Raw genomic sequence first — 55,639 nt, forward strand, 5'->3', positions numbered from 1 at the left:
GACCTGGCGCTCCGCTGCCTTCTCAGCCAGCGGTTCGGCATCGGTGATCCTGGGGTTGTGCTGCGGCAGGCCGGGGTTTTCAAACCCGTTCACCGGCTCAAGCTGGCCGGTGGTGCCGGTGTTGTGACTCGAGGTCATGTGCATCCTCGTCTAGTACTCGAAACGGATAAGGGCTTGGCTTACTTCGACCGGGCGGTGAGCCACACGGTGATGCCTATGACTGCGGACAGTCCGAAGAACCAGATGAAGAGACCTTCAGCAACCGGACCGAGAGCTCCGAGCTTGAAGCCTCCGGGAGAGGGCTTCTTGGTGTCTTCGATGTATGCGATGATGTCGCGCTTGTCTTCGGGGGTGAGGTTTGCGTCGTTGAAGATCGGCATGTTCTGCGGGCCGGTCTGCATTGCCTCGTAGAGGTGGCGCTCGGAAACCTCGCTGAGGTTCGGAGCGTACTTGCCTCGGGTCAGAGCGCCGCCCGCGCCGACGACGTTGTGGCACATAGCGCAATTGGTGCGGAAGAGACCGCCGCCGGCTGCAGCGTCGCCCTTGGAGGCATCGAGGTATTCAGCATCGGGAATTGCCGGGCCGGGACCGAGCGAGGCGACGTAGGCAGCCATGTTGTCGATCTCGTCCTGATTGAACTGCGGTGCCTTGACGGGGGCCTGGGGGCCGTGCATCTGGAGCGGCATGCGGCCTGTGCCAACCTGAAAGTCGACCGCGGATGCGCCCACGCCGATGAGGCTGGGTCCGTTTTCGGTGCCTTCGCCATTCATGCCGTGGCAGGTTGCGCAGTTCGTGACGAACAGCTTCTGACCGTCGTCGATCTGATCAGCGGAGTATTCGTCTGCGTTGGCATCGCTTCCGCCGGTGAACAGCGCGTATGCCCCTCCGGTGAACAGGAGTCCGACCAGCAGGAGAACAACGAGCGCCATGGGGTGCCGGCGGCGTTCTGCAAGAAACTTCACGAGTCTTGTCCTTTACTAAATTATCGCTGCGGGGTGTGCGGGGCGCCCGCTTACTGGAGCAGGTAGATGATTGCGAACAGAGCAACCCAAACGATGTCGACGAAGTGCCAGTAGTAGGAGACACATACTGCAAACGTCGATTCGCGGTGTCCGAAGCGCTTGGCACCGTAGGCACGTCCGATCACGAACAGGAACGCGATGAGACCGCCGATGACGTGCAGGCCGTGGAATCCGGTCGTCAGGTAGAAGACGGAGCCGTAGGCGTTCGAGTTGATTGCGACGCCTTCGGAGACGAGCGTGGCGTACTCCATGACCTGGCCGCCGACGAAGACCGAGCCGAGGAGGAACGAGAGGAAGTACCACTCGATCATGCCCCACTGTCCGATGGCGAACAGGCTCTTGCCCGCGGGGCGGCTGGGCTTGAAGCGCTCAGCGTGATGAACGCCGACCTGGCAGGTCACGGAGGACAGAACCAGAATCGAGGTGTTCACAAGCGCGAAGGGGACTTCGAGCTTGGGTGTTTCCGCTGCCCACATGTCCGGGGCGACGGAGCGGATCGTGAAGTACATGGCGAAGAGCGCGGCGAAGAACATCAGCTCGCTCGCAAGCCACACGACGAAGCCGATGGTCGTCGTGTTCGGCCTGCTGATCACGGGATGAACCGGCGCTGTTTGAGATGAAGCTGCAGTTGACACACCCCGATTATTACTCAGTCCGCAGGTGAATTTCATCTTTCACTCAGGATTCACTCATTGATTGAGACTTCAATGCCCGCGTTTCGGCTAGTTGGCGCGGTTCTTTTATTTTTTCCCGGTGGTGCCGACGTGCCGGCTCTGCGTGTCGAACTACTGTGATGCGGACTACTGTTCTGCTTGTCCGAGTCATCTTCCTTCTTATTCTGCGCTTTCGCCCTGCGGGTCTTCTCGCAAGGTGATTCTTCGCCCCAGGGCAAAGCCCGCAACTTCATCTGCACAGTTCACTCCGGCATGGGTCGGAGGCGCTGCCCCGAAGTCTGGGCCGAGCGCTATCTGGCCCCGCCGCCCAGATAAACTGGCCGGGCTTGCCGTGTCGCACACTCGTCCATCAGAAAGGCTCAGCTATGACCGTTCCCTTCACCGCTTACGAAAGCAGCGTCATGAAGGACGTACGCGACTGGTCGGACCTCATCGTCGGTCTCATGGACCACCGCCACATGGACGGTGCGACTGCGGCATGGGCGATGGATCAGATCATGTCCGGCGATGTTCCGGATGTCACCATGGCCGCGTTCCTTGTTGCTCACCACGGCAAGGGCGAAACCGTCGAAGAGATTACGGGCCTTGTGTCGGCGATGATGGAACACGCCGTTTCCATTGACGGCCTCACCGGCTATGTCGACATCGTCGGCACTGGCGGCGACCGCGCCAAGACAGTCAACATCTCATCAACCGCCTCGTTCGTCATCGCCGGAGCCGGGGTTCCGGTTGCTAAACACGGAAACCGGGCCACCTCTTCGGCGTCAGGGTCGGCTGACGTCTTTGAACACCTCGGTCTGGCGCTCGACCTGACGCCAGAGCAGACGGCGGCACTGGCCGACAAAGTCGGGATGGCGTTTCTGTTTGCCAACGTCTACCACCCGTCTATGCGCTTCATTGCGCCCGTGCGCAAGAAGATCGCGGTGCCCAGCGCCTTCAACATCCTCGGGCCTCTTGCAAATCCAGCAGGGGCCCGGTCAACTGCCATCGGCGTGTCGGATCCCGCTATGGCGCCTCTTATAGCCGGGGTGCTCGCTGAACGCGGAGATTCGGCACTTGTCTTCCGTTCGCAGGACGGTTTGGACGAACTGTCGAACACTGCGGTCAATGACGTGTGGGAAGTCCGCGACGGACAGATTGAGCATTCGGTCTTCGATGCGACGTCGCTTGGCATAGCTCGGGTGACGAAGGACGATCTGCGAGGTGGGGACCCCGCTTACAACGCTTCCGTTATTCGCCGCACACTCGACGGTGAAACCGGTCCGGTGCGCGATGCCGTACTCCTCAACGCTGCCGCTGCTCTTGTGGCCGCCTCTGCGGATGCCGAGGGGCCGCTTGCCGACCGCTTGGCCAGTCAGTTCCAGCGGGCTCAGGAAGCGCTTGACGCTGGCAAAGCCTCTGCAAAGCTCGACCAGCTGGTGGAAGAGTCAGTCACCGCGTCTGCGTGAGCCGAGCCGCGCAGAGGCAAAGCCGAAGCCCGTGCGCGGCAGCGCCAGCGGTGCCGTCGAGCTGATGAGCACAGTGCCTTCGCCGTAGAGCCACGCCGACAAGAGTGCGTGCTCTTCGAGAAGCGTTGGGTATTCGGGTTCAACATGGGCAGCTGTTGCTTCCATTTCCCGAGCGGTGCTGAGCACAGCCGAGGCCTTCGCGGCGGTTTCGGATGCGGCCAGCCGCCCCCAGCGGATGAGGACGATCTCCCAGCTTCCGTTCGGCTGCGGGCGTGCGGCTGTTATCTGCTGTATCTGGTTGATCAGACGCGCTGCTTCCGCACGTGCTTGGACGCGCAGCATCTGCACGGCGGCTTCCAGCGCGTCGCTGGCTGATTCAAAGCGCTGCTGCTGGGAAAGCAGCTTCAGCCTTTCGTTCAGGCGGTGACTGAAATCGGCTGTGTCTCCGGCTGCGAACTGCTCGAGTCCGCGGATGCTGTGTTGATACTCCCGGGCGCTTGCTATGCCGCAACAGGGGCCACCGCATGCGTCGACCTGGCTGGCGGCACAGGGCCTGAACTTTGCCGACCGCGGGTTCTGCGTGCACGTTTTGAGCGGGTACAGCTGTTCAAGCACATTTTTGGCCTGGAGCGCACTGCGGTGCGAGGAAAACGGCCCCGCCGCCAGGAGACCGTGGGGCGGCTGCGCCCTTACGGCTGATAGGCGAGGAAACGCTTCGTCGGTGAACTTCAGCCAGGTTTGGCGTTCCGGCCGCTTTGATCGCCTGTTGTAGGGCGGAGCGAGTTCCCCAATGAGCCGCACTTCACGCACCGCAGCTTCTGTTTCTGTCGCACAGGGAATAGTGGTGACCTCCTGGGCAGCAGTCACCATTTCAGTCATCCGGCCGCGAGTTTCACCCGCAGTGAAGTACGACCGGACGCGGGTGCGCATATCGCGGGACTTGCCTATGTAGAGGACGCGGCGTGCCCCGTCGAGAAACATGTAGACACCGGGGCCTGTGGGGACATTGTCTGCCAAGTGCAGCTTTGTGCGTCTGCGTCCCAGGCCTTGTGGTTTGAGCGACAGCAGTTCTTCGAGCGTGTTGACGCCGTATCCGCCCAGTCGGTCGAACAGGTGATTGAGGAGATCTCCCGTTGCCCGTGCATCTGCGAGCGCCCTATGCTCCGGATCGGTCCTAGTGCCGAAATGCTGAGCGAGCGTTGCGAGTTTGTGGTTGCGGACTTCCCCCTTCGGCAGGATCCGTCGGGCCAAAGTCAGCGTGTCGACAACGCGAAACTGGGGCCACGGATAGGCGTGTTCTTCACACGCTCGCCGGAGAATGCCGATATCGAAAGGCGCATTGTGTGCAACGAGCACTGTGCCCCGGGCGAATTCCAAGAACGCGGGGAGGACTGTGCGCATTTCCGGTGCCGCGGCCACCATGGAATTGGTGATCCCGGTCAAGCGCTGCACAAAGGGCGAAACGACTTGCCCTGCCGGATTCACGAGTGTCTGGAATTCTCCGTCGACTGCGCCGCCGCGCATACGCACAGCGCCGATCTCCGTGACGTTGCCGCCGGAACGGTCTGACCCGGTGGTTTCGAAATCGAGAACCGTGAACGTGACATCGCTGAGGTCCGTGCCGATATCGGCGATGTTCAGCTGGCCGGAGCGCACGGGCTCAGGGAGATCGAAGCCGGGAAATTCCTTCATTCAGCCATCGTCCCACCAGGCACTGACACGAAGAGTCACACCTGTGCGCCGTCATCAAATCGCTCGGTGCGCGATGCGGGAAGAAACAGCAGGAGCGCCACCCCGCCGCCGGCGGCACTGGCGATGAAGAACGCCGTCAGCAGTCCCGGCGCTGAGCGAAAGAACATAGCGGTCATGACCAGTCCGATAATGCCGAGAAGCAGTGCGGCGGCTGACACAACAAAGCCGGGTCGTGCTCTGCGGATGCCGATCTTGGGCACAGGCGGGGCAGTCCACCCGTCCTGCTCGGCGAGGTAGTCTGCGGCTTCGTCAGCTGAGACTTCGGAATTGACGGCGTCGAGATCGCTGTAGCCGGACATGACCGAGTCCCATTGCTCATCCGTGACCTTCTCATCAGGGCTGAGGCGATCCCATTCCGGTTTGTGTTCGTCACGCGCCATCGGCAGCCCCCTGCAGACCGCGAATGGCAGCGGCCAGCACCCGTTCGATCTTGTCGGAATCGTAGTCAAGGGTCGCAACGTGATTGCTCATGGGCAGCGGCACCGTTCTCATCGGCCCGCGGACGCCCCGGCGCACAGAGTTCCATGAACGCGGGCTGACCACATCGTCTGATCCGGAGAGGAAATAGGTGATCGGCGCATGCACGCGCCACAGCAGAGAACGCACATCGCGGACGCCGCGGAAGAGTTCGCCCACACTGCGCAGCGGAACCTGCGGATACGCCAGTTCGTCCTGCCCGGGCTTGTTGATTGCGTTCTCAATCCCGGGGACCCGCTCTATCAGCCCAGCCAGCGAACCGGCGAACGGTGCGAATGGGCTGTCGACGTAAACGGCCGGGTTGATAAGCCCGATGTGTGCGGTGTCTGATCGGTTGGCAGCAGTGTGCAGGCAGAGCGCTCCGCCCATCGACAGTCCGATGAGGACGATCTGGCTGCACTCGGAGCGAAGTTCGTCAGCGGTCCGGTCAACGGCTGAGCACCATTGTTCCCACGTGCTTGAAGCCATGTCGTCAAGGTCGGTGCCGTGGCCCGGCAGCAGAGGCACTCGGACCGGCGCACCGGTAGCGGTGTGGAGGGCCTGTGCAAGCGGGCGCATCGAGGCGGGGGAGCCCGTGAAGCCGTGGACGGCGAGAATCCCGACATCGCCAGAGCCGGGCAGGCGGAGGGGTTGCGTCATCTCTTGGGCCAGATGAGAGGTCATGTTTCCAGCATGCCACAGCGGCAGGGTCAAGAGGACCTATACTCGAAAGCGCAAACAAGCGCGGTGCGTCCCGAAAGGCTCTGAGTGTTCTACTGGCTGCTCAAGCGGATCTTCGTCGGTCCGTTTCTCAAGGCTCTTTTCCGTCCCTGGGTCCGCGGTCTTGAGAACATTCCGGCTGAAGGCGGGGCCATCATTGCAGGCAACCACCTTTCGTTTGTCGATTCAATCTTCACGCCTCTCGTTGCGCCTCGCCCGGTGGTCTACCTTGCTAAGAAGGACTACTTCATGGGTCGGGGCATTACGGGCTTCTTCACCAAGTGGTTCTTCAAGGCCACGAACCAGCTTCCTATGGACCGAGGCGGAGGGTCGGCTTCCGAAGCATCGCTGCAGGCTGGTCTGAAAGTCCTCAGGAGCGGGGCTCTCTTGGGAATCTACCCGGAGGGTACGCGCAGTCCTGATGGGAAGCTCTACCGGGGTCGCACGGGAGTTGCTCGCCTGGTTCTCGAGGCGGGTGTCCCGGTCATTCCAGTTGCGGTCATCGGCACCGACAAGGTGCTGAAAACCGGCTCCGTCATTCCCAGGCTGCGCCGGGTGGGTGTGGTCTTCGGCGAGCCGATGGACTTCAGTCGGTACCAGGACCTCGAACACGACAGGTTTTTGCTGCGATCAATAACTGACGAAGTCATGTACGAAATCCTGCGCCTGTCCGGTCAGCAGTACGAGGACAAATACGCATCGACGGTCAAGACCCGACTGCTGGCTGAGAAGAAAGCTGAACGAGACAGCTGAGCAGGGTTTCGATTCTTAGGATAACGACGACACGCAGAAAAGTTATCGCCAAGATGTTTGAATCCGGTCCGCGCAGCACATACATTCTTCATGTAGACAGCCCCGGGTGCGTGTCTGTCCTATGCGGTAAACTCAGAGGACTTCGACAACGCGCCCTTACTTCCCCCAGGGGTCTAAGGAGGAGATGGCGTGAGCCACTCAACAGAAGAATCGGCCAAGCCGATTCCCCGCGCAGCTCAAGGGCTGCTTTTTGACGACGACCTTCCGGAGCTCGACGAAGACGCGGGCTACCGCGGCCCGACAGTATGCCGTGTCGTCGACATCACGTACCGACAGCTCGACTACTGGGCGCGAACCGATCTTGTCGTCCCGTCTATTCGCACTGCCACCGGGTCTGGTTCGCAGCGCCTCTACTCCTTCCGCGACATCTTGGTGTTGAAGGTCATTAAGCGCCTGCTTGACACCGGTGTGGCCCTCAACCAGATTCGCACTGCGGTGGGGCACCTGCGCGAACACGGTATTGACGACCTTTCGCGCATCACCTTGATGAGCGACGGCGCTTCTGTTTTTGAATGCACCTCCGCTGACGAAGTCGTCGACCTTGTCCAGGGAGGGCAGGGCGTGTTCGGCATCGCAGTCGGTCAGGTGTGGCGCGAAGTCGAAGGAACGCTGTCTGAGCTTCCCAGCGAAAGGCCAGAGCAGGCTCAACTGCCGATTGACGAACTCGCTCTTCGGAGGGCCCGCAAGTCAAGCTGATTCGCACCCCAGGGGGACCGAAGGCCCTTATATGCAGAAACGGCCAGGAGATCATCTCCTGGCCGTTTCTGCTGGACGGACGGGGCCTGTCTTTGTGAATGCTGTATCAGCGGCGCCGAAGATCGCGACGGCTTGGGTATGAACCGTCCGAGCGCGGCCCGGTCGGTGTGCTGGAGCCCGGCTTTTCAGCTGGACCGGCCTGATCGGTTGACCTGAACTTATCTGCCAAGCCGCTCAGTCTTGCCGGGCCGTGCCTATCTGCAGAGCGTGTCTGTGGTCTTACTGGATTTTCTGCGGGCACCGTGCCGATCCGCATTGTCTGCTGTGCCTCGGGCGCAGTCCTCTGCGTGTCCGAGAACCTGTTGATCTTCGGTCTCGGAGCTTCATCGCGACTGCGCTCGGCTTGTCCTCGCAGCTTCTGCGGGTCCTGGCTGGTTGTTGGAATCTCGTTGGTGCTCGGCGCGACTTCGACCGGTCGCCGACCTCGAATGTTCTCGCTGCGCAGCGCACGGTCGAGGATCTTGTCGAAAGCGCGGGCAAGTTCGCTGGCGGGCGCGCCTGGCCACTGGTGGATAGGGCGAGCTGATCCCTGCGCCTGCTGGAGGACGGTTCGCTCAGGAAGCGGCGGATTGACGACAAGCGGCCCGAACATGTCCTTGAGTTCGTTGATGCGGAAACTGTGTTCGCGCGATGATGGGCGCACGCGGTTGAGCACTATGCCGAGAGGCTGGAGGTCCTTGGCGGTTCTCTTTCGCAGCTCATTAGATGCCCGCAGGGCACGGTCTGCCGCTGCGACTGAGAAGAGGCCCGGCTCGGTGATGACGAGCACTCGGTTGCTTGCGGTCCATGCTGTCCTGGTGAGCCCGTTCAGCGACGGAGGGCAGTCGATGATGACCAGCCTGTAGACGTCCGAGACGCGGTTGAGCGTGTCGCGCAGACGCTTGAGGTAGCGCTCGGAGAGGCTGGGGCGATCGAACTCAGCAGCGCGCGGCGAACCGGGAATGACATCGAGGCGGCTGGATCCCCTTTCAGTCCATCCACTGGACACCATGGCTTCACGCGCGAGCTTTGACTTCGGCGCTGCGAGAACATCGGCGATGTCCAGCGGCGTGGAAATCGGTACATCGAGGCCCGTGGAAGCGTCAGCCTGAGGGTCCATGTCGACCACGAGGGTCGGTATTCCCCGGCTTTGGGCGGCAGAAGCCAAGCCGAGCGTGACCGACGTCTTGCCGACGCCGCCTTTGAGACTGGAAATACTAAGGACAAGCACAATTCAACGGTATCTGATTCTTCTGCTCAGATGCTGGAGGCGCCCGCGGAATGTTTCAGCCCCGCAGTGCTGATTGTTGAACCTGATGCACCGGGCTCAACGACGATTTTCGCCGGTATGGCTCGCTGCATCGATTCGACGTGCGAAATGACACCCAAGCAGCGCCCGCCGGTGCGCAGTTCGTCGAGTACGGTGAGCACCGAATTAAGTGAGTCCGGGTCGAGGCTGCCGAACCCCTCGTCAATGAACAGGGTGTCCAGTCGCAGGCCCCCCGCGGTTTCGGCGACAGTGTCGGCCAGGCCGAGGGCCAAAGCCAGAGCGGCCATAAACGATTCTCCGCCGGATAGGGAACGAGGATCGCGCGCGGTTTCGGAAAAGGCGTCATGGATGACGAGGCTGAGGCCGACTCTGCGTTCTTTTCGCCGCCCACGCGGGTCGACTGCCAGCCTGTAGCGTCCGCTGGTCATGCTGCTGAGCCGTTCTGACGCACTGCGGGTGACGGCTTCGAACAGCCCCAGGAGGGCGAACGAAGACAGCGGGAGCTTGGAGTGATGCGCTGTTCCGCGAACCAGCTCCGAAAGCTGAATCTCTGTTGCCAGCCTTTCAAGGGCGCGGTGTTGATGTTCGGAATCGGCGGCGAAGTCGCCGATGAGGCTCTGCAGTGAATTCAGGCGGTCGGCTACAACCGCTGTGCGCTCGTGCAGAGTGCGCGCCTGCTGGGCGCAGATGTGTGCGGCTGTCGTTGCCTCTGCTGCGCGGCGTTGATATTCCTCTGCCGTCAGCAGGTCGTGGGCTTCGGCAAACCAAGAGCTTTCGCGGTTCTCCCGCAGTTTGGCCACCCTGTAGTCATTCGCCTTCAGAACACGCTCGAGATCGTCGGTGTCTGCCGAGGCGGCTTGCTCAGCAGCCTCTGCGCTGGCGAATTCAGAAGCGCTGAGCTCAGCGGCGACACGTGCGGTTCGTTCAGCGTGTTCACGTTCGGCTCGCCTTTGGCTGTCTTCAGCCGCGCGCAAGTCGCTGATGAGCGCAATGCGGTCACTGAGAGCGGCAGCCGCAGCAGCTGCATCGTCAGCGGTCAGCGGAAGTTCGATGCCGGCTGCTTGAATATCGGGTGCGAAGACTGAATCTTGAGTCTGCGTCACCGCAGCCATCTGAGATTCGGCCGCCGCAAAGCGTTCCCTGGCACTGTCGGTCTGCTTCTGAGCGGTGGCGAGCTGTTCCTGTGCGGCCGCCAGGCGGTCACGCGTGTGTTCGGCAGTGCGCAGCACCTTCTGCTGCGCTTCGCGCGCTTCTCTCAGCGCTGCCTCTGCATGATTCACAGCGGCTCGTGCTTCTTCGGCGCCTGTGAACCTGGTGTTCTTGACAGATTCTTCGGCAGCGGCCAGCTGTGCCTGCACCGCTGCAGCATTGGTTCGAGCGTCTGCTGCCGCGGTTCGAGCGCGCTCTGCTTCCCGCTCAGCGTCTTCTTCGGCTTCCCGCGTGGCCTCCTCAGCCGCCGTCGGCGCCGGGGCTGGGTGTTCTACCGCACCGCACACCGGGCACGCATGGCCGGTTCGCAGACCCTGGGCCAGTTCGGACGCTATCGTTGCAAGGCGCAGGTCGCGCACTTTTCGATAGTGTTCAGCGGCATCGCGTTCGGTATGTTCGCGGTCGCGCACAATCGCCTGCGCGCCCCGCTCCAGTTTCTGCAGTTCGGAGCGCCGATCGTAAGCCTCCAGAGCTCTGTCAGCCAAAGCTGCGGTTTCCTGGTGCTCAGCTTCGAGTTTTTCGATGTCGGGCGCCTCCGCAACAGCATTCTGTGCCGCTATGTCGGCTTCCACAGCCGTTGCGTGAACTGCCTGCGCTTTCTGCAGTTCTGCGTGCGCCGTCTCGAGGGCTTTGCGGCATCGGCGGCTTTCTGCTTCGAGGTCTTCTCGGCGACGCAGACTGGTCTGCAGGCTGTTGGCCGCAGCATAGGCGCTCCTTGCGATGGTGTCGCAGCTGGCAAGATCTTCAACCGGCCCGAGGGCTGCCGTCAGGGTTTCCTGCGTGCGCTCATGCTGCCTGCGCGCGTTGGCAAGAGCCGCATGGGCTTTCCGCTGTTCGCTCAGGCTCGGCATGATGCGGTCGGCTTCTGCCTTCCTTCCGAGCTGGTGCCGAGCGGTTTCGACTGCCTCCCGCTTGCTTTCGTGCTCGACCTCCAGCCGCCGGTGCTCTTCGAGCTTTTCGGCTTTGTCGGCAGCGCGCAGCAGTTCCTCAGCGCGTTCGCGCTGCCGTTCTGCGCGGGCATCAGCTGCGCGACCGGCGATCTCAGCTGTCTCCAAGTGCTCAGTGACAGCTGTTCGCGCAGCTGACAGAAACGCACCGACGTCTACAGGCCGGGGACGAGGGTCGTCTGGAACAGGCAGAGGATCAAGGCACAGTTCGGCCGCTGTCTTCATGAGGTCACGGCGGTGCTTCATGATGTCGTCGAGCTCACGGCCGGCCTCCTGCGAGCGTTTGCTGAACCATTCTTCGACAAAGCTGAACCGCTCCGTGCTGAAAAGCCTGCGCAGCAGCGGTTCGCGCTCAGCTGGATCAGCCCTGAGAAATGCCGTGAATTCTCCCTGGGGCAGAAGGACGATCTTGGTGAACTGTTCGGCGGACAGGCCGATGATCGGTGCGAGGACTTCCCCTACCTGCTGGTTGCGAGAAGCAACCGGCCTCCATTGCTGAGCTCGGCTTTCAAACAGGTGCACCTGGGGCCTCTGCTTGGTTGTGCCTTCGCCGCGAAGTTTGGGACGGTCGTAGCCGGGGCTGCGTTCAATCTTCCAGCGGCGCCCGTCGGCTGTGAATTCGAGGACGACAGTCGTGGGGGTATTGGGGTCGGCGTATGTTGAACGCAGTTCGCCTGCATCATTGCGGGCACCGGTTACGCGCCCGAAAAGCGCAAAGGTGACAGCATCCAGGATTGTTGTTTTTCCTGACCCCGTCGGCCCCGCAATGAGGAACAGACCGTCACTGGCAACCGCGTCGAAGTCGACTGTCTGACGCTGGTTGAAGGCACCGAAGCCTTCCACGGAGAGTTTGTGAAACTTCATTGCGTCTGCTCCTGTGCCCACTGCATTGCGTTTGCGAATAGGGTTCTCTCAGCTTCTGAAGGGGAGCGGCCGACTGTTGTCCGACAGAACTGCGCGAACAGTTCGGCGTCGTCGATCGCATCGGCGCGGCGGCGGGGGTGAGACGAGGCCTGGACGAGGTTGGTCCACCGCACGCTGAGCAGCTGGGGGAATGCTCGGCGCAGTGAGTCCAATGCGCCGTGGGGGACCGTAGTGTCTGTCAGCTGCACCTCTATCCAGCGGTCTTGTTGGTCCGGCGCCTGTGCCAGCAGATCCGCGACTTTTCCGGTGAGCGAGGAGATCGGAAGGAATTCGGGAATTTGGATGGGGTCAATGATGCCGCTGTGCGTGTCGTAGAGCCACATGATCTTGTCTGTGCCGGCCTCTGAAAAGGAGTAGGGGAGAGGCGAACCCGAATAGCGCACGTTCGGTGTGATCGTCTGCGGGCGGTGCAGATGGCCGAGTGCGGCGTAGTCCGCCCACGTGAAGAGGTCGGCCTCTGCCCGGCCGACACCGCCGATCTCAATAGACCTTTCGGAGTCGCTGGGTTCGGCACCGGCTATGAACCCGTGGGCCATGACGATTGCCCTGTGCTTGGGACAGTGTGCGGCGCGGTGGGCGCGTATGCGCTCCATGGCGGCCCTGAGAACGGCGCTGTGGGTGCGCGCCGTGTCCAGTTGACCGCTGACGAGAGCCGGTTCGAGGTAGGGGATGCCGTAGACGGCCGTCCGGTCGTCGTCTGCGCCCAGCAGCACTGGGCGTTCGATGTCGGACAGCGACGTGCGAATGAAGAGTCCGGAGGATTCCATGAGTCTGCGGCCAACCCCCAGCCGCTGGTGGGAATCGTGGTTGCCGCTGGTGAGAACGGCGACGGCGCCGGTGTTGAGAACGCGCGCCATGGTGGATTCGTAGGCTTCCAGAGCATCGAGCGGCGGGACGGCACGGTCGAATACATCGCCGGAGACGAGAAGCACATCAACCGAATGGCGTTCGATGGTCTCAATGAGGAAGTCGGCGTACTCAAGAAACTGCGCAACGGTGTTCAAGCCGTGGAACGTCCGCCCGATATGCCAGTCTGAAGTGTGAAGGATCCTCATGGGGACAAGCGTAGAGGCTGGCACGGACACTGCCCCGAGCCAGCCGCATGGCGGAGATCACTGCCGCATTCGGTACAGTGGTTCAGACACAAAATGGAGGCCGCCCCTTACGGGGCACAACCGGAATAGAGCTTGCCTGATGTTCAAGAAAGTCCTGGTAGCCAACCGCGGTGAAATCGCGGTGCGCGCGTTCCGCGCAGCCTACGAACTCGGCGCGTCCACCGTTGCCGTCTTCCCCTACGAAGACCGCAACTCTGAGCACCGCCTCAAGGCTGACGAAGCATACATGATCGGAGACGAAGGGCACCCGGTTCGGGCGTACCTCAACGTCGACGAAATCATTCGCGTGGCCAAGGAATCCGGAGCAGACGCTGTTTACCCCGGTTATGGGTTCCTGTCGGAAAACCCTGAACTCGCCCGCGCCTGCGACCGTGAGGGAATCACCTTCATCGGTCCGCGCGCCGATGTGCTGCAGATGGCCGGAAACAAGGTCGAGGCCATTGCCGCAGCGCGCAGCGCCGGAGTGCCCACCCTCGATGCCACACCGGCATCCACCGACCTGGACGAACTGCTCGCGGCGGCCGAAAACATGGAGTACCCGCTGTTCGTCAAAGCCGTTGCAGGCGGCGGCGGTCGCGGTATGCGCCGAGTTGACAACCGCACCGAGCTCGTCGAAGCCGCGAAGATCGCCATGCGCGAAGGTGAGGGCGCTTTCGGCAACCCCACCGTCTACATCGAGCAGGCTGTTCAGCGCCCCCGCCACATCGAAGTTCAGGTGCTGGCCGACAACGACTCCAACGCCGTTCACCTCTTCGAGCGCGACTGCTCGATCCAGCGTCGCCACCAGAAAGTCGTCGAAATCGCTCCGGCGCCGAACCTCGATCCTGAAATCGCAGGCGCCATGCACGAAGCGGCTCTGCAGTTCGCACGTTCGATCGGCTACCAGAACGCCGGAACCGTTGAGTTCCTGCTTGAAACCGCCGGCCCGCGCGCGGGCAAGTTCGCCTTCATCGAAATGAACCCGCGCATCCAGGTTGAACACACGATCACAGAAGAGATCACCGACGTCGACCTCGTGCAGGCGCAGATGCGCATTGCCGCCGGGGCAAGCCTGGAAGAGCTGGGCCTCACACAGGACAAGATCAGCTACAAGGGGGCGGCCGTTCAGTGCCGCATCACCACGGAAGACCCCGCGAACTCCTTCCGTCCCGACACCGGAACCATCACCGCCTACCGTTCTGCCGGCGGCGCAGGCGTGCGCTTGGACGGCGGAACCGTCTACGCGGGCGCTGAGGTTTCGGCTCACTTCGACTCTATGCTCGTCAAGTGCACCGCACGCGGTGCCACCTATGACGTTGCGGTCAACCGGCAGCGCCGCGCGCTTGCTGAGTTCCGCATCCGCGGTGTCGCATCGAACATCGGGTTCTTGCGTGCGGTGCTCGACGATCCGGCATTTATCCGCGGGGATCTGTCGACCAACTTCATTGAAGAGCGCCCGCACCTGCTGGAAGCCCGCGTCGGCGCCGACCGCGGCTCTAAGGTTCTCGAATACCTCGCCGACATCACAGTCAACCAGCCCTACGGGCCTTCACCGGTTGATCTCAAACCCTCCGAAAAGCTTCCGCAGCTTGAACTTGCAGCCGAAGCACCGAAGTCTTCGCGCAACAGCCTCCTGGAACTCGGCCCCGAGGGCTGGGCAAAGGCTCTGCGCGACACTGAAGAACTCAAGGTGACTGACACCTCGTTCCGCGATGCTCACCAGTCGCTTCTGGCGACCCGCGTGCGCACTCGCGACCTTGAAGCCGTCGCACCGTACATCGGCCAGATGCTTCCCGAACTCCTCTCGGTCGAAGCATGGGGCGGAGCCACGTACGACGTCGCGCTGCGCTTCCTTGCGGAGGACCCGTGGGAGCGTCTGGAGAAGCTGCGCTCTGCCATGCCGAACGTCAACCTGCAGATGCTCCTGCGCGGCCGCAACACCGTCGGCTACACCCCGTACCCGACTGAGGTCACTGACGCCTTCGTCGACGAAGCCGCCCGCTCGGGCATCGACGTATTCCGCATCTTCGACGCGCTCAACGACGTCGAGCAGATGCGCCCGGCAATCGAATCGGTGCGCGGCACTGGCAAAGCAGTCGCAGAAGTCGCCCTGTGCTACACCTCAGACCTTCTCAACCCGAAGGAAGAGGTCTACACCCTCGACTACTACCTGCGTCTCGCAGAGCAGATCGTCGAGGCCGGTGCACACGTCCTGGCCATTAAAGACATGGCGGGTCTGCTCCGCCCGGCAGCCGCTGCGAAGCTCGTCACCGCTCTGCGAAGCGAGTTTGACCTTCCGCTGCACCTGCACACCCACGACACCGCCGGAGGCCAGCTGGCCACCTTGCTGGCAGCATCCGAAGCAGGCGTGGACGCTGTAGACGCAGCTTCGGCATCGATGGCGGGAACCACGAGCCAGCCGCCGATGTCAGCTCTCGTCGCCGCGTTGGAACACACCGAGCGTGATACCGGCCTCAACCTGGCCAACGTGCAGGACCTCGAACCGTACTGGGAGGCTGTGCGCAACGTCTACAAGCCTTTCGAATCCGGCCTGCCCGGCCCCACAGGCCGCGTCTACCGCCACGAAATCCCCGGCGGTCAGCTCTCGAACCTCCGTCAGCAGGCCGTTGCACTCGGCCTGGGCGAGCGCTTCGAAGAAGTCGAGCTCATGTACGAAGCCGCGGACAGGATTCTCGGCCACCTGGTGAAAGTCACCCCGTCCTCGAAGGTGGTCGGCGACCTCGCACTCCACCTCGTGGCAGTCAACGCAGACCCCAAAGAGTTTGCGGAGAACCCCCAGAACTTCGACATTCCGGATTCCGTCATCGGCTTCCTCAGCGGTGACCTCGGCGACCCGCCGGCCGGTTGGCCCGAGCCGTTCCGCACCAAGGCGCTCGAAGGCCGTAAGCACACTAAGCCCGCTGAGAAACTCGAACCGCACGAAGCCGAACTTCTGCGCGAACCCGGCAAGACCCGCCAGGACACGCTCAACCGTCTGCTGTTCCCCCAGCCGACGAAGGAGTACGGCCGCATGATCGACCAGTACGGCGACCTGTCGGTGCTGGAGACCAACGAATTCCTGTACGGCGTGCGCGAAGGCCGCGAGCACTCCGTCGTCATCGAGAAGGGCAAGGCCCTGCTCGTCGGCATCCAGGCGATCTCCTCGCCCGATGAACGAGGTATGCGCAATGTCATGGCGACGCTCAACGGCCAGCTGCGCCCGCTGTCGGTGCGCGACCGCTCCGTTGACGTCGACATCGCCGTAGCCGAACGAGCAGATGAGTCCAATCCGGGTCACGTTGCAAGCCCGTTCGCCGGTGTCGTCACCCTCCAGGTATCCGAAGGCGACAAGGTCAAGGCAGGCCAGACGGTCGCCACGATCGAAGCGATGAAGATGGAAGCCTCCATCACGGCAACCATTGACGGCACGGTTTCGCGTGTGGCCATCGAGCCGGTCGCGCAGCTGGAAGGCGGCGACCTCGTGGTGGTCATCAATGGCTGAACGAGCCATCCGGCTCTTCGGGGATCCCGTTCTGCGCACTGAGTGCCGGCCCGTCACCGAATTCGGGCCGGCCACTCGGGCGCTGGCGCAGGACCTCATCGACACTTCGCTGCCCGACGGCCGCGCCGCCGTGGCAGCGCCCCAAATCGGTGTTGCCCTGCGCGCTTTCGGCTATGATCTCGACGGGCGCACCGGGGCGATCTTCAATCCCGAAGTCATCGAAACAGGCGGCCAGAAGCGCGACATCGATGAAGGCTGTCTGTCGATCCCCGGACTGCAGTTTCCCACCCCGCGCTGGGAATATGCGGCAGTGAAGGGTTTCGACGCGGCCGGAAATCCGGTCGAGCTGCACGGTGATGGGGTGTTCGCTCAAATGCTCCAGCACGAAACAGACCACCTGAACGGCGTTGTGTACGTTCAGACACTGCCCGGGCCAAGGCGGAAAGAGGCGATGAAGCAGATTCGCAGCTCCGCCTGGTTCGGCAGGTGAAAACGGCGGCGGCCTCTAAGGGGTCGCCGCCTTTCGTCTTCGAAAGGAGAACAATGGAAATCACAAAAGCCGGTGTCATCGGCTCCGGCCTTATGGGTTCGGGTATTGCCGAAGTGCTCGCGCGTTCGGGTCTGGACGTTGTCGTCCGGGACATCAGCGACGAAGCTGTCGCAGCAGGCCGCGGCCGCATCGAGAAGTCCTTCGCCAAGGGTGTTGAACGGGGCAAACTCAGCCAGGAGGATGCCGACGCTGCTCTTGGCCGTCTGACGTTCACGACTGATCTGCAGGCTATGGCTGATCGCCAGCTGGTGATCGAAGCGGCAAGTGAAAACGAAGACATCAAGAAATCGATCTTTGCCGAGCTTGACGACATTGTGACGGACAAGAACGCGATCCTTGCGTCCAACACCTCGTCAATGCCGATCATCCGGTTTGCCCAGGTCACTTCGCGTCCCGAACGGGTTCTCGGCCTGCACTTCTTCAACCCCGCACCGGTGCAGCCGCTTGTCGAAATCATCAGCTCCGTGCTCACTGACCCAGAAGTTGCCAACACGGTTGAAGCCTTCGCGGTCGACGTCCTGGACAAGAAGCCGATCCGCTCGGATGACCGCCCGGGCTTCATTGTCAACGCTCTGCTCATCCCGTACCTCTTCGCCGCCATCCGTATGTACGAAGCGGGCCACGCGACGAAGGAAGACATCGACAACGGCATGATGAACGGTGCCGCTCACCCCATGGGTCCGCTCACGCTGGCTGACCTCATCGGGCTCGATACCTGCCTGTTCGTCGGCCAGTCGATCTACGAAGAAACCGGGGCTGCCGCCGACAAGCCGCCGGTCCTTCTGTCGCGCATGGTCGACGGGGGACTGCTCGGTCGGAAGTCCGGCCGCGGTTTCTATGACTACCGCTGACCCAAGAACAGAAAGAACGAGGCGGAGCTCACCTTGGTGGGCTCCGCCTCGTCTGTTGTTGGGGTGGGGGAGAGATCAGCCGAGTTCAGCCGCCGCCAGACGCACGCAGGCAACCAGGCCTTCTGCCGCTGCCGTGACCTCTTCGAGGCTAGGCATGGTCGGAGCAATCCGAATGTAGGCGTCGTTGGGATCGAGCCCGTGGGGGTGAGTCGACCCGGCTGGGGTCAGGGCTACGCCGGCTTCGGCAGCGTATTTCACGACCTTTGAAGCAGTGCCGTTGGGAACACGCAGGGTGATGAAATAGCCGCCGTTTGGCGTGGTCCAAGAGGCGATGTCGGAGCTGAGTCCGTCTTCGAGCGCGGTGAGAACTGCGTCGAATTTCGGACGGATGATCTCGGCGTGGCGGCGCATGTGCTCCCGCACACCATCAGCGTCGCGGAAGAAGCGCAGGTGACGCAGCTGGTTGATTTTGTCCGGCCCGATCATAGCGGCACCCATATGGGTGCGATACCACTCGATCACAGCGGGGGAGCCGGCAAAGAACGCCACACCGGCGCCAGCGAAGGTCATCTTCGATGTCGAGGCGTAGATCCAGGGACGGTCTGGGTGGCCGGCTTCGGCGCACAGGGACAGGATGTTGACCATGGGCGCCTGGTTGTCATCTGACAGGTGGTGCAGGCCGTAGGCGTTGTCCCACAGAAGGGTGAAGTCCTCAGCTGCGGCAGTCACTTCGGCAAGCTCAAGGGCCCGCGCTTGGCTGATCGAAGTGCCGGTGGGGTTTGAATACATGGGTACGAGCCACATTGCGCGGACGTCTGGGTCAGCCACATAGCGGCGGACATCGTCCATGACTGGGCCTTCGTCATCCGTGCGGATGGCGATGAGCTCATAGCCGAGAGCTTTGGCCAGCTGGAAGTGACGGTCGTAGCCGGGAACGGGGCAGAGGATCTTGGCGTTCGTCCACGGACCGCCTGCGGGGGTGCCGTAGCGCTTGGCGAAGTCGAGGGTCATGTATTCGAGTGTCAGAGACGACGACCCCTGTGCCAAGATCTGCTCGGTGGGAACCTTGTAGAGCTCACCGAAGATCTCACGCAGTTCTTTCAGACCATCTAGACCGCCGTAGTTGCGGGTGTCGATTCCCGAAGGCGAGGTGAAGTCGTCGCCCGTGACGTTCGTCAGCAGTTCAGCTGACAGGTCAAGCTGCTCGGGCGCTGGCTTGCCGCGGGTGATGTCGAGATTGAGCCCGCGAGCGGCGAACGCGCGGTAGTCAGCCTGTGCCTGCTCAAGGGAAACGTCCATCATGGCCTTTCTGGCTCTCAAAGAGAAACCCAGGAAAATACACTCTCGGTTCATTTTAGGATCTTGCCGGTGCAGTGCAGCCACCGGATAGGCTGGTGTCAAAGCGCAAGCACATAACCCACATGAGTCCACCACAGCAACGGAAGGCTGTCTATGCGCCGCTACACCCCGCAGTCCGTCAAACAGCAGATCTTCACCGGGCTCAAGGCCTTCGGACTTGCAGAAGAGCCCGCGCAGGTCTGCACGGAGATCATGTTCGCGACTGACCTGGCCGGAGTGGACTCACACGGCATTTCCATGCTTCCGCTGTACTGGCAGGAGATTTCCGATGGCACGCTGAATGAAAAGGCCGAACAGCGCCTGGTCCATCAGTTCGGTGCCGTTTCGGTATTCGATGCCGACCACGGTTTTGGCCACCCGGTGAGTGTGCGCGCCATGGATGCCGCGATTGAAGCAGCTGAAAAGTTCGGAGTGGGCATCGGCTCTGTGCGCAATGCGAACCATTTCGGTGCCGCAGGTCAGTACGTTCTGCGAGCTGCCCGCCGAGGCATGGTTGGTATAGCCACGTGCTCCACCCGCTCGGCCATGCAGAAGCCGACCGGCGCTAAGCATGCGCTTATGGGAACCAACCCGATTGCCTTTGCCCACCCCGTAAAAGACGAAGAGCCGATTTTCGTCGACATGGCCACAACCGTTGTGCCCGGAAACAAGGTCAAGGTCTACGCCTACGCTGATGAGCCGCTCGCCGGGGAATGGGCCACTGACGGCCATGGTGAGGTCGTGACTGATGGCATGCGGGTCTACAGCGCACTTCTGGACTCGGAGGCTTCAGACATCGGTCTGCTCCCGGTCGGCGGCAACAGCGCCGGTGGGCACAAAGGCTACGCGCTTGCCACGATGGTGCAGCTGCTCTCAGCTGCTCTGTCTGGTTCCGACCAGCCGGGCGATGTCGCAGGACGACAGTCGATTGGCTATTTCTTCTTGGCAATCGATCCGCGAGCCTTTGGCGACGGCGCAGACGCCGAGGAGTATGCCCGTGTGCTGCGCAATACTCTGCGCGGTATGGAGCCGATCGATCCTGACGAGCCCGTGCAGGTTGCCGGTGATCCCGAACACCGTTCGGTCGAAGCGAGGTCTGTCAACGGGATTCCCATTTCTGACGGCATGGTGCAGGCGATCAGAGACGCAGTCGAGGCAGCCGGGGCGGAATTCATTCTGACCGAAGTCTGATGGCAGGCCCGAATATCGGCCGCGACATCAAACATCGGGGCACGCTCTTTGGTGCTTCGGCCGATGAGTACGAACGGATTCGCCCGGGCTACCCGCGGGCGGCGGTTTGCGCAGTCGCAGACCACGCGATGTCCGCTGCCGCCGTTGAGGCCGGGGGAGAGGTACTCGCTCCGGACAAACTGCGGGTGCTCGATGTGGGCTCGGGGACGGGCAAATACGGCAGGGCACTTGCTGAGCTTGGTCTCGACGTCCATGCAGTCGATCCCGATCCGGCACTGCTTGAGATCAACCAGCTGCCGTCGACGGTGGGCCGGGCAGAGGAGCTTCCGTTTGCTGACGCATCGTTTGATTTAGTCGTGTCGGCCCAAGCCTGGCACTGGTTCGATGCCGAGGCGGCCTCAGCTGAGTTCGCGCGGGTCCTCAAACCCGGGGGAGTGGCAGCCGTGGTTCTCAACCAGCTGGATGTGCGCCACGACTGGGTTATGCGCCTATCGAGGATTATGCACGCCGGTGACGTCTACCGCCCGCGTTGGCGTCCTCAACTTGGTACAGACTTCGGTCCCATTCAGGCCCGGATTGACGAATTCAGCGTGCCCATGACGATTGACGACACGGTGGCCCTGACGGCAACGCGCACGTACTGGCTGCGGTCGAATGACACGGTCCGCGCACGTGTTGAGGACAATCTGCGAGGCTACTTGACTGAAGAACATCTGGTGAGTGAGCCGTTCGATCTTCCCTACATGTGTCTGACGTACATGGCGCAGAAGCAGTGACTGTGTTTATTGCCGGGGTCGACCTCGCTTCACAGGCTGCCCAGACCGGGCTTACGCTTCTGAATGCCCGGGCTGGCCGGCTGACCGGGGGGACAGACTCAGGCGAAGAACTGGTCGTAGGCGAGTTTGCCCGCCATGATGACGACAACACAGAGAATCACGACCCGGACGAATCCTGCGCCGCGGCCGAGCACCATGCGCGCACCAATGCGTGCGCCGATGATGTTCGTAACGGCCAGGCCAAGGCCCAACAGCCACAGGACGTCACCGCGCAGACCAAACACGATGAGTGCGCCGATATTGGTTGCGACGTTGAGGATCTTCGCCCAAGCCGCACTTGTCATAAAATCCCCGCGCATGAGGGCTGTGAGCGACATGATGAAGAAAAGCCCCGTGCCGGGACCGAACGCGCCGTCGTAGATGCCGATTGCAAGAATGACAGCGGCACCTGCGGTCCAAGACCGTTTCGACATAATGCGCGGCTCAGTGTCGCGGCCGAACGATGGGCGCAGCAGAACAAAGAAGCCAACGGCGACTAAGACCACGATGATGATCGGCCGCATAATGTGCTGGTCGACGCTGGCTGCGATGAGAGCGCCGATCGCAGCGCCGATGAGTGCCAAAGGCGCCCAGCGCAGAGCGCCCATGGCTGTCGGTATGCGGCGGGCCAGCGTAATAGCGGCACTTGTGGTTCCGAAGACCGCCGCGAACTTGTTGGTCCCGAGCGCCTGGGCATTTGTCAGTCCCGGCGCCATGATCATGATGAGCGGCAGGAGAATGAGTCCGCCGCCGCCGACAACCGCATCGATCCATCCTGCCGCAAGAGAGCCCGCGAGCAGAACGGCGATGACGGTCGTCGACATTGGGGAAGCGGCCTCTCAATCTCTACTTAACATAATGTATATTATCGGCTCTTAGTGGGAAGTCTTCAGGAAGCCCGCGCGACGAAGTTCGCCATCACGGCTCTTCTCTGCGGTGCGCCACGTTGTGCTGTGTGCAAAGCGTTAGCTGTGCGCAGCGCAGCTGAAAAGCAGAAAGCGGCGCACTGTCTGCGCCGCTTTCTGAATGCCTGGTGTCAGAGCACCTGCCACTTGACCTGAGCTACTCCATCGCCGCCGATCTGATTCATTGCGGCAGTTGAAAGGTCGAGGCATCGGTTTCCGTGGTACGGACCGCGGTCGTTGATGCGGACCGTAACCGATTTGCCGTTTTTCGTGTTGGTGACCTTCACGCGGCTGTTGAACGGAAGCGTCTTATGTGCAGCTGTGAGGGCGTTCTTGTTGAAGCGCTCACCATTAGCCGTCTTGCTACCGTGGAAGCCGTCACCGCCGCCGTAGGTCGAGGCCGGGCATGAGCCCGACTGACCGGATGCCTTTGAGTTCTTCGGTTTGCCGCTGTCGGAAGCGGCTGCGCCCTTGTCGCCCGAGGAGCCGCTGCTGCTGCCCTTCTTCGAGGTGCCGCCGGAGCTTCCGGAGCTTCCCGAGCTGCTCTTGCTGCGGCTGTCCTCAGAGTTTCCGACGCTGTTTGAGCTGGGCGTTTCGACGGGCTTTTCTTCCTTGACGGTGAGGGAAGAAGAAATGTCCTTCTGCTTTTTCTTGCCTTCCTTGGCTGCCTTGTCGGCCTCCGAGGTGTCCGGGCTGTCGGCGGCAGGTGCAGCCTTCTGAGCGAACTCGGTTTGTTCGTCTTCAGCGCTGGGAGTTACAGCGAAGCCTGCTGCGACGATGCTTGCAGCTGCCGCAGTCGGCACGGCGATCGCTGCCAGCACCGGACGCCGTCCTGCCGACGCAAGAATTCCGGCGGCCGACTTCGATTCGCCGCTGTAGCGCCCACGGTTGGGCGAGCGGCGAAAGACGTCGAAAATATTTCCGGAGGCCTTGGTGCCTTCAGCGCGGTGTTTGCTCACTGTTCTTCCAATCGCAGATGAAAGTTTCGGAACGATAAAGCCATGTTATACCACTTCGTAACAGAAAGATAACGAGCGCCGGTGTGTTGGAGGTGTGTCTTTGCGCACGCAGGTGCGAAGCGCCGCTTATGCCGTGTCTGTGTCGGACAGGCGTCGCGCTGCTGACTTTGCGCGGATGCGCGCTTCGCTGATTCCTCGTTTGATGGTGTCAGTCGAGGCGCCGCTCGCCTTTCCGAACCGGTCGACCGTCGCATCAATGCCGTCGCTGATCCTGTCGATCAGTCCCCCGTCGGCGGCTGCCGTGCCGGCGGCGGTTTTTGCCGTGCGCGTCGCTGCTGAGCCGGCGTCCCTGAACTTCTCCCCCGCCGCTTTGGCCCGGTGTGCGAACGTCGTGACCGACTGCGCTGTCCGCTCAGCGCGTGAACGTGCCTTCAGATAGGTCATGTGGGCACGTTTGAAGCTGGACTGTTCTTCTTTTGTCCACACGCCGTCGGGTTCGATCGGTTCGCGGTGCGTGCGCGGAGCGTCGTTCATATTGGCCATTGTCCCACCGGAGCCTTAATAGGCCGTGTACGTCGGGAATACACCGCGGCGGTAGACTTGTTGTCTGCCCGAAAGATCCTGCCCACCGAGTGAGAGGTTCAGTCACATGAGCGAACGCAGCCTGCGGGGCACCCAGCTTGGCTCCCGGTCCTTGGAATCGGAAGTCGGCGTTGAGCCGGCACCCCGTCAGCTTGTCGAATTCGTTTGCGAAGACGGACACCGCTTCAAAGTTCCCTTCTCGACGGACGCAGACGTTCCAGACACTTGGGATTCCGGCACTCACGGCATCGGCATGCGGGTCGGAGTTTCCGAAGTCGAAGAAGACGACGCCAAACCTGCTCGCACCCACTGGGACATGCTCATGGAACGCCGCTCGATGGAAGAACTCCAGGTGATCTTGGATGAGCGCCTTGCCATCCGCCGCGGCGAAAAGGCCCCCGAGGTCTGATCCGATCCGCCCGCACAGCCTCTGAGGGCCCAAAGCAGATGCTCTGCTTTGGGCCCTTTTATTGGTCCTCTCCCCTGCCAAGACGCACAACCTCATTCTGGCGAGGTGCCAGCTGACTGCCGCTCAGTCTGCCCTGTCAGTCGACCGCCCGGGAGATCCTTTCGTCGAAGACCGGCTGCAGCGTTCTGAAATAGGTATTCGATACGTGGTTCTTGTCGCGGTAGATAAGCACATTGCCGGCTACAGCCGGGCACGTGTCTTTGCTGCAGAACCGGTCGGTGAAATCGACAACGCGCACACCGCCAATACTGTGTGCGGCCGTCACCGAAGGATCGTCCAGCAGCGCCTTTCCTCTTGGTTTGCTGCACAGCGAAGGGTTGTTGAAGTATTCAGAGACGCAGTACGTGGGCGGGTCTGCCTTATTGTCGGCGAGGATGGGCGTGTCGCGTACGACAACGACCTGCGCTCCGGTCTTCTTCAGCGCACGGAGTGATTCTTCAAAGCCCTTGACCGCATCGGAACGGTATGTGCTCAGTGAGAAGTTCTGCGTGATGATGACGTCCGGCTTGTCTTCAGCAAGGCTTTTGAGCGTCTGTTCGTTGGGCTCTATGCACTGTTCTTCGGCCTTGTCCAAAGTCCTCGGCACAAGCGACATCGGGCAGGAGGCCTTTGTGTAGGTGATGATCTTCCACCCCTTGTCTTCAGCCAGAGAGCGCAGCGGCTCCAACAGCATCTGGGCGTGGGAATCGCCTACGAGAGCAACTGTCTTCTTGCCGTTCTCATTGCCTTCAACGCAGCGGGGCGTGTAGTCGGCCTCAACCTCTGAGAAGCATGAGCCGTCAGTTGACTTGTCGTCGATCGCATCGGTCGGCAGCGGAGTGATTGCCCTCCCTCCCGGCAGAGCTCGCGGAACGTCTCCGGCCAGCTCACTATCGGCTACAGCACTGGCGTCGGCACTGGCGGGATCTCCGGCATCCCTGTAGCCGGGAGCATCGACTTCCAGGGCTTGGTCCCAGCTGCGTGCTCCCAGTTGTGCACCATCTGCTGCAAGCAGCGCGTCGGCTTCCTTGCGAAGATTCTCGTTTACGACATCAGCAGCTCCTGTGGGGATGAAGGCGAGGCCAAGGGAAATGATCGTGGCCGCTGCGCCAAGCCGAAACGCATACTTCGGGGTCCTCTTGGGCAGGCTCCAGTGGCGTGCGGGTTCTTCGACAAACCGCCACGACAGATGAGCCAGTGCCAGTGACAGCAGTGTCAGCAAAGCCGCTTGCCACCAGCGCGGATTCTTTCCCGTCAGTTGGACAAACACAATGAAGACCGGCCAGTGCCACAGATACAGCGAATAGGAGACCTTACCGACCCACTGCACGGGTGCCCAGTCGAACAGGTGGTTCAGCGACAGAGCCCCGGCTGTGCGTCCGGCAATGATGACGGCAGCTGCTCCGAGGACCGGCAGCGCAGCCGTGGCACCGGGGAACGGGGTCTTCTCCGTGTAGAGGATGATCGCCCACAGCATTGCGCCCAGGCCGACAAGCGCAAGAAGCGAATCAAGCGAGATCCCGGCTGGCCCGCTTTTGGCACAGCGGGCACGGAGACGCTCGATATGCGGCATAGCAGCGGCAAGCAGACCGCCGACGCCAAGTTCCCACACGCGGGTGAAAGTTGAGAAGTACGCGGCTGGATCGCCGGAGCGTACCGAGTATTCGGCCCACACAAATGATGCGATGACGATGATTGCAAAGAACACAGCTGACGCAGAGCGGGCTGTTGTGCCGATCCGTCCGTGCAGAACTATTGCGAGGACCACGAGCAGCGGCCATACCAGGTAGAACTGCTCTTCTACGCCCAGCGACCAAAAGTGCTGCAGTGCAGTCGGCTTGTTGTCTGCTGCCAGATAGTCGACGGAATCGAATGCCAGAACCCAGTTCTCAACGCTGAGCAGGCTGGCCATCGACTGCTTGGAGACCTCTTGCCAGGCCGCAGTGGGGAACCACAGGAAGGTTGCCGCAATCACTGCCAGCACTGTGACGACCGAGGCCGGCATAATGCGGCGAATGCGACCGGCCCAGAACTCCCCCAGATCAACTCGGCCTTGTTCTTCAGCATCACGCAGGAGCTTGGAGGTGATGAGAAAACCCGAGATGACGAAGAAGATATCGACGCCGACGAAACCGCCGGGAGCGGCACGGGGATAGAAATGCCATACGAGGACACCGAGAACTGCTATTGCCCGCAGTGCCTGCACTTCGGGCAGAAAAGCGCGGGGGCGGTGCGACGAGGCGGCACGAGACATGCCGCAATGCCACCACTGCTGAGTGAACTGATGGCAACGCGCGGATTAAAGTCGCCTGTGAGCCGACTGGTGCGATGCCTGAGACCACCGGCTGTTCAAGCGCGTGAACACCGCCGCCTTTCTCGATCAGCGGCCCACAAGGCGGCGAACCTGAGCCGCACGGCGCTGCAGTCCCCAGCGGGCCACATTGACAAAGGCCTCGCCGATGATGCCTCCGGACATTTTCGACGTGCCGAGCTCTCTTTCGACGAAGACAATGGGGACTTCGACAATATTCGCACCAGCGCGGCGCGCTCGGACGGTCATATCGATCTGGAAGCCGTAGCCGTGGGACTGCACGCCGGCCAGATCAATTCGCTGGAGAAGTTCACGTGAGTAAGCTCGGAAGCCCGCAGTCGCGTCGGCTACGTGCAGGCCAATGGCGATATTGGCGTACAGGTTGGCCCCGCGTGAAAGCACATTCCGGTTCAGCGGCCAGTTGACCACCTCTCCCCCGCGCACCCAGCGCGAGCCGATCGCAAGATCAGCTCCGCCTCGTACGGCGCCCAGAAGCTGCGGAAGGTCGCGCCCTCGGTGGGAGCCGTCAGCGTCCATCTGGCAGATGACGTCGTAGTCCTGTTTCAGCGCCCACGTGAAGCCGGCGACATAGGCCGGCCCCAGCCCGGCCTTTTCGGTCCGGCGCATAACGTGAACGCGATCGTCTCCAAGAGCTTCGGCCCAGTCTGCAGTTCCGTCTGGGGAGCCGTCGTCAATGACGAGCACTTCGACTTCGGGGGAATATTCGAAGATCGCCGCAAGCGTGTTCGGCAGCGACTGGCGCTCGTTGTACGTGGGGATTGCAATGAGTGTGCGCATCAGGAATCCAGTTCTACAAGTTCTCCCGCGCTCCACAGGGACACGAGTTCGGGCAGTGGGGTTCCGGGGGTCAGATCCGGCAGTCCGGGAGTCCCCGAACGAGGGTCGGTGCTCCACGCGGCGACACGTTCGTCGGCGGCTTGTACGACGAGATGGTCGACCCTCCAGCGGGCGATGTCAGCCCGGTTTCCCGGCGCGATCACTCCCCCGCCGAAATTGCCGACCGCGCGTTCAGCGAAACGCGTCAGGCAGTTGAACGCCGCGCGTCCGCTGACAGTCGAACCCGGGGCGAAAATCGCCTGTCGCATGGCCTCCCAGGGTTCGGATGACGACGCGAAGCTCACCTGCGCTCCTTCGCGCAGCAGGGATCCGACCGGCTGGGCGAAAGCGCGCGGGTCGACTGTCAGAGCAAAGGGCGACTGTCCGAGCGGGCCGGTGAGGTCTTCGGGGATCTGCACATTGGCGAATACGCGCCATCCGCTGCGGGCGGCGTGGCGTTTGAAGTCGGCGTCCTGCAGCGCCTCGGTGTAGGCGTTCAGCGCCTCAAGGTCATCCAGCACGATGAACACGGGCGCTTCAGGGCGCTGCTCGGGCAGACCGACGTGTGCTTGCCGTTGACCCGTGCCGCTGAGGCTGTAGCCGATAACGCGCAGCGGGCCCGCCTCCTGGGCGAAGTCTGCAATCTGCTTGTCCGTGCCGATGGCGTGAACTGCTGCAATGCCGGCGGCCAGGAAATCGTGCGGGGCTGACTCTTCGCTTCGCAGGTCGACCGTCGTGATCATGGCCGGTGCTGCGAAGTCATCGCAAAGGTCAATGAGCTCCGAGCCGAAGGTCTGTGCGGCTTCGTCACCGCCCACCCAGTCGACGACGTCGCCGCTGACAGACACGGCCGTCGCGAAAGGATCAGCGCTGCTGTAGACATCACCGTTGTAAAGTACGAAATTCACCACACTGCGATTCTCCCAGACGGACGCAGGGCGCGTGATGGGGCCTCGGGTAGGCTGAGCCGGGTGAGCAGACTCGTCGTTCTCGATACCCCGGCCCTGTACTACCGGTCTTTCTACGCTCTTCCGTCCAGCATCACAGCTTCAGACGGCACTCCGGTCGGAGCTCTGCGCGGGCTGCTGGACACGATTGCGGGCCTTGCTGAAGATCTCGCCACCACTAGGATTGTCGCGGCCATGGACGGCGACTGGCGGCCGTCCTTCCGCACAGCCATACTGCCGGAGTACAAAGCCCAGCGCGTGCAGGACGAAGAGACGGGCTCAGAAACCCCCGATGACCTCAAACCGCAGATACCGCTTATTCGCGAAGCGCTCAGGTTAGCTGGGGTACCTGTCCTTGAGATACCCGACACGGAAGCTGACGACATCATCGGGTCTTTTGCCGCCCAAATGGGGCCGGATGACGAGCTCGTCGTGGTTTCGCCTGACCGCGATCTCATCTCGGTTCTGCGCGCCGACCGCAGAATTCAGCTTCACAGGCCACGCCCCAAGGGGCAGTGGGCGCCGCTGACCTATGCGGATGTTCCCGCGGAGTACGGGGTCAAAGGCGGCGAACCCTACCGTCAGATGGCGGCCCTGCGCGGCGACCCCTCCGACGGGCTTGCCGGTGTGCCCGGCATAGGCGAGAAGACTGCCGCAAAGCTCCTCACCGGATACGGCGGGCTGGACGAGCTGTTCCGCGCGGCGTACAGCGGAGCGAAAGACCACGGTCTGAGCCCGAAGCGCGCCGCAGCACTCATCGAACATGAAGACGCCGTGCGCCGGGCAGAAGAAGTCATGACGGTTCTTCAAGACATTGATGTGCTCCCAGCCGCGGGGGATGCAGCCGGGGTGCCCCAGCGGATGAACAGCGAAGCACTCATCGCATTCGGTGCACGGTGGGGTGCTGAGCGGGCGACGGCCCGGCTTGTGCGGGCCCTGGGTGACGAGGCACCGCCGGCACCGGACGAGCCCTCCCCCGCCGCTGGGCGACAGTCACGCAGAGACCAGCTTCCCGAGTTCGCGGGGCCGTCGTGGACGACAGCCGAACTGTGGGGCTTCGACCTTGAAACCACCGGACTGGACCCGCAGACAGTGCACGTTGTTACGGCGGCGTGCGTGCGGCTTGGGCGGGTTGACGGCTGTATCCAGCCGCTCGAGATTCGCACGTGGCTGGCAGACCCGGGGATCGAGATTCCGGAGGCCGCCAGCAGCGTTCACGGGATAGCCAGCGACTATGCGCACAAGCACGGTGCGGACCGAACCGCGGTCGTGACCGAGGTGATTGCGTGTCTGGACAGCATTCGCCGCCGTGGCGGCTGCGTTGTGGGGCACAACATCGTCTACGATCTCACGGTGCTCGAAGCCGAACGGCGCCGTCTGGGACTGTCGACGGCCGTGGCAGATGTTCTTCCGCCGATCTTCGACACCCTGGTGCTCGACAGAGAGATCGACCGATTCCGCAGGGGCAAGCGGACGCTTTCCGATCTGTGCGCCGCGTGGGGTGTCGAACTGGACAACCACCACGATGCTCTCGCCGACGCTGCGGCCGCCGGCTGCATACTGTGGGCGATGGCAGACAAGCACGAGGCTATTGCGAAGGGCTCGGGGGCGCAGCTGCACGCGGCGCAGATCGAATGGAAGCGCGCACAGGCTGCTGATCTCGAAGAGTTTCTGCGCTCCAAAGGCCGCCGCGCTACGATAAACCCCGATTGGCCGCTGGAAATCTTAAGCTGAGAGGAACGATCATGGGCTTCTTCGACCGACTGCTGGGACGGCCCGGAGCGCAGGCAGACAAGCGCGTCGGCTGGTTCGCAAAAGCCCAAGACGACCTTGACCGCTACGGTCAGCAGTATGCGGATCTGCCAGACGAGGAACTGGCGACAACCGCGGCGGACCTGTTCACCCTCGAAGACCGGCGCGAATCACTCACCCGCTACGCCGCGCTCGTGCGCGAAGCCGCCGACAGAGCCCTTGGCGAACGGCCGTATTCGACACAGCTCAAAGGCCTCATCGGCCTTCTTGACGGCATGGTCGTGCAGATGCTCACGGGCGAGGGCAAAACCCTCGTCGGTGCCATGGCCGCCGCCGGATACGCCCTGCAGGGGCGGACAGTTCACGTAGTCAGCGTCAACGACTACCTCGCTGCTCGCGACGTCGAATGGATGCGCCCTCTGTTTGACCTGCTGGGTGTGACAGCGGCATCTGTTGGCGAAGCCGACTCGGAAGTCTCCCGTCGGGATTCCTACACACGGGAAATCGTCTACGCGTCCGTGCAGGAAGTCGGCTTCGACACTCTGCGCGACCGTTTTCTCACCCAGGGCCAGGAGCCCCGAATCGCCCAGCGTGACGTTGTGATTGTCGACGAGGCCGATTCTGTGCTCATTGACGAAGCGCGGGTTCCGCTGGTCCTGGCCGGCACCGCGAGCGTCGAACAGGCCGATGCCGAGATCACGCGGCTGGTTGGCAGCCTTGAAGCGGGCCGACACTACGAACTGGCACACGACCGCACAGCGGTGTCCTTAACAGAGAGCGGCATCGACGCAGTCGAAGAGGCCCTCGACGTTGATCTGTACGGCGACGATGCGGAGACGCTCGCCGCGGTCAACCTCGCGCTGTACGCCCTGGCTGTCGTTCACCGTGATGTCGACTACCTCGTTGTCGACGGCAGCATCAAGCTGATCTCGGATTCGCGCGGTCGCGTCGCTGACCTTCAGCGGTGGCCGGACGGACTGCAGGCGGCAGTTGAAGCCAAAGAGGGGCTGACCGCTTCTTCAACGGGCGAGATCCTCGACCAGATGACAGTTGAAGAGCTCATTCAGACGTACACCACCGTATGCGGTATGACGGGCACTGCGTTGGCAGTCGGCGATGACCTCAAGGAGTTCTATGAACTTGAGATCTGCGCTGTGGAGCCCAACGAGGACGTTATTCGCGTAGATGAGCCCGACCGTCTGTACACCTACCAGGAGTCCAAGGAACGTGCGATTGTCGACCAGGTTCTCGAAGAGCACCGCCAGGGTCGGCCCATCCTGATCGGCACCCGGTCGGTGGCCGAGTCCGAAAGCCTCGCACACAGGCTCAAACAGCGTGGAATCGACGTCAGGGTGCTCAACGCAAAAGACGATTCGCGCGAAGCCGATATCATCGCCCAAGCCGGCGAATCCGGCGCTGTGACAGTCTCGACTCAAATGGCGGGCAGGGGCACCGACATCCGCTTGGCAGATGACAAAGCCCGCGAATCCGGCGGTCTTCTGGTGATCGGTGCCGGTCGCTACGACTCCTCGCGCCTGGACGATCAGCTGCGGGGCCGTTCTGGAAGACAGGGCGACCCGGGGACATCCGTGTTCTTCACGAGTCTGGAAGACGAACTGCTCACACGAGTTCCGGAAATCCAGCGCTTTGTCGAAGACGGCGACGAAACCGGCTTCATCCAGTCGCGCAAAGCAGCACAGCTGGTCGAACACGCCCAGCGGATGGCAGAAGGCGAAAACACCGGTGTTCATCGTGATACCCGGCGGTTCAACGACCTCATGTCGAAACAGCGCAAGCAGGTGCTTGCACGCCGCGAGGCCGTGCTGACCGAGGACTATGGGATCGACGAACTTTTGGAAAAGGTCAGCGATCGCGAAGACGTGAAGACCGCCGGTGATGACGCTGTGCGCCAGGCTCTGCGCGATATTCTCCTGTTCCAGATCGACGACCGCTGGGTGACTCACCTCGCGTTCCTCAACGATCTGCGCGAGGGGATCCACCTGCGCACACTGGCAAAAGAACGCCCCCACGAAGCGTTCAACAAAGAATCTATGGCGCAGTTCGCTCAGTTCTGGTCGGATGTGACGGCCAGCGCCGAAGAGGTCCTGGACAAAGTCGAGTTCACTGCCGACGGGGTCGACCTGCCTGCCATTGGAATGAAGAGGCCGTCATCCACGTGGACCTATGTAGCAGCCGAATCGACGTTCGGCTCTGACATTGAGGCCGTGGTGAAGCGGATTCGCCGCTGAGATCAGCGCTGCGCTGCGATCAGTACTGGTCCATGACCACACCGCGGCGCACCGCGTCAGCCGCTCGGGCAATCGTCGTGGCTGCTTCCGGCCCGACGACGTTCTCAATCTGGCCCAGAACGTCGAGTGTCTGTTTGGCCCACCGGACGAAGTCACCGGCGGAGATGTCCGTTCCGTCCAGAGCCGCGGCGAGGTTCTTGCCGTCGGTCCAGCGGTAGATCGGCACTGCAATACCGGAATCGGGTTCGGGGGTGATGCTCGTGCGGGCGTCGCTTTCGGTTTTGGCAAGTGTTCGCCACAGGTCTTCCAGAGCGCCCACACACTGCCGCAGAGTCTGAGTGGGCATGCGAGTGTGTGTCAGCAGTTCGCGTCGGCTTTCGTATACCAGGCACGAGGCCATCGCCGCGGCTTCGGGCTCGGTCAGCCCCTCCCACAGTCCAGCGCGAACAGACATGGCGATCAGCAGGTCGCGATCGCCGTATATGCGCCGCAGAATTGCGGTGTCATCAGGCAGGAACTCGAGTGTGCGCAGAACTGAGCAGACTCGGTCGAAAACTTCGGCGATAGAGGACGTGCGCGATGTGATCTGGCTGGTGAGCTTGGCCCGGTCGCGTTCGAGCCGGTGTGCCCTTTCTGCCCACCGGGCGTGCTGTTCGCGTTCGGGACAGTCGTGGCAGGGGTGAGAGCGCATCTGCTGTCGCAGCGCCTCAACATCTTCAGAGCCGACCTTGGGTCCCTTGGTTCTGCGCACTTGGACATCGGCGGGGTCTTTGACCCGTCCCTGCGCAATCGCCTGGTCGAGGATGTCAAGCAGGCGGCTGCGCTCACGGGGATTGCGGTGGTTGAACTTCCGGGGGCTCTTGATCTTACCGAGGCTCACCGCCGGCTCAGTGACTTCATGTGGACGCAGGTGCCATACTTTGCCGGCGCTTGTGAGGACTGTCGGCAGACGCAGACCCGTGTGGTCGTTGTGCATGGGACTGAGCACAATGCAGGCGCCGAACTTCAGCCGGGACGGCAGCAGAATAACGCTGCCGAACTGCAGTTGGGACAGTGATTCGACGACATCGCGCTGTTTGAGCTTCGACCGCTGCTTACCGGCCTGCTTCTCCAACTGCGCAATCGAAAGTCGATAGCCGAAATACTCCGAGAAATCACCGCGGTCGCACTGTGCAGCCTCTGTGTAGCCGGCAAGCGCCTCGTCGGTTTTGCGCACTCGCTTGGCAAGGCCGACAACAGAAGAGTCAGCTTGGTACTGGGCGAACGATGTTTCCAGCACCTTCCGCGCGTCATCGTGGGTCATACGCGCCAGCAGGTTCGCGGCCATGTTGTAGGTGGGAACAAAACGGCTGTTGAGCGCGTAGGTCCGCTTGGAGGCAAGGGAAGCGATATCGGCGACTTCGATCGTGGGGTGCCACACCGTCACGGCGTGTCCTTCAATGTCGATTCTGCGCCTGCCAGCCCGTCCAGTCAGCTGCGTGTACTCCCCCGGTGTGATCTGCACGTGAGATTCGCCGTTGAACTTCTTGAGTTTGTCGAGCACCACTGAACGCGCCGGCATGTTGATGCCCAGCGCAAGGGTTTCAGTTGCGAAGACAACCCGCATGAGCCCCTCGACGAAAAGCTTCTCGACAAGCTCTTTGAACTGCGGGATGAGTCCGGCGTGGTGCACTCCGAAACCGGACATGAGGCCTGCCGCGAATGACCGGAATCCCAGCACTCCTAGGTCTTCGGCAGTCAACGACTCTTCCAGCTCTTCCAGCGCGGCCGCGATTCGGCGTTTTTCGCTCTTCGTCGTCAGATCAAGGCCGGCCGCCAAACAGTGGTCGAGAGCTTCGTCGCAGCCTTTGCGGCTGAAGATGAAGAAAATGGCAGGCAGAAGCGAAAGCTTGTCGAGCTCAGCAATGACAGCCGCCCGAGCCGGCCGCATAAACCGGTGTCGGGCTCCGCCTCGTCGGCGGTCCCGCCGGGAGCCAAAACCTGAGTACGGCCGGACAGCCGCTTCCAGTCCTTTGTTGATGTCCCGGCCATTAGGTGCGAACAAGGGCATGAGGTCGGTCCCGACTGCTACGTGATTGTGCAGCGGTACCGGACGGTGTTCGGAGACGATGATGTCAGTGGTGCCGCGCACCTCGGCCAGCCACGCTCCGAACTCTTCGGCATTGGACACCGTCGCCGACAGGCTCACCAGCAGGACGTGGGCCGGCAGGTGAATGATGACCTCTTCCCACACGGGTCCGCGGAACCGGTCGCCCAGGTAGTGGACTTCGTCGAGAACGACGAAGCCGAGTTCGGAAAGGTCCGTTCCCGAATAGATCATGTTGCGCAGGACCTCGGTTGTCATGACGACGATCTGCGCGTCTCGGTTGATGCTCGTATCCCCTGTCAGCAGGCCCACGCGATCAGCGCCGTAGGCGTCGACGAGCTCATTGAACTTCTGATTTGACAGGGCTTTGATCGGCGCGGTGTAGAAGACCCGCACACCGCGGGCAACCGCCAGAGCAATGGAGAACTGTGCGACAACCGTCTTGCCCGCACCCGTGGGGGCGGCGACGAGGACTGAGTGATCGGCCTGCAGACTGCGGCAGGCGCGCAGCTGGAAGTCGTCGAGTTCGTAGTCCAGGGAACGGCGGAAGGCCTCCAATGGTGAACCCGCTTCGCTCTGGCGCTGCAGAAACTGTGAATATGCGTCAGCCGGAGACAGGTTGGATTCCATGCCCCTCAGTCTACTCAGTCGATCGGTTCGACCCACGTGCCGTCGGCAATCCGGCGCCGTTTGCGACCGCGGTCAATGATCGCGCAGATCAGCCACGCCAGGAAGAACATGAACAGCATCGGAACGACCAGGTAGAACATGGACACGGCATCCGGGGTCGGCGTTGCGATTGCGGCGAACACGAATACCAGCACCACCAGCCACCGCCAAGACCTCCGAATCGTGCGGGCTGACAGAAGATCGAGCATATTGAGCCCCACCATGAGGACGGGCAGGACGAACGCAGCCCCGAAGGCGATGATGACAACGGTGACAAACGACAGGTAGTCCTGCGCCGGCACAATGTACGACGTTCCCTGAGGCACCAGGCCGCCCATAGTGCGAACAGCATTGGGCAGAGCGAAGAACGCCAGCGCCCCTCCCGCCAAGAACAGCGGGAGTGCAGTGCCGAGAAAACCCACGGTGTAGAGCTTCTCCTTGCGGTGCAGACCGGGCATGATGAACGCCCAGATCTCGTAGAGCCATACGGGTGAAGAGAGGATGATGCCGATGAAGATCGATATTTTGATCTTCATGTCAAAAGGCGACACGACACCAGCGAAGTTGAGCATCGCGGTCTTGCCTTCTGCTGCTGCAATGTCATCCAGGGGCTTCTGGAGAACTCCGAGAACACTGTCGTAGAGGAACCAGCCGATGACAGAGGCGATCAGCAGAGCAACGGCGGCCGCTATCGCCCGGTTGCGAAGCTCCCGAAAGTGGTCGAGGAGCTTCATCCGCTTCTGCGGATTGCCCTTCAGCGGCAGGCGCTTGCGCGGGCTCACTTTCGCTTGTCGTCGTCCGCTTCGGTGTAAGCAGATGCGCGGTCCTCGGCACTGTCAGAAGTGCCGGGTTGTGCGCTCTTAGATTCGATGGAACCGGGGTCCTTGGGAGCCGAGACCGTGGGTTCGTCCTTGCCGAAGTCCTTCATTTCATCGCGAAAGATCTTCATTGACTTGCCGACGTTCTTGGCAACACCGGGCAGACGCGAAGCGCCGAAGATCAGAACGATCACCAGAACGACGATGACGATTTGCCAGATTCCGGGTCTCACATGTGCTCCTTAGTTCTCAGCGTGCCCCACCAGTGTACTCGTCCTGTCCGGCATGTTCGATAACACGCGCAAGAGTGCCAAGCGAGCTGCTCAGTGCAGGCACTGGATCTGCGGAGCGGATCCAGCGACCCCAGCGCAGCATCTGGCGATCCAGCCACGCTTCCGAAAAGACGGTAATGGTGCCGTAGGCGCAGCCTTCGGAGTCGTCGAACTGAACATCGCGGAAGGCAAACTCGTCGAGGATCCAGGCGGCAGCGGAGGCAAAGCCGAACCGGTAGTCGGTCGGCTCTTCCGCTTCCTGTGGTGTGGGCACAATCTCCCTGTCGCCTTCTGCCAGTGCGGCTGATTCGATGTTGTCGACGCTGAATGTGCGCTCTCCCCCGGAGGTTTCGCAGAAGGCATCGAGATACCAGCGGCCGGCCAGGCGCAGTTCGTGCGGACGAATGACTCGGCGAGTCAGTTCGTCACGAGCGGCGACGTAGTAGTCAATCACGATCGGCGTGCCGGAAGCAGAAGCACTCTGCAGGGCACGGCGAAGATCTTCCGGGACAGTCGGAACATCGACAACCGGTTCTGTCGAACGGTCGGCCGACTGCAGCTTTGCCCGCAGGTCCTCAATGCCGTCGACGTCTGGGTTTGCAGCCTGCAGGTAGTCAAGAGCGACAACGAGGCTTGCGGCTTCGGCAGCGCTGAGCCGGACCGGAGCCGCAACCTCCGCGGCGTTGTCTACGTACACGCCGTCCGGCCCCCAGCGAGCGTCGATGAGATCATCCGGCATGTGGCCGGGGCGACCGCTGACGAACAGCAGCTGAAGGTCGTCTTCGATCGTTTCGACGGAGACGTTGAAATGCGAAGCCAGCTCTTCCAGCCGGGCGCCGGGATGAGCAGTGATGAAGGGGACCAACCCCAGCAGACGCGACAGCCGCTGCCGTGCTTCACACATGAGCGCGGTTTCCGTCCACGAGGGCGATGAGGCTCTCCAAGGTCAGCTGAGCGAGCTTCCTGTGAGCCTCTCGCAGCTCCGGCGGTGCGAGTACGCTGACGCTGTCGCCATAGCCCAGCAGTTCCTCGGCAAAGCTCTGCAGATCAGCAAACGGCACCTCGTAGGTTCCGTCTGCAGTTTCTGCGCCCCGGTGGCGAAGTGGCCTGCCCTTGCCGGGTACGAGGCGGAGCACGGCCTTCTGCGAAACCTCTGCTGGGTGTACGGACTCCCCCACCGCGCGGGGGTCTACAGTGAAATCCGCCGGCACGGCACTGCGAAGCGAATCGCCAAGGGGTGTGATGCGCCCGACAATGCGGGAGAGTCGGAACGCCCGCTGTGCCCGCCGGTTGAGGTCATAGCCGACAACATAGGTCTTTTCGCCGCGGGTCAGTAGACAGAAGCCGACGACTTCGCGGCGCTGCGGGACAGACCCGGGTTTTCGATACTGAAAGCGCATGGGTCGGCGGTCAGCCACATATTCCATCACTTCGGCGTAGCGGTCATCCACAGAGCGCAGGTCAAAGGCTGCGTCGGTGTCGAGGCTGGCAGCCGGCTGTGCGGCCTGTCCTCGCAGCTTGTTCACGGCAGCGAGGGCCGCGCCGGAAACGGCCGAGCTGCGCACAACGTCAACAGCGGCCGCTAAAAGCGCTATGTCTTCCGGGCCCAGGTCAATGGGAGGCAGAAGGTAGTCTTCGTCGCTGATCCGATATCCGTAGGCGGATTCACCGGTGAAGGGGTCAGACCAGTCGGTCGTGCTGATCTCTATGCCCAGATCCCGAAGCGCCTTTTTGTCCCGGTTGAACATCCGGTCAAAGGCAGCGTCGTCCTTATCGCGATAGTCCTCGATGGTTTGGCGAAGTACGTCGCGGTCGATCCAACCGGAAACCGACCGCAGCGCGATGAGCAGGTTGAGCAGGCGTTCAGTCTGTCGACGCGCGCGGCCGGTCTTCGGACGGTCGAGGTCGGCCATTGTCAGGCGATGTTCTCAAGATCGCAGACGAAGATGAGTGCTTCGCCCGGCGCAATGACACCGGGGACGCCCTGGCTGCCATAGGCCAGGTGGGAGGGAATCCGCAGGGTGCGGCGTCCGCCGACCTTCATGCCGAGCAGGCCCTGGTCCCAGCCGGGGATGACCATGCCGACGCCCACGCGGAAGTTGAGCGGCTGGCCGCGGTCCCAGCTGGCGTCAAACTGTTCGCCGGTGGAAAAGCCCACGCCGACGTAGTTGACGCTGACGGTGTCTCCGGCCTGAACAGCACGGCCGGTGCCCTCAATGTCGTCGATGATCTCGAGTTCTTCCGGGGCGGTGTCGCCGGGAAACTCGACTTCGGGTTTTGTGCGGGACACGAGGTACTCCAATCAGTTTGCGTCGAGGATGTCGACGACGAACACGAGCGTTTTGTTCGGGCCGATGTTCGGTGGGCTGCCGGCTTCCCCGTAGGCCATGTCAGGCGGTGCAATGAGCAGCACCTGCGAACCGACCTTCTGGCCTGCAAGTCCCTCTGTCCAGCCCTTGATCACACCGTCAAGGGGGAAGGTCGCAGGCTGGCCGCGATCCCAGGATGAATCGAAGGTCTTTGAAGGGTCATCCCACGTCCAGCCGGAGTACTGCACGGTGACTTCCTGGTCTTTGCTGACCTTTGGGCCGTCGCCTTCAATCGTCGGCTCGACGATGAGCTTCTTCGGCGGGTCGCCCTTGGGCTTGCTGATGGACGGTTTGCCCTTGTCGTCCCGGCTGACCTGCGGGAGGTCCTTCTTCTGAGGAAGCTCCTTGCCCTCAGCGCGGGTCTTGAGCTTTCCGGTTTCGACGATGTCGATGACGTACAGGACGCTCGGGCCGTTTTCGCCCGGCGTGGCCAGCCCCACCCTGGCACCGACCTTCTGGCCGACGAGGGCATCGACGAGTTCTTTGGCAACCTGGTCATTGTCCATGGGGAAACCAGACGGTTTGCCCTGGTCGTAGGTGCTTTGGAGGTTTTTCGGATCGCTGCCGTCAATCGTCGTCATGTGGGCGGTGACCTGATCACCGTCCTTGATGACGTCCCCGTCGCCTTCGCTGTAGACCTTGGATTCAGCCTTTGCAACGGCGAAAGGAGCTTCAAACTCCACCTTCGGCTTTTTGCCGTCCTCACCGTTGACCTCGACCTTGTCGAGGCTCGTAGTCTTGGCATCCTGCACCTGCTGGGTGGCTGTGTCGTCGGCTTTCTGATCGTCGCCATTCGAACAGCCGGTCAGCAGAAGAGCTGCGATGGCGGCTGTGCCGATCACCTGTCTGCGCACGTAGATACATCCCTTTCGATAGCTCTGGCCAATCCTAGTGGGGCCAGTCTGGGGCTTGCCTGAGTGGTGGTGAGGTCAGATGACAGGTTCGGCAAAGGCCTCTGTCAAGGTGCGGGCCCTGTCGTCTTCAGTCGCGAAGGGGTCTCGGAGAACCACGGCCTTCTGGCTTTGGTCATTGACTCGCAGGTGCACCCAGTCGACGGTGAAGTCACGGCGATGTTCCAGGGCCTGCGCGATGAATTCGCCGCGCAGTCTGGCCCTGGTGCTCTGTGGTGGTGTTGCCATTGCCCGCTGGGAAGCTTCAAGCGGCACAGCGCGCCTGGCCAAGCCGGCTTGTTCCAGTTTTGGGAACAGGCCGATGCCGGGGGTGACATCGTGGTAGGCGTAGTCGAGCCGGGTGATCTTCGGATCTTTCAGGCTCAGGCCTTCACGTTCGACGTAGCGGTCGAAGAGCTTTTTTTTGATGACCCAGTCGATTTCCGTGTCGACCGAGCTGAAATCTCCGCTCTCAACGGCTTCGAGCACTCGCTTCCAGCGATCGAGCACTCGCCGGGCTGTGTCGTCGGAGCCGAGGCTGTGGTCGCCCCTGTCTGCAAGTTTCGCTGCGTGCTCCCAGTAGAAGCTCAGCAGCCCAAGCGGGGTTGTCGTTTCGCCCGAACGCAGTTCCAGCTGGGCTGTTCCGGTGAGGTCGCGGGCCACGGTGCGAATGTCCCGAATGGGATTGCGCAGAGTGTGGTCGGCAAGCGGCACACCGGATTCGAGTAGGTCGAGCACCAGGCCGGCGGAGCCGACTTTGAGCTCCGTGGTGGTCTGCGACATTGAAGAATCGCCGACGATCACGTGCAGGCGGCGGTACTTTTCAGCATCAGCGTGCGGTTCGTCGCGGGCGTTGATGATCGGCCTGGACCGGGTTGTCGCTGAGGACACGCCTTCCCACATGACATCGGAACGGCCGGACAGGCCGTAGACAACATCGCCGTGCAGGGTCTCGACCTTGGTGGCGTGGCCGCTGAGTGAGGCCCTCTGGGAATCAGCGGCGGGCATATCGGTGCTGGCCCGGGCGGGAATAACGCAGCCGGCCCCGGCGATGAGCTGGCGGACGACGAGGAACGGCAGAAGCGAGGTTGTCAGACGCGTGAAGTCCATGGTGCGGCGCACGAGGAAGTTTTCGTGGCTGCCGAACGAATTTCCAGCCGAGTCGCGGTTGTTCTTCAGCATGTGTGCCGTGCCGGTCAAACCGTCGGCGGCAAGTTCACGCTGAGCGATTTCCAGGTTCTGGGTCAGAAGCAGGGTTCCGGCTTCTTCTTGGGCGATGAGCTCATCGACAGAAGAGCACTCCGCCGTCGCGTACTCGGGGTGGGAGCCGACATCCAGATAGAGGCGACCGCCGTTGGCCAAGAAGGCGTTCGACGAACGGAATCGGCTGACAACCGGTTTGAACAGGTAGCGCGCCGTTTCCTCCGGACCCAGGTGGCGGCCCCCGTTGGCTGAATAGGTCAGACCGTATTCGGTCTCAATGCCGTAGATGCGTTTCATGCTTCTCCCCCGAGCATCTGCTTGACAGCTTCTGTGTTCAGTCGGCGGAAGGTCCTGTGTCCTTCGGCGCTGCGGTCAAGCAGAGCCGCTTCGATGTGCTGAGCGGGAATCGGGCCTTCGGCACCCAGGGTGCTGGCTGCCCACCGCAGAACCTCTGCACTCGTCATAGCCGATGTGTCGATGTCAGTAAGCGCCCGGCCGTGGGCTTCGGAGTCTCCCCCGATGACCACGGCACTGGCTTCGTCTGCAACCGAACCGTCATAGGACAGTCGGTAGATTCTGTCGCCTTCGGGGTCCACACCGAGTTCGGCGACGATGATTTCGACTTCAAAGGGTTTGGATTCCGTTGTGAAGACAGATGCCAGCGTCTGAGCGTAGGCATTTGTCAGACCCCGGGCGGTCACATCTGCCCTGTCATAGGAATAGCCGCGCAGGTCCGCGTAGCGAACACCGGCCTGGCGCAGTGATTCGAACTCGTTGTACTTGCCGACCGCGGCAAAGCCGATCCTGTCGTAGATTTCGGCGATCTTGTGCAGTGTGGTTGACGGATTCTCTGCGATCAGTGCGATCCCGTCTGAGCACCGGGCAACCAGGACGCAGCGCCCGCGTGAAATGCCCTTCCGGGCGAACTCCGCGCGGTCTTTCATCAGCTGTTCGGGTGAAACATAGAAGGGCATGCTCATGCGGAACCGCCTCCTCGCCGTGCGGCGACATCGGCCGCGGCAGCCAGAATGACGTCGGCTTGGACTTCACGCACTCCCTCGGAATCAACCACCATCATGGTCGGTCCGATTCGACGGATGAGGTCCGGTCCGGCAGTTCCGGAATCGTCATCGGCGGCATCGAAGAGCGCCTCGACCGCGACCTCGACTGCGGCACCTTCACTGAGGCCTGGCTTCCACCTCTTTTTGAGCGAACCGCGGGCGAAAGTCGAACCGGAGCCCACCGAGTGGTAGTCCTGCTCTTCGTATCTGCCGCCGGTGACATCGAACGAGAAGATCCGGCCGGGAGTATCACCGTCCGCTTTTTGGTCAACCCCGGCAAACAGCGGCACCACCGCCAGACCGCGCAGCGCGGAACCGAGGTTGGCTCGCAGCATCGAGGCCAGCCGGTTGGCTTTGCCGTCGAGGGAGAGGACCGTGCCCTCGATCTTTTCGTAGTGCTCAAGTTCAAGCTGGAAGAGTCGGACGAGCTCAAGTGCGATGCCCGCCGTGCCGGCGATGCCGACAACTGAACCGTCGTCGGCCCTGTGCACTTTCTCCATCGTCCGGCTGGCGATGAGCGAGCCGATTGTCGCCCGGCGGTCACCGGCCATGAGAACACCGTCGGCCGTTGTCAGCGCGACGATAGTCGTAGCGTGCGGGGCGATGTTCTCGGCAGCCGCTGCCTGCGCAGAGGGAAGCACGTGCGGGGCGACTTCGCGTGCGAACTCAACGAACGAGTTCGAAGCGGTGCTGAGGTAGGCGGCTGACAGTCCTGTCACTGTCCGCCTTTCTGCACGAAGTTCTTCACGAAGTCTTCGGCATTGGTCTCCAGAACGGAGTCGATGTCATCGAGGATGTCGTCAAGCCCCTGCGTGTTGATCTGGGCCTGGCCGCCGCCGAGACCCAGGTCGCCGGGTTCTTCCGGGCCTTCTCCTCCGCCCGAGTGCCTGTGGATCTGATCCTGACCAGCCATTGTGCTCACATCCCGTAGTCGTCAGTGTTGTTGTCTTTGATTGTAGTGACCCCGAGTGCCGCCAACAGCGATTCGGTGTCGACAGCTGTGCTCAGCCGGTCTTCCAGCAGAGCGCGCGTGCCCTTGAGCGGTTCGCTCATGGGGATCCTGACGGCGGATTCGCCGCGGCGCATGACGATTGACTCCCAGCTGGCTGCAACCAGGTCATCGCGCAGTCTGTCGACAACCGTGCCGCGCAGGTAGGCGCGCGTGTCATCCGGTGGTGTCGTCATGGCCCGCCGCACCTCGTCATCGGTCGTCAGTCGGCGGAAGCGTCCGGCACGTTCCAGCCGATAGAACAGTCCCTTCTCCTGGCGGACGTCGGTGTACTGGACGTCGATGAGGGCCAGCTTGGGGTTGTCCCACTCGAGTCCTTCGCGCTGCCGATAGCCGTTCATGAGCGACAGCTTGGCCACCCAGTCAATCGAGTCCGCAAGCGTCATGGGATCGGCTGCAAGACCGGTGAGCAGACGATCCCATTCGGCCAGCACCTGAGCGGTCTGCTCGTCATCGGGATTTGCTGCCTTAGCGGCCGCCGCATAGAACGCGCGCTGGATCTCCAGCGCCGTCATGGTCGAACCGTCGGTCAACTCCACTGGTGCGCTGAGACTGAGGTCGTGGGACACCGTCTGCAGGGCGGTGACGGGATCGGCCAGTTCGATTTCGGGCGCCAGTCCCTGCTCGATCAGACCCAGCACGAGGCTGGTGGAGCCGAAGCGCACGAACGTGGCGACTTCGGCCAGTGTCGCATCGCCGATGATCACGTGCAGGCGCCGGTACTTGACGGGATCTGAGTGCGGTTCATCGCGGGTGTTGACTATGGGTCGGCGCAGGGTCGTCTCCAAGCCGACGCACTCTTCGAAGAAGTCGGCCCGCTGGGAGATCTGGAAGCCGGGCGCTTCACCCTCCCGGCCGATGCCCACTTTGCCGGCTCCGCACAGAATCTGGCGGGTGGCGAAGAAGGGCAGCAGGCCCTCGGTGATCTTTTCGAACTCGACATTGCGGTCGACGAGGTAGTTCTCGTGTGTGCCGTAAGACGCTCCCTTGGAGTCGGTGTTGTTCTTGTACAGGTCGACCGGCTGGCCTGTTGAGAGCAGCTGATGCACCGCCGCTTCGGCCACCCGGTCCCCTGCGCGGTCCCACGTGACGATGTCGCGGGGGTTTGTGACCTCGGGCGATGAATATTCGGGGTGAGCGTGGTCAACGTAGAGGCGCGCGCCGTTTTCCAGCACCACATTGGCAAGGTACTGCGCTTCCGGCTGTTCCTGCGGCAGGTGAGTCAGCTGGGATTCGTGTGCATCGGCCAGGTTCATGAGGAAGCCCCGGGCATCTGCCAGCGGCGTTTCTGAGCCGAAGTCCCAGAAGCTCTGGGCGGATTTCAGACCGCGAGGCCCAGCGTAGGCGTCGACGACGCGCGCGGAGTCGCGCATGGGGGCTTGCGGGCGACCGCCTACGGCGACGATGCCGAACTCGGTTTCGGAGCCCATGATCCGCTGGACGGTGATCATTGTGCCTCACTGCCTTTCGTAGACTTTGGTCTGTGGCTAAGCGTTCTTCTCGTATTTCTCATATCCTGACCGCCCTCGCAGCCGACATCGTCCTGGTGGTTGCCTTTGCGGCTGTCGGCTTCTACACCCACGCCCAGGTTCTCACGCTCGACGGAGTTGTTCAGACATCGTGGCCGTTCCTGGTAGGCCTTGCGTGCGCGTGGATCCTCAGCGCCGCATGGACTGCTCCCCTGGCGCCCATGCGCACCGGCGTCGCAATCTGGTCGACGACTGTTCTGGTTGGCATGATCACCCGCTTTTCGTTCGGGGCGGGAATCGCCGGACCGTTCATCATCGTTGCCTCCGCGATGAATTTCCTGACCCTCGTGGGCTGGCGTGTGATCGCCCGCGCTGTCGGCGGGCGATCAGCCAAAGGCTGATCCTAACCGGCAGACATCGCCTCAGATGAGGCTGCTGTCTCCGCGTGCGGTCTGAACTGACGAGGTGTCGCTCTCGGCAGCCGTGTCTGTGCGGCTCTCGCGGTCGGCGACATCGGCAGCCAGGACCAGGTGGGTGATCCTTTCGCCCTTGCGTCCGGAGATGCGGGCCCATTCGTCCGGGTTTGTGGTGTTCGGCAGGTCTTCGTGTTCGCTGAATTCTTCGCGAATCGCCCGGTAGAGGTGATCCCACGTGATGCCGTGCTCACCCAGGTCGAGGTAGGCCTTGATGGCGCGCTTCTTCGCCCGGTCGACGACATTGGAGATCATGGCTCCCGAGGTGAACTCGGCGAAGTAGAGCATTTCGCGGCGGCCGTTTGCGTAGGTGACTTCGACGAAGCGGTTGCGGTCGGTCTGTGCGTACATTTCTTCAACACAGCGTTCGATCAGGCTGTCCACGGCGGCCGCCTTGGTCGTCGTGATCTCGGACTCGGCAATCGGCAGCTGTTCTGTCAGGTATTTGCTGAAGATGTCCTTGGCGCCATCCCGGTCGGGGCGCTCAATGCGTATCTTCACGTCGAGACGACCAGGGCGCAGAATCGCGGGGTCGATCAGGTCTTCGCGGTTGGACGCGCCGATCACGATGACATTGTCAAGCTGTTCTACTCCGTCGATCTCGGTCAGCAGCTGGGGAACGATCGTGGTTTCGACATCGGAGGACTTGCCGGTTCCGCGAGTGCGGAAGAGTGCTTCCATTTCGTCGAAGAAGACGACCACGGGTGAACCCGCTGTGGCCTTTTCGCGGGCGCGGGCGAAGATGGTCCGCAGCTGGCGTTCGGTTTCGCCGACGTATTTGTCCAGAAGCTCTGGGCCCTTGATGTTGAGGAAGTAGGAGCGGGTGTTCTCCCCGCCGCGGCGTTGGGCCAGTGAGTTCGCAACGGCTTTGGCGATGAGGGTCTTTCCATTGCCGGGAGGTCCGTACAGCAGGATTCCCTTGGGTGGTTTGAGGCCGTGTTCGGTGTACAGCTGCGGGTGTTCGAAGGGAAGTTCGACGGCATCGCGGATTTCGCTGATCTGGGCGGATAGACCGCCGATGTCGGAATAGGAGATGTCCGGAACTGTTTCGAGCATGAGCGAAGCTGTTTCGGCCCTTTCGAGTCTTTCGACAACGAGGCCGCTGCGGGAATCGAAGACGAGGGAATCGCCCACCCGAACCCGGGTGTCGCGCAGTGGCTGGGCGAGTGTGACGACGCGCTCTTCGTCGGTTGAGGTTGCGGCGAGCACTCGCGTGTCGTCAATGAGTTCGCGCACTGTCACAACCGAACCTTCGTCAATGAAGCCGAGAGCCTCCACGATCACCAGGCCCTCGGTCAGTCGGACGCGGCGGCCCGGTGTGAGCTCTCGCAGAGGAACCTCGGTGCTCACAGACAGGCGCATGGGCCTGCCGGCGTAGTGGACGTCGGCGAAGACAACATCGCCATCGCGCACGGTGCCGAGCACAACCGCGTAGGAATTGGGCGGTTCTGCAATCCTCTCAGCTTCGGTCTTGAGACGGTCGAGTTCCGCACGTGCGGATTTCAGAGCTGTGCTGAGCTGTTCGTTGCGCTGGGAAGCTGAAAACAGCTGCTGTCGGAGGCCTGCCGCGTCCTGGCGGACTTTCGACAGTTCTTGTCGCATTGTCGAATCATCCATTGAGCTCTCCTTCGCTGCTGAGAATGTCGAGACGGGAACCCGCCTCGCGGACGGAACGGCGGATCTTCTTCGCTGTGGGGTATTTGACCCCAACGGATTCGTCTGTGACTTCGGGACCGAACCAGACATCGAGGTCGCGCTGATCCGGAGGCGCCTGCTGACCTCGTTTGGTCCGGCGCAGCGGAGTCGTCCCCTGAGCCACGCGGCGAGCAAAGACGAGGAACCCCGTGTGGCCTATCATGCGGTGCTCGGGTCGCACAGCCAAACCGTCCAGGTGCCAGTCGCGGACCGTTGATTCCAAAGCGTGCGGTTTGGTGTAGTCGCCTGATTCCTGCAGTGCCTGCACGGTGCGCGACATCTGAGTGACGGTCGCAACGTAGACGATGAGCACACCGCCGGGAACGAGGGCTTCTGTCACAGCGTCCAGGCAGTCCCAGGGGGCAAGCATGTCAAGCACAACGCGGTCGACTTCGCCTGGGCCATAGGCTTTGGGGAGCTCTTCGGCGAGATCCCCCACGGTGATATTCCACGCGGGGTGTGGGCCTGCAAAGAAATCCGAGATATTGCCCTCGGCAATCTGGGCGAACTCTTCGCGCAGCTCAAAGGAGTGCACGCTGCCGGAATCGCCGACAGCTCGCAGGAGGGCGATGGTGAGAGCTCCCGAGCCCACACCGGCCTCAACGACACGCGCTCCGGGGAAGATATCGCCGAAGTCCGTGATGAGGGCTGCGTCTTTTGGATAGATGATGGCCGCACCGCGCGGCATAGACAGAACAAAGTCGGAGTACAGGGGCTTGAGCACCTGGTACTCGACGCCGACGGAGTTGCGCACCGTCGTGCCGTCGGGGCCTCCGATGATGTCATCGTGGGAGATGATGCCCCGATGCGTGTGAAACTCCCCGCCGGGTTTGAGGACGATCGTGTTCATCCGGCCTTTGGAATCGGTCAGCTGGACCTTGTCCCCTGCCTTGAGAAGACCGCGACGGTCATCAGCTCCGGCCGGAGCGGGTGCAGATTCGTGGCTCATGATTGACCAGTCTAGCCGGGTGGTCTCTGCCTCAGACGCCCCTCGTGTCAGGCCTCAGTCTTCGAGAAGTTCGTGGAAGAACTCCTGCAGGTCGATGATGCCGGCGAGCGAAGAGCCTTCCATGATGAGGCAGAACTGGGCTTTGGGCCTGTGGGTGAGCGATTCGAGCAGGTGCGGGGCGGAAATTCCCCGGGGCACGCCGATCCAAGCCCCCAGCGGGCTGGAGAAGTCTCCGGCGACGGCCGCTCCCGGCCCGCCGACGGTCGTTGCCGACCTTTCGGCCAGCTGTCGCTTGAGCAGGCCGTTGGGCAGTCCGGAACGGTCAAGGATGACGACGAGGGCAGGGTCGCTGCCCTTGCCCGCGGCATCGGCAGCGCGCAGCGTTTCTTGGACATCCGCGTCATAGGCGGCTGCGATAGCAGGCTGAATGACCTGGTCGAGGTCGTAGGTTTCCATGCGGCGGGCGCGCTTGGCGTGTGCGGCGGCGTCGGCGGCTGAGACCCACAGCATCACCGCGATGGCAGTCGTCCAGATGATGGTGACGAAATCCGGCTTTGCCCCTGTCATATAGGGATAGGCTATGGCGCCGAGGACGAATCCGACCGCAACGATCCGGCCGATCATGCTTGCGATCACGGTGCCGCGGAACTGGCTGCCGGTGAACCGCCAGATAAGGGCCTGCAGCGCCCAACCGCCGTCGAGCGGAATGCCGGGCAGCAGATTGATCACGCCGAGTGCCACGTTGGCAAACGTCAGTGCGGCGCACAGCAGCCACAGCACGCTGCCCCCGTCGGAGTGATTCATGCCGATCCAGCCGATTGCCGCCAAAATGATGTTGACAACGGGTCCGACGACCGAAACGTAGAAGCTCGTCATCGAGGTGCGCTTGAAGTCGTCATCGATCTTCGGTTCGAACTTTGTGAAGCCGCCCCACACGTTGAGCTCGATGACAGACACCTTCTGCCCGCCGAGCGTGCCGGCAACACCGTGAGCGAACTCGTGCAGGAAGACCGACGCGAAAAGCAGAATCGCATAGAGGAACGCGACGAACATCGACGTTGCTATGGTCATGCTGGGTGACAGGGTGCGAATGAACGGCGCCAGCAGGGCCGTGATGAGAATCGCGGCAATAAACCACGTCCATGACAGCACAATGGGCGCACCGAGGGCGCGACCGATCACGAGGCCGCCGGCGGTGCCGTCCTTGCTAGCATTCGCTTGTGCCATATGCGACATCATAACCGGCAGACGCAGAAACACTGCGACCTGCGCCCGCGTGCCTACTAGGCTGTGTTCATGGTCTCGCTCAATGCTCTTTCACCTTCGCGCGCCAATGACTTCGTGTCGTGCCCGCTGAAGTTCCGCTTCCGCACAATCGACAAGCTGCCAGAACCGCCGAGTGAAGCGGCGTTCAAAGGAACGCTCGTCCACTCTGTTCTCGAGGGGCTCTTTGATCTGCCAGCCGAGGAGAGGACCGCCGCCGCTGCGCGCTCCCTCATAGCGCCCAGCTTCGGGGAGCTTGCAGACAAGAACGCCGCGGAGCTCGCTGAGCTTTTCCCTGACGAACCCTCCCGACTGAAGCTCTTCGCTCAGGCAGGCGAGCTGGTGGACCGCTATTTCACACTCGAACTGCCCGACCGTCTGGAGCCGGCCGGACGAGAGCAGTTTGTGCAGGCCAAACTGGACAATGGCCTGCTGCTGCGCGGATTCATCGACAGGATCGATGTGGCCCCGGGAGGCGAAGTGCGGCTTGTCGACTACAAGACCGGCAAAGAGCCCAAACCCCAATACTCCCGGGAAGCGGAGTTCCAGATGCGCTTCTACGGCGTCCTCAAACACCGCACGGACGGCACTTTGGCCCACACACTGCAGCTTATGTACTTAGGCTCCGGAACCATTAAGGCCATGCGGCCGCAGATGACAGACATCGAGCGGACGGAAGACGAAATCCTGCACATCTGGGACGACATCGTGCAGGCGGCCCTGACCGACACCTGGCGGCCGAAAAAATCACCCCTGTGCGGGTGGTGTCATTTCAAGGACATATGCCCAGCCTGGGGAGGCCGGGCGCCGGAAACGCCGGAGATCACTTCGATTGCCGGCAGGTAGCCGCCTTCGCAAAGTCTTCGAGGGACAGGCCCTCCAGGCTGTGAACAATCGACCAGCGGGGGTCGTCTGGAATATCAATGTGGCACGGCACAACGAGAGTGCGGGCCCCTGCGCTTGATGCCGAGAGGGCTCCGTTGAGGGAATCCTCGATCGCTATGCATTCCTGAGCACGCAGGCCCAGAGCCTTCGCACCCACCTCGTAGGGCTCCGGGTGCGGTTTGCCGTGCTCCACCTCGTCTCCGGTGATGACCGCATCGAAGGTGCCTTCGGGCAGGCTGGCGACAACGGCGTCGGCCAAGGGCCGAAACGACATCGTGACCATTGCCGACGGAATGCCGACCCGGCGAAGCTGCCCGAACAGCTCTCGCACACCGGGACGGAACGGCACCCGCTGCTGCACTTGGGCAATGACGTCCTGCGTTAGACGGTTGATGATCTCCAGCGGCTCAAGCGGTACGCCGAGGTCGATGAACACCTGGGCGGACACGCTCAGAGCATTGCCCACGAGCTTCAGCCCCTCTTCTTCAGACCACGGCAGACCGTACTGAGCGGTCAGCCGGTGTTCGGCTTCAATCCAGTACGGTTCGGTGTCGACGATTGTGCCGTCCATATCCCACAGGACTCCAGAGAATTCCATGCCTCAACCCTAAAAGCTGCGTATGGTCTAAGAGCAACGCCCCGGTGAACGCGGCTAGGCTGACGACATGGCATTTCTTCCCAGTCAGGGCGGTCAGGCTGTGGTCATCGGCCTGCAGGGGCCCAACAGCCCCGACGATGCGGCCGCCGTAGTGATCGACGTCCTCAAACATCACATAGACGACGGCCGCCTGGTCGATCTCAGCGTGGCCGAAAGCTACGACCGCGAGAAGCATCCGCCTTTCATCGTCCGCCCCGATGGCAAGCCCGTTGTTGTGTACCCGCACGTCATCGGAATAGAAGGCTCAGTTGAGCGGTCGGACAGGTCGTTGAACATGCTGCTCGTGTCCGGTCCGACTCCCCTCGACATGTGGGAGGAGTTCATCGAAGACCTGCTGGATTCACTGGATCCAGACAGCGATGTCGTCATCTTCTTGGCCTCAGAGCCGGCCGCGGTCCCCCACACGCGCAGCCTGCCCGTGCGGCTGACCTCAGAGGACCCTGGCATCGTGAACTGCCCGGGGGTGCAGCAGCAGGAATACGAGGGAATTGCGAATCTGCAGGACGCGCTTGCCGTTTCTATGGTCGAGGCGGGGATTCCGGCAATCACCCTGACGTGCGCAGTGCCTGACTACGCTGCGCTGTCGCCCTCACCCAAGGCAGGTCTGGCGCTTCTGTCTGCACTCGAAGACGTCATCGGCACCACCTTTGAGCCCGATGATCTGACAGAAGCCGCCAGGGCGTGGTCTGACGGGGTAGACATGATTGCAGAAGCTGACGCCGAACTGGCCAAGCGCATCAAGATGATGGAAGAAGAGTACGACCTCGCCGGTGCGCACGACGGCGAGGACATTGCGCGCGAATTCGAGAAGCTGTTGCGCCGCCGCGAAGAGGACCGTTAAGCGGGAATCACAGTTTGATGCCCAGAAGAGCATCGACTGCAGCGACAACGGCTTGCGTGTTCTCATCAGCGACTGATCCGGTCTGTCGGGCTGCAGCCCAGTCGTCAATCACCGACAGGGCGTTCGGCGTGTCGAGATCGTCTGCAAGCTCACTGCGGATTTCGGCGACGACGTCTGCCGGATCGGAAGAGTTTGCACACTCGGCGGCTGCGCGCCATGTGCCGAGCCGGTTCTCTGCGGCAGACAGGACGCTGCCGCTGTACTCCCAGTCAGACCGGTAGTGGTTGCCGAGAATGGCCAGCCGGATGGCCATGGGGTCAGTTCCCGCTGCGGTGAGCTTCGACACGAGCACCAGGTTTCCCAGGGATTTGCTCATCTTTTCGCCCTCATAGGCGACCATGCCGGTGTGCATGTAGGCGTCGGCAAACGGCGTGCCGGTCAGTGCGATCGCATGAGCAGCACCCATTTCATGGTGCGGGAAGATCAGGTCCGATCCCCCGCCCTGCACGGTCAGCGGATAGCCCGCGTACTTCCCGGCGATGACGGCGCACTCAATGTGCCAGCCGGGACGTCCCGGCCCCAGTTTCCCGCCGGGCCACTGCGGTTCGCCTTCGCGGGCAGAACGCCACAGAAGAGCGTCGAGGGGATCTTCTTTGCCGGGCGTGTCGGGGTCTCCCCCGCGTTCGGGGAAGATCTCCAGCATCTGCTCGCGGCTGTAGTGAGATTCGGAGCCGAACGGCGGTTCGACCTGTGTGCCGATGCGGTAGTACACGTCGCCGTTGTCCAGCGTGTAGGCCGCTCCCTGATCAAGCAGGTCTTCCACTGCTGTCACGACGTCTGGAATCGACTCTACCGCCCCTATGTAGTGCTTAGGCGGTATGACTCTGAGTGCTTCCATATCAGAGAAGAACAGCCGGATCTGACTGTCGGCGAGTTCGCGCCAGTCAACTCCCGTCGCATCGGCGCGCTCCAGAAGGGGATCGTCGATATCCGTGGTGTTCTGGACGTACACAACATCGGCCCCCGCATCAATCCACGTGCGAAGGAGAACGTCGAATGCGACGTATGTGGATGCGTGTCCCAGGTGCGTTGCGTCGTAGGGCGTGATGCCGCACACGTAGAGCCGGGCCTGCCCGTCGTTGAGCAGACCGCTGACAGGTCCGCGGGCCGATGTGCTGTAGACGGTGCTGTCGGCTGGGGCGGGCGGGAGCACTGGGAAGTCGGACAGAGTCGGAACTTCGGGAGCTGACCAAGATTTCACGCCACCCAGCATAGCCGCCTGTCGTCTATATCGGGGGCCAGGGAATCGCAATCTGGTCCTGGGGCATAAACGGCACAGTTCCATGTTGAGCGAGCATTCCCGCCCGCAGCGCCAGTGCCCCGCGCTCATCCGGGGTCAGGTATTCGGCGAGGACATCTGGGACCGAACCGGCAATAGAGTCCAGGGCTGAGCGCATCGAATCCGGCACTGTCACCCCCGAAAAGCCCCACAGGACTGTACGCAGCTTTGGCTGCGTGTGGAATGACAGCCCATTGTCAATTCCGCAGAATCGAGAGGCCGCGTGCGGATCCCACGTGCCGGGCAGAATGTGGCTGCCTTTGCGGTCAGCATTATTGGCCACGGCGTCGAACACGGCCAAGCGCAGCAGCCCATCATCCGGGCTGTGCGCAATGACCACCTGTTCGCCCGTCTCGGTTTCACCGGCTGCAGCGACCAGCCAGCCGTCAGGGACCTCAGAGGGCGGGCAAACAGTCACGGGGAGCTCGTAGTCACTGTCGGAAAGCACATATGCCTGCAGCGACCCCGGGCCCAGCGGGCCGTCATCAAGGAAGACAGTCGGCGGCACCTCGTCAATGCCCAGCAGACGCGCCAAGCGGAAGGCCGCGACTTCTCGTCGCGCCAGCGAACCGGCCGGAAAATCTCGCAGGGGCCGTTCACCCCGAACCGGCTTGTAGATGCCCCGCCGCATAGTCGGCCCGGAGCCAAAATCCCCTTCCAGCAGGCACAGAAAAACTTCGTTCGAGGCGCCGGGCACCTGACCGAGCACCGTCACCTGGGCTTGCGCCAGAGCGGATTCGATCATCGGGGAACCCCGTTGGCACGCGGGCACAGATGACCGCCCGGATCCAGGGGCAGGGAGCAGAACGGGCAGTCGGCGCGACCAGCGTTGACAACCTGGTCGGCGCGACGGGCGAACTCACGGGCAGATTCCGCGGACAGAACAACGCGCAGGACCGGCGCTTCAGCATCATCGTCGTCTGGTCCAAGGTTCATCGCGGAACATTCGATTTCCAGGTGACGGCGGCGGGTGTCCCACCCCAAACTCATTGTGCCCACGCGGAACTCCGGGTCGACCGGCATTTCGAGGTTGGCGTTGTCAGCATCGCCCGGGTCCGGTCCGGCAGGGATCATGTAGCCGTCAGCCGAACGAGACCTGACCATGTCCAGCAGTTCGTTGATTCGCTCGCCGAGAAGCTCGACCTGTTCCTTTTCGAGCGCAACGGTGACAACCCGATCGGCCTCCTTTGCCTGCAGATAGAAAGTGCGGTCCCCCGGCAGGCCGACGGTGCCCACGATGAACCGGTCGGGAGCGGGGAAGAAGTATTCGCTGGGAGCCATAGTCAACAGGGTAGTCGCTCAGCTCACACACGGTTACGATGGAACTATGAGCTCAGAACCGGAAGTCGCCCTCGAAGCCTTCATCGCAGCCATCCGCGAACACTACGCGGCCGCAGTCAAACGGACCTCCGACACCGACGAACGCGTCGAAGCCGCCTACATGGCACTTGCTGACGCGTATGAAGTCTACGAAGACGCACTGTACGTCGCCTATGACGAAGTAACCCCGTTCGAGCTTTTCGACGACATAGAAGATGCCCGCGAAGACGGCACTTTCGACGACGACTTCGACGATTTTGATGACGACGATGACTTCGACGACCCCGACTCTGACGATGAGGATGACGAAGACGACGACTGAGACTCGGGCGTCGACTGTGGGCAAGCTCTAAGCGATTTGCGGGCGAGTTTCCGCACACTGGTCAGCCTTGTCCGTTAGAGTCCCGTAGGGCCTGCTGAGACCGGCAGGACCGGAAGTCGTTTCGAAGGGATCGCATGGACTGGCTAGTGGCGACCATTTTGGGAATTGTGCAGGGACTCACTGAATTCCTGCCCGTGTCTTCGTCTGCGCATTTGCGGATCGTAGGTGAGCTGCTCATGCCGGGCCGTGAGCCGGGAGCGTTCTTCACCGCCATCATTCAGGTCGGCACAGAACTTGCCGTGCTCGTCTACTTCTGGAATGACATCGTCACGATCATCACCAAGTGGTGCAAAGCGCTTGTCGGCAAACACGATCGGCGCGATCCCGAAGTCCGCCTGGGCTGGCTGATCATCATCGGCTCTATTCCGATCGGAGTTTTGGGACTTCTGTTCGAAGAACAGATCACCTCGACATTCCGGTCGCTGTGGATCGTTGCGACGATGCTCATTGTGTTTGCGATTCTCATCGGCGTGGCTGACGCGGTCGGCAAGCGGGTGAACACTCTGGAAACCATGCACTGGGGCCAGGGACTCGCATTCGGATTTGCGCAGGCGCTGGCCCTTGTGCCCGGTGTTTCACGTTCGGGCGGAACGATCATGGCCGGTCGTTTTATGGGCTTCACCCGGCCCGCCGCGGCACGCTACTCATTCCTGCTGGCTATCCCCGCTGTTATGGCCTCGGGCGCCTACAGCCTGTTCAAGGCGGCAAAGGATCAGATTGAAGGAACGGCGTCCATGACGATCGGCTGGGGGCCGACTCTTCTGGCCACCTTCGTGTCGTTCGTAGTGGGCTATGTCGTTATCGTCGGCTTTCTGAAGTTCGTGCAGACGAAGTCGTTCGCTGTTTTCGTGTGGTACCGGATTGCCCTGGGCCTGCTTCTGTACGTGCTGCTGGGCACGGGAGTCCTCACCGCCGCCTGATTACCAGGCGCCGCCGGGCTTGTTCAGGCCCCTCCCCCAAGTGTTCGCGCCTGTCCTGTCTGCCCCTCGGACGACACGGACATGGCGGTAAGCACGGGAACTGGACCCGAGTAGTCGACTGTGGTCAGGGATCCGGGGGCTGCGGCGGTTCGCTGAAAGTGCTGCAGCGGCATGCCCAGGGCATCGGCGACAGCCATTTTGATGATGTCACCGTGGGTTACTACAACTGCCGTGGCGCCGCTTTCGAGAACGCTGAGCTCACTGAGGACAAGCCTGACTCCGCGGCGTGTTCGAAGCCAGGCGTCGTGCTGTGCTTCACCGCCTGGGAAAACCATGTCCTGCGGATTGTTCTGCACGCGGTCCCACGCGGGCAGAGTGCGCAGCTCTTCAAGTCGACGGCCAGACCAGTCGCCGTAGTCGACTTCAGAGAACTCTTCCATCACGGCGGCAGTCGGAGCAGCCGAGCCGTGTTTTTCGGCGTAGGCGGACATCAGAAGATCAGCCGTTTCGGCGCATCGTGCTATGTCAGAGACACGCCACAGAGCGACGCCGGAAGGCAGCAGACCAGCCGCGTCGCGCGCCTGCTGGCGGCCTGTCGCCGTCAGCGGATTGGCACCTCGGCGACCGGCGAGGATGCCTGCTAGGTTCGCCTCCGATTGTCCGTGGCGCGCGAAGATGATCTTCACCATAGAATCAGGCTAACGCGATGATACAGTGACGGCCACCCCAGGGAAGGAGCGAAGCCCAGGTGAAGCGAGAAATCGAAT

General features: G+C 62.1%; 53 protein-coding genes (2 of these 53 cut by a window edge). 17 read left to right on the forward strand and 36 right to left on the reverse strand.

What is annotated here, in order from left to right; all coding sequences use genetic code 11:
• The 3 genes in view from HMPREF3162_RS06155 to HMPREF3162_RS06165 are tightly spaced (at most 50 nt apart) and all read right to left on the reverse strand, a layout consistent with a single transcriptional unit that may run on beyond the window.
• On the reverse strand, positions 1 to 138 hold the 5' portion of the coding sequence (locus HMPREF3162_RS06155) for a cytochrome bc1 complex Rieske iron-sulfur subunit (RefSeq protein ID WP_070572813.1). The gene continues 918 nt to the left of window position 1, outside the view; the window shows 138 of its 1,056 coding nt (coding positions 1-138); its start codon is at positions 136 to 138; the stop codon falls past the left edge of the window.
• A gap of 41 nt (positions 139 to 179) precedes the next feature.
• Positions 180 to 962, reverse strand: a complete 783-nt coding sequence (locus HMPREF3162_RS06160; RefSeq protein ID WP_070572811.1) for a cytochrome bc1 complex diheme cytochrome c subunit — start codon at positions 960 to 962, stop codon at positions 180 to 182.
• A gap of 50 nt (positions 963 to 1,012) precedes the next feature.
• Positions 1,013 to 1,615: an aa3-type cytochrome oxidase subunit III gene (locus HMPREF3162_RS06165; protein ID WP_371089267.1), complete on the reverse strand. Its 603-nt coding sequence runs from the start codon at positions 1,613 to 1,615 to the stop codon at positions 1,013 to 1,015.
• 446 nt (positions 1,616 to 2,061) lie between these two features.
• Here HMPREF3162_RS06165 and trpD point away from each other — a divergent pair, with 446 nt between their 5' ends.
• Positions 2,062 to 3,144, forward strand: a complete 1,083-nt coding sequence (trpD, locus tag HMPREF3162_RS06170) for an anthranilate phosphoribosyltransferase (RefSeq protein ID WP_070777261.1) — start codon at positions 2,062 to 2,064, stop codon at positions 3,142 to 3,144.
• On the opposite strand, the gene HMPREF3162_RS06175 is transcribed toward trpD, so the two are convergent.
• Genes HMPREF3162_RS06175 through HMPREF3162_RS06185 form a run of 3 tightly spaced genes read right to left on the reverse strand, consistent with a single transcriptional unit; the run spans position 3,124 to position 6,036 of the window.
• Positions 3,124 to 4,836 (reverse strand): DEDD exonuclease domain-containing protein, encoded by a 1,713-nt coding sequence (locus HMPREF3162_RS06175; protein ID WP_070777264.1) that lies wholly within the window; start codon positions 4,834 to 4,836, stop codon positions 3,124 to 3,126. The genes trpD and HMPREF3162_RS06175 overlap by 21 nt on opposite strands.
• A 35-nt stretch (positions 4,837 to 4,871) precedes the next feature.
• On the reverse strand, positions 4,872 to 5,276 hold the full coding sequence (locus HMPREF3162_RS06180; protein WP_070777266.1) for a hypothetical protein: 405 nt from the start codon (positions 5,274 to 5,276) through the stop codon (positions 4,872 to 4,874).
• Positions 5,266 to 6,036, reverse strand: coding sequence for an alpha/beta hydrolase (locus HMPREF3162_RS06185; protein WP_070777269.1), 771 nt, complete (start codon positions 6,034 to 6,036; stop codon positions 5,266 to 5,268). Before HMPREF3162_RS06185 ends, HMPREF3162_RS06180 begins: the two co-directional genes overlap by 11 nt.
• 84 nt (positions 6,037 to 6,120) lie before the next feature.
• Here HMPREF3162_RS06185 and HMPREF3162_RS06190 point away from each other — a divergent pair, with 84 nt between their 5' ends.
• Together HMPREF3162_RS06190 and HMPREF3162_RS06195 are read left to right on the forward strand one after the other, a co-directional pair.
• The gene (locus HMPREF3162_RS06190) at positions 6,121 to 6,825 is read left to right on the forward strand and encodes a lysophospholipid acyltransferase family protein (protein ID WP_070777271.1); all 705 of its coding nucleotides are present in this window, start codon (positions 6,121 to 6,123) and stop codon (positions 6,823 to 6,825) included.
• Between the two features lie 189 nt (positions 6,826 to 7,014).
• Entirely contained in the window at positions 7,015 to 7,581 is a 567-nt protein-coding gene (locus HMPREF3162_RS06195; RefSeq protein ID WP_070572800.1) for a MerR family transcriptional regulator, read from the forward strand.
• Positions 7,582 to 7,687: 106 nt separating this feature from the next.
• Here HMPREF3162_RS06195 and HMPREF3162_RS06200 read toward each other — a convergent pair whose 3' ends face one another.
• The 3 genes from HMPREF3162_RS06200 to HMPREF3162_RS06210 are packed head-to-tail and all read right to left on the reverse strand — an operon-like array spanning position 7,688 to position 13,025.
• Entirely contained in the window at positions 7,688 to 8,851 is a 1,164-nt protein-coding gene (locus tag HMPREF3162_RS06200) for a ParA family protein (protein ID WP_083318931.1), read from the reverse strand.
• Between the two features lie 26 nt (positions 8,852 to 8,877).
• Positions 8,878 to 11,910 (reverse strand): AAA family ATPase, encoded by a 3,033-nt coding sequence (locus tag HMPREF3162_RS06205; protein WP_070777273.1) that lies wholly within the window; start codon positions 11,908 to 11,910, stop codon positions 8,878 to 8,880.
• Entirely contained in the window at positions 11,907 to 13,025 is a 1,119-nt protein-coding gene (locus tag HMPREF3162_RS06210; RefSeq protein ID WP_070777379.1) for an exonuclease SbcCD subunit D, read from the reverse strand. Before HMPREF3162_RS06210 ends, HMPREF3162_RS06205 begins: the two co-directional genes overlap by 4 nt.
• Before the next feature lie 139 nt (positions 13,026 to 13,164).
• On the opposite strand from HMPREF3162_RS06210, the gene HMPREF3162_RS06215 reads away from it, so the two are divergent.
• From HMPREF3162_RS06215 to HMPREF3162_RS06225, 3 genes are read left to right on the forward strand one after another with little or no spacing between them, the layout of a single operon-like run.
• On the forward strand, positions 13,165 to 16,566 hold the full coding sequence (locus HMPREF3162_RS06215) for a pyruvate carboxylase (protein ID WP_070777276.1): 3,402 nt from the start codon (positions 13,165 to 13,167) through the stop codon (positions 16,564 to 16,566).
• Positions 16,559 to 17,056, forward strand: a complete 498-nt coding sequence (locus HMPREF3162_RS06220; protein WP_070572793.1) for a peptide deformylase — start codon at positions 16,559 to 16,561, stop codon at positions 17,054 to 17,056. Before HMPREF3162_RS06215 ends, HMPREF3162_RS06220 begins: the two co-directional genes overlap by 8 nt.
• 53 nt (positions 17,057 to 17,109) lie before the next feature.
• Positions 17,110 to 17,967 (forward strand): 3-hydroxybutyryl-CoA dehydrogenase, encoded by an 858-nt coding sequence (locus HMPREF3162_RS06225; protein WP_070572791.1) that lies wholly within the window; start codon positions 17,110 to 17,112, stop codon positions 17,965 to 17,967.
• A 75-nt stretch (positions 17,968 to 18,042) separates the two neighbouring features.
• Here the strand turns inward: HMPREF3162_RS06225 and HMPREF3162_RS06230 are convergent, their stop codons facing one another.
• Complete coding sequence (locus HMPREF3162_RS06230) at positions 18,043 to 19,266, reverse strand: aspartate aminotransferase type Ic (RefSeq protein ID WP_256282684.1); 1,224 nt, start codon at positions 19,264 to 19,266, stop codon at positions 18,043 to 18,045.
• Positions 19,267 to 19,419: 153 nt separating this feature from the next.
• Here HMPREF3162_RS06230 and HMPREF3162_RS06235 point away from each other — a divergent pair, with 153 nt between their 5' ends.
• Both HMPREF3162_RS06235 and HMPREF3162_RS06240 read left to right on the forward strand, forming a co-directional pair.
• Entirely contained in the window at positions 19,420 to 20,496 is a 1,077-nt protein-coding gene (locus HMPREF3162_RS06235; RefSeq protein WP_070777279.1) for an Ldh family oxidoreductase, read from the forward strand.
• Positions 20,496 to 21,272 (forward strand): class I SAM-dependent methyltransferase, encoded by a 777-nt coding sequence (locus HMPREF3162_RS06240; protein WP_070572786.1) that lies wholly within the window; start codon positions 20,496 to 20,498, stop codon positions 21,270 to 21,272. The genes HMPREF3162_RS06235 and HMPREF3162_RS06240 overlap by 1 nt, the downstream gene beginning before the upstream one ends.
• A gap of 98 nt (positions 21,273 to 21,370) precedes the next feature.
• Here HMPREF3162_RS06240 and HMPREF3162_RS06245 read toward each other — a convergent pair whose 3' ends face one another.
• The 3 genes from HMPREF3162_RS06245 to HMPREF3162_RS06255 form a co-directional block, all read right to left on the reverse strand.
• On the reverse strand, positions 21,371 to 22,135 hold the full coding sequence (locus tag HMPREF3162_RS06245; protein ID WP_070572784.1) for a TSUP family transporter: 765 nt from the start codon (positions 22,133 to 22,135) through the stop codon (positions 21,371 to 21,373).
• A 212-nt stretch (positions 22,136 to 22,347) separates the two neighbouring features.
• A complete protein-coding gene (locus tag HMPREF3162_RS06250) occupies positions 22,348 to 23,175 on the reverse strand; it encodes a septal ring lytic transglycosylase RlpA family protein (protein WP_070572782.1) in 828 nt (275 codons plus the stop codon).
• Positions 23,176 to 23,301: 126 nt separating this feature from the next.
• On the reverse strand, positions 23,302 to 23,709 hold the full coding sequence (locus HMPREF3162_RS06255) for a hypothetical protein (protein WP_070777281.1): 408 nt from the start codon (positions 23,707 to 23,709) through the stop codon (positions 23,302 to 23,304).
• 115 nt (positions 23,710 to 23,824) lie between these two features.
• On the opposite strand from HMPREF3162_RS06255, the gene HMPREF3162_RS06260 reads away from it, so the two are divergent.
• Positions 23,825 to 24,166 carry an RNA polymerase-binding protein RbpA gene (locus HMPREF3162_RS06260; RefSeq protein WP_070572779.1) on the forward strand — a complete coding sequence of 114 codons (342 nt, stop codon included), beginning with the start codon at positions 23,825 to 23,827 and terminating at the stop codon, positions 24,164 to 24,166.
• A gap of 136 nt (positions 24,167 to 24,302) precedes the next feature.
• Here HMPREF3162_RS06260 and HMPREF3162_RS06265 read toward each other — a convergent pair whose 3' ends face one another.
• The 3 genes from HMPREF3162_RS06265 to HMPREF3162_RS06275 form a co-directional block, all read right to left on the reverse strand.
• A complete protein-coding gene (locus tag HMPREF3162_RS06265; RefSeq protein ID WP_070572777.1) occupies positions 24,303 to 26,459 on the reverse strand; it encodes an acyltransferase family protein in 2,157 nt (718 codons plus the stop codon).
• 126 nt (positions 26,460 to 26,585) lie between these two features.
• Positions 26,586 to 27,314, reverse strand: coding sequence for a polyprenol monophosphomannose synthase (locus HMPREF3162_RS06270; protein ID WP_070572775.1), 729 nt, complete (start codon positions 27,312 to 27,314; stop codon positions 26,586 to 26,588).
• The gene (locus tag HMPREF3162_RS06275; RefSeq protein WP_141750125.1) at positions 27,314 to 28,261 is read right to left on the reverse strand and encodes an amidohydrolase family protein; all 948 of its coding nucleotides are present in this window, start codon (positions 28,259 to 28,261) and stop codon (positions 27,314 to 27,316) included. Before HMPREF3162_RS06275 ends, HMPREF3162_RS06270 begins: the two co-directional genes overlap by 1 nt.
• A gap of 63 nt (positions 28,262 to 28,324) precedes the next feature.
• Between HMPREF3162_RS06275 and HMPREF3162_RS06280 the strand changes: the two genes are divergently transcribed.
• Positions 28,325 to 30,034 carry a 5'-3' exonuclease H3TH domain-containing protein gene (locus HMPREF3162_RS06280; protein ID WP_070572771.1) on the forward strand — a complete coding sequence of 570 codons (1,710 nt, stop codon included), beginning with the start codon at positions 28,325 to 28,327 and terminating at the stop codon, positions 30,032 to 30,034.
• 11 nt (positions 30,035 to 30,045) lie between these two features.
• Positions 30,046 to 32,301 carry an accessory Sec system translocase SecA2 gene (secA2, locus tag HMPREF3162_RS06285; protein WP_070777284.1) on the forward strand — a complete coding sequence of 752 codons (2,256 nt, stop codon included), beginning with the start codon at positions 30,046 to 30,048 and terminating at the stop codon, positions 32,299 to 32,301.
• A 19-nt stretch (positions 32,302 to 32,320) separates the two neighbouring features.
• On the opposite strand, the gene HMPREF3162_RS06290 is transcribed toward secA2, so the two are convergent.
• The 12 genes from HMPREF3162_RS06290 to dop all read right to left on the reverse strand — a co-directional run bounded on the left by HMPREF3162_RS06290 (position 32,321) and on the right by dop (position 44,129).
• Positions 32,321 to 35,017, reverse strand: coding sequence for a DEAD/DEAH box helicase (locus HMPREF3162_RS06290; protein ID WP_070572767.1), 2,697 nt, complete (start codon positions 35,015 to 35,017; stop codon positions 32,321 to 32,323).
• A 14-nt stretch (positions 35,018 to 35,031) separates the two neighbouring features.
• Positions 35,032 to 35,838, reverse strand: a complete 807-nt coding sequence (gene tatC / locus HMPREF3162_RS06295) for a twin-arginine translocase subunit TatC (RefSeq protein ID WP_083304037.1) — start codon at positions 35,836 to 35,838, stop codon at positions 35,032 to 35,034.
• Positions 35,835 to 36,107 (reverse strand): twin-arginine translocase TatA/TatE family subunit, encoded by a 273-nt coding sequence (gene tatA, locus HMPREF3162_RS06300; protein ID WP_070572765.1) that lies wholly within the window; start codon positions 36,105 to 36,107, stop codon positions 35,835 to 35,837. Before tatA ends, tatC begins: the two co-directional genes overlap by 4 nt.
• A 16-nt stretch (positions 36,108 to 36,123) precedes the next feature.
• A complete protein-coding gene (locus tag HMPREF3162_RS06305) occupies positions 36,124 to 37,050 on the reverse strand; it encodes a WYL domain-containing transcriptional regulator (protein ID WP_070572763.1) in 927 nt (308 codons plus the stop codon).
• Positions 37,043 to 38,059, reverse strand: a complete 1,017-nt coding sequence (locus HMPREF3162_RS06310; protein WP_070572761.1) for a helix-turn-helix transcriptional regulator — start codon at positions 38,057 to 38,059, stop codon at positions 37,043 to 37,045. The genes HMPREF3162_RS06305 and HMPREF3162_RS06310 overlap by 8 nt, the downstream gene beginning before the upstream one ends.
• 2 nt (positions 38,060 to 38,061) lie before the next feature.
• Positions 38,062 to 38,436: an FKBP-type peptidyl-prolyl cis-trans isomerase gene (locus HMPREF3162_RS06315; RefSeq protein ID WP_070572760.1), complete on the reverse strand. Its 375-nt coding sequence runs from the start codon at positions 38,434 to 38,436 to the stop codon at positions 38,062 to 38,064.
• A 12-nt stretch (positions 38,437 to 38,448) separates the two neighbouring features.
• Positions 38,449 to 39,369, reverse strand: a complete 921-nt coding sequence (locus HMPREF3162_RS06320; protein ID WP_070572758.1) for an FKBP-type peptidyl-prolyl cis-trans isomerase — start codon at positions 39,367 to 39,369, stop codon at positions 38,449 to 38,451.
• Positions 39,370 to 39,444: 75 nt separating this feature from the next.
• Positions 39,445 to 40,905, reverse strand: a complete 1,461-nt coding sequence (gene pafA, locus HMPREF3162_RS06325) for a Pup--protein ligase (protein ID WP_070777287.1) — start codon at positions 40,903 to 40,905, stop codon at positions 39,445 to 39,447.
• On the reverse strand, positions 40,902 to 41,588 hold the full coding sequence (gene prcA / locus HMPREF3162_RS06330; protein ID WP_070777289.1) for a proteasome subunit alpha: 687 nt from the start codon (positions 41,586 to 41,588) through the stop codon (positions 40,902 to 40,904). The genes pafA and prcA overlap by 4 nt, the downstream gene beginning before the upstream one ends.
• On the reverse strand, positions 41,585 to 42,388 hold the full coding sequence (prcB, locus tag HMPREF3162_RS06335; protein WP_070572754.1) for a proteasome subunit beta: 804 nt from the start codon (positions 42,386 to 42,388) through the stop codon (positions 41,585 to 41,587). Before prcB ends, prcA begins: the two co-directional genes overlap by 4 nt.
• On the reverse strand, positions 42,385 to 42,582 hold the full coding sequence (locus HMPREF3162_RS06340) for a ubiquitin-like protein Pup (RefSeq protein ID WP_070777291.1): 198 nt from the start codon (positions 42,580 to 42,582) through the stop codon (positions 42,385 to 42,387). The genes prcB and HMPREF3162_RS06340 overlap by 4 nt, the downstream gene beginning before the upstream one ends.
• 5 nt (positions 42,583 to 42,587) lie before the next feature.
• Positions 42,588 to 44,129: a depupylase/deamidase Dop gene (gene dop / locus HMPREF3162_RS06345; protein WP_176747342.1), complete on the reverse strand. Its 1,542-nt coding sequence runs from the start codon at positions 44,127 to 44,129 to the stop codon at positions 42,588 to 42,590.
• 32 nt (positions 44,130 to 44,161) lie between these two features.
• On the opposite strand from dop, the gene HMPREF3162_RS06350 reads away from it, so the two are divergent.
• Entirely contained in the window at positions 44,162 to 44,548 is a 387-nt protein-coding gene (locus HMPREF3162_RS06350) for a DUF3054 domain-containing protein (RefSeq protein ID WP_070572749.1), read from the forward strand.
• A 21-nt stretch (positions 44,549 to 44,569) separates the two neighbouring features.
• Here the strand turns inward: HMPREF3162_RS06350 and arc are convergent, their stop codons facing one another.
• From arc to HMPREF3162_RS06365, 3 genes are read right to left on the reverse strand one after another with little or no spacing between them, the layout of a single operon-like run.
• Positions 44,570 to 46,237 carry a proteasome ATPase gene (gene arc / locus HMPREF3162_RS06355; protein WP_070777293.1) on the reverse strand — a complete coding sequence of 556 codons (1,668 nt, stop codon included), beginning with the start codon at positions 46,235 to 46,237 and terminating at the stop codon, positions 44,570 to 44,572.
• Positions 46,230 to 47,264, reverse strand: a complete 1,035-nt coding sequence (locus HMPREF3162_RS06360; RefSeq protein WP_070777304.1) for a tRNA (adenine-N1)-methyltransferase — start codon at positions 47,262 to 47,264, stop codon at positions 46,230 to 46,232. The genes arc and HMPREF3162_RS06360 overlap by 8 nt, the downstream gene beginning before the upstream one ends.
• Positions 47,265 to 47,318: 54 nt before the next feature.
• Positions 47,319 to 48,491 (reverse strand): site-2 protease family protein, encoded by a 1,173-nt coding sequence (locus tag HMPREF3162_RS06365; RefSeq protein WP_070572744.1) that lies wholly within the window; start codon positions 48,489 to 48,491, stop codon positions 47,319 to 47,321.
• 69 nt (positions 48,492 to 48,560) lie between these two features.
• Here HMPREF3162_RS06365 and HMPREF3162_RS06370 point away from each other — a divergent pair, with 69 nt between their 5' ends.
• The gene (locus HMPREF3162_RS06370; protein ID WP_070573022.1) at positions 48,561 to 49,373 is read left to right on the forward strand and encodes a RecB family exonuclease; all 813 of its coding nucleotides are present in this window, start codon (positions 48,561 to 48,563) and stop codon (positions 49,371 to 49,373) included.
• Here HMPREF3162_RS06370 and HMPREF3162_RS06375 read toward each other — a convergent pair.
• Positions 49,351 to 50,010 carry an HAD family hydrolase gene (locus tag HMPREF3162_RS06375; RefSeq protein ID WP_256278245.1) on the reverse strand — a complete coding sequence of 220 codons (660 nt, stop codon included), beginning with the start codon at positions 50,008 to 50,010 and terminating at the stop codon, positions 49,351 to 49,353. The genes HMPREF3162_RS06370 and HMPREF3162_RS06375 overlap by 23 nt on opposite strands.
• A 67-nt stretch (positions 50,011 to 50,077) precedes the next feature.
• Between HMPREF3162_RS06375 and HMPREF3162_RS06380 the strand changes: the two genes are divergently transcribed.
• Entirely contained in the window at positions 50,078 to 50,911 is an 834-nt protein-coding gene (locus HMPREF3162_RS06380; RefSeq protein WP_070572741.1) for a PAC2 family protein, read from the forward strand.
• A gap of 7 nt (positions 50,912 to 50,918) precedes the next feature.
• On the opposite strand, the gene mshC is transcribed toward HMPREF3162_RS06380, so the two are convergent.
• Genes mshC through HMPREF3162_RS06395 form a run of 3 tightly spaced genes read right to left on the reverse strand, consistent with a single transcriptional unit; the run spans position 50,919 to position 53,531 of the window.
• Positions 50,919 to 52,172 (reverse strand): cysteine--1-D-myo-inosityl 2-amino-2-deoxy-alpha-D-glucopyranoside ligase, encoded by a 1,254-nt coding sequence (mshC, locus tag HMPREF3162_RS06385; protein ID WP_070573020.1) that lies wholly within the window; start codon positions 52,170 to 52,172, stop codon positions 50,919 to 50,921.
• A gap of 25 nt (positions 52,173 to 52,197) precedes the next feature.
• Positions 52,198 to 52,995: an SCO1664 family protein gene (locus tag HMPREF3162_RS06390; protein ID WP_070777308.1), complete on the reverse strand. Its 798-nt coding sequence runs from the start codon at positions 52,993 to 52,995 to the stop codon at positions 52,198 to 52,200.
• Positions 52,992 to 53,531, reverse strand: a complete 540-nt coding sequence (locus tag HMPREF3162_RS06395) for a DUF3090 domain-containing protein (protein ID WP_070777311.1) — start codon at positions 53,529 to 53,531, stop codon at positions 52,992 to 52,994. The genes HMPREF3162_RS06390 and HMPREF3162_RS06395 overlap by 4 nt, the downstream gene beginning before the upstream one ends.
• 46 nt (positions 53,532 to 53,577) lie before the next feature.
• Here HMPREF3162_RS06395 and HMPREF3162_RS06400 point away from each other — a divergent pair, with 46 nt between their 5' ends.
• Positions 53,578 to 53,892, forward strand: a complete 315-nt coding sequence (locus tag HMPREF3162_RS06400) for a hypothetical protein (protein ID WP_070572736.1) — start codon at positions 53,578 to 53,580, stop codon at positions 53,890 to 53,892.
• A 134-nt stretch (positions 53,893 to 54,026) separates the two neighbouring features.
• Positions 54,027 to 54,872 (forward strand): undecaprenyl-diphosphate phosphatase, encoded by an 846-nt coding sequence (locus HMPREF3162_RS06405; RefSeq protein ID WP_070572734.1) that lies wholly within the window; start codon positions 54,027 to 54,029, stop codon positions 54,870 to 54,872.
• 23 nt (positions 54,873 to 54,895) lie between these two features.
• Here HMPREF3162_RS06405 and HMPREF3162_RS06410 read toward each other — a convergent pair whose 3' ends face one another.
• Entirely contained in the window at positions 54,896 to 55,561 is a 666-nt protein-coding gene (locus tag HMPREF3162_RS06410) for a histidine phosphatase family protein (protein WP_070572732.1), read from the reverse strand.
• Between the two features lie 59 nt (positions 55,562 to 55,620).
• Between HMPREF3162_RS06410 and HMPREF3162_RS06415 the strand changes: the two genes are divergently transcribed.
• Positions 55,621 to 55,639 carry the 5' end (the start) of a DUF5703 family protein gene (locus HMPREF3162_RS06415; RefSeq protein ID WP_070572731.1) on the forward strand. Its footprint extends 176 nt past the window's final position, so the window shows 19 of its 195 coding nt (coding positions 1-19); its start codon is at positions 55,621 to 55,623; its stop codon lies off the right edge, out of view.

The sequence above is a fragment of the Brevibacterium sp. HMSC07C04 genome (genome assembly GCF_001815905.1).
GTDB lineage: Bacteria > Actinomycetota > Actinomycetes > Actinomycetales > Brevibacteriaceae > Brevibacterium.

Bases quoted from the DNA above. Each gene is read 5' to 3' on its own strand.
- trpD (WP_070777261.1), top strand. From the start codon at position 2,062: ATGACCGTTCCCTTCACCGCTTACGAAAGCAGCGTCATGAAGGACGTA.
- HMPREF3162_RS06175 (WP_070777264.1), bottom strand. From the start codon at position 4,836: ATGAAGGAATTTCCCGGCTTCGATCTCCCTGAGCCCGTGCGCTCCGGC.
- HMPREF3162_RS06180 (WP_070777266.1), bottom strand. From the start codon at position 5,276: ATGGCGCGTGACGAACACAAACCGGAATGGGATCGCCTCAGCCCTGAT.
- HMPREF3162_RS06185 (WP_070777269.1), bottom strand. From the start codon at position 6,036: ATGACCTCTCATCTGGCCCAAGAGATGACGCAACCCCTCCGCCTGCCC.
- HMPREF3162_RS06205 (WP_070777273.1), bottom strand. From the start codon at position 11,910: ATGAAGTTTCACAAACTCTCCGTGGAAGGCTTCGGTGCCTTCAACCAG.
- HMPREF3162_RS06210 (WP_070777379.1), bottom strand. From the start codon at position 13,025: ATGAGGATCCTTCACACTTCAGACTGGCATATCGGGCGGACGTTCCAC.
- HMPREF3162_RS06215 (WP_070777276.1), top strand. From the start codon at position 13,165: ATGTTCAAGAAAGTCCTGGTAGCCAACCGCGGTGAAATCGCGGTGCGC.
- HMPREF3162_RS06220 (WP_070572793.1), top strand. From the start codon at position 16,559: ATGGCTGAACGAGCCATCCGGCTCTTCGGGGATCCCGTTCTGCGCACT.
- HMPREF3162_RS06225 (WP_070572791.1), top strand. From the start codon at position 17,110: ATGGAAATCACAAAAGCCGGTGTCATCGGCTCCGGCCTTATGGGTTCG.
- HMPREF3162_RS06230 (WP_256282684.1), bottom strand. From the start codon at position 19,266: ATGGACGTTTCCCTTGAGCAGGCACAGGCTGACTACCGCGCGTTCGCC.
- HMPREF3162_RS06235 (WP_070777279.1), top strand. From the start codon at position 19,420: ATGCGCCGCTACACCCCGCAGTCCGTCAAACAGCAGATCTTCACCGGG.
- HMPREF3162_RS06240 (WP_070572786.1), top strand. From the start codon at position 20,496: ATGGCAGGCCCGAATATCGGCCGCGACATCAAACATCGGGGCACGCTC.
- HMPREF3162_RS06245 (WP_070572784.1), bottom strand. From the start codon at position 22,135: ATGTCGACGACCGTCATCGCCGTTCTGCTCGCGGGCTCTCTTGCGGCA.
- HMPREF3162_RS06255 (WP_070777281.1), bottom strand. From the start codon at position 23,709: ATGAACGACGCTCCGCGCACGCACCGCGAACCGATCGAACCCGACGGC.
- HMPREF3162_RS06260 (WP_070572779.1), top strand. From the start codon at position 23,825: ATGAGCGAACGCAGCCTGCGGGGCACCCAGCTTGGCTCCCGGTCCTTG.
- HMPREF3162_RS06265 (WP_070572777.1), bottom strand. From the start codon at position 26,459: ATGTCTCGTGCCGCCTCGTCGCACCGCCCCCGCGCTTTTCTGCCCGAA.
- HMPREF3162_RS06270 (WP_070572775.1), bottom strand. From the start codon at position 27,314: ATGCGCACACTCATTGCAATCCCCACGTACAACGAGCGCCAGTCGCTG.
- secA2 (WP_070777284.1), top strand. From the start codon at position 30,046: ATGGGCTTCTTCGACCGACTGCTGGGACGGCCCGGAGCGCAGGCAGAC.
- HMPREF3162_RS06290 (WP_070572767.1), bottom strand. From the start codon at position 35,017: ATGGAATCCAACCTGTCTCCGGCTGACGCATATTCACAGTTTCTGCAG.
- HMPREF3162_RS06305 (WP_070572763.1), bottom strand. From the start codon at position 37,050: ATGTGTGAAGCACGGCAGCGGCTGTCGCGTCTGCTGGGGTTGGTCCCC.
- HMPREF3162_RS06310 (WP_070572761.1), bottom strand. From the start codon at position 38,059: ATGGCCGACCTCGACCGTCCGAAGACCGGCCGCGCGCGTCGACAGACT.
- pafA (WP_070777287.1), bottom strand. From the start codon at position 40,905: ATGAAACGCATCTACGGCATTGAGACCGAATACGGTCTGACCTATTCA.
- prcA (WP_070777289.1), bottom strand. From the start codon at position 41,588: ATGAGCATGCCCTTCTATGTTTCACCCGAACAGCTGATGAAAGACCGC.
- HMPREF3162_RS06340 (WP_070777291.1), bottom strand. From the start codon at position 42,582: ATGGCTGGTCAGGATCAGATCCACAGGCACTCGGGCGGAGGAGAAGGC.
- dop (WP_176747342.1), bottom strand. From the start codon at position 44,129: ATGATCACCGTCCAGCGGATCATGGGCTCCGAAACCGAGTTCGGCATC.
- arc (WP_070777293.1), bottom strand. From the start codon at position 46,237: ATGGATGATTCGACAATGCGACAAGAACTGTCGAAAGTCCGCCAGGAC.
- HMPREF3162_RS06360 (WP_070777304.1), bottom strand. From the start codon at position 47,264: ATGAGCCACGAATCTGCACCCGCTCCGGCCGGAGCTGATGACCGTCGC.
- HMPREF3162_RS06365 (WP_070572744.1), bottom strand. From the start codon at position 48,491: ATGGCACAAGCGAATGCTAGCAAGGACGGCACCGCCGGCGGCCTCGTG.
- HMPREF3162_RS06370 (WP_070573022.1), top strand. From the start codon at position 48,561: ATGGTCTCGCTCAATGCTCTTTCACCTTCGCGCGCCAATGACTTCGTG.
- HMPREF3162_RS06375 (WP_256278245.1), bottom strand. From the start codon at position 50,010: ATGGAATTCTCTGGAGTCCTGTGGGATATGGACGGCACAATCGTCGAC.
- HMPREF3162_RS06380 (WP_070572741.1), top strand. From the start codon at position 50,078: ATGGCATTTCTTCCCAGTCAGGGCGGTCAGGCTGTGGTCATCGGCCTG.
- HMPREF3162_RS06390 (WP_070777308.1), bottom strand. From the start codon at position 52,995: ATGATCGAATCCGCTCTGGCGCAAGCCCAGGTGACGGTGCTCGGTCAG.
- HMPREF3162_RS06395 (WP_070777311.1), bottom strand. From the start codon at position 53,531: ATGGCTCCCAGCGAATACTTCTTCCCCGCTCCCGACCGGTTCATCGTG.
- HMPREF3162_RS06400 (WP_070572736.1), top strand. From the start codon at position 53,578: ATGAGCTCAGAACCGGAAGTCGCCCTCGAAGCCTTCATCGCAGCCATC.
- HMPREF3162_RS06405 (WP_070572734.1), top strand. From the start codon at position 54,027: ATGGACTGGCTAGTGGCGACCATTTTGGGAATTGTGCAGGGACTCACT.
- HMPREF3162_RS06410 (WP_070572732.1), bottom strand. From the start codon at position 55,561: ATGGTGAAGATCATCTTCGCGCGCCACGGACAATCGGAGGCGAACCTA.